The 57,671-nt window shown below is 72.2% G+C and carries 44 protein-coding genes and 3 tRNA genes (2 of these 47 cut by a window edge); 22 read left to right on the forward strand and 25 right to left on the reverse strand.

The features are described 5' to 3' along the window. A protein-coding gene (locus ACFVGW_RS00910; protein ID WP_385850190.1) for an LCP family protein crosses the window boundary here: on the reverse strand, positions 1-435 show its start. The gene continues 543 nt to the left of window position 1, outside the view; the window shows 435 of its 978 coding nt (coding positions 1-435); it begins with the start codon at positions 433-435; the stop codon falls past the left edge of the window. A gap of 335 nt (positions 436-770) precedes the next feature. On the opposite strand from ACFVGW_RS00910, the gene ACFVGW_RS00915 reads away from it, so the two are divergent. Next, positions 771-2,246, forward strand: a complete 1,476-nt coding sequence (locus ACFVGW_RS00915) for a sugar transferase (RefSeq protein ID WP_385850191.1) — start codon at positions 771-773, stop codon at positions 2,244-2,246. A gap of 18 nt (positions 2,247-2,264) precedes the next feature. On the opposite strand, the gene ACFVGW_RS00920 is transcribed toward ACFVGW_RS00915, so the two are convergent. Continuing rightward, a complete protein-coding gene (locus ACFVGW_RS00920) occupies positions 2,265-3,233 on the reverse strand; it encodes a GDP-L-fucose synthase family protein (protein ID WP_385850192.1) in 969 nt (322 codons plus the stop codon). A gap of 125 nt (positions 3,234-3,358) precedes the next feature. Here ACFVGW_RS00920 and gmd point away from each other — a divergent pair, with 125 nt between their 5' ends. The 3 genes from gmd (at position 3,359) to ACFVGW_RS00935 (ending at position 8,047) form a co-directional block, all read left to right on the forward strand. Then, positions 3,359-4,372, forward strand: coding sequence for a GDP-mannose 4,6-dehydratase (gene gmd, locus ACFVGW_RS00925; RefSeq protein WP_385850193.1), 1,014 nt, complete (start codon positions 3,359-3,361; stop codon positions 4,370-4,372). Positions 4,373-4,559: 187 nt separating this feature from the next. Continuing rightward, positions 4,560-7,283, forward strand: a complete 2,724-nt coding sequence (locus ACFVGW_RS00930) for a DNRLRE domain-containing protein (protein ID WP_385850194.1) — start codon at positions 4,560-4,562, stop codon at positions 7,281-7,283. Positions 7,284-7,360: 77 nt separating this feature from the next. After that, positions 7,361-8,047: a hypothetical protein gene (locus tag ACFVGW_RS00935; RefSeq protein ID WP_385850195.1), complete on the forward strand. Its 687-nt coding sequence runs from the start codon at positions 7,361-7,363 to the stop codon at positions 8,045-8,047. Positions 8,048-8,117: 70 nt separating this feature from the next. Here the strand turns inward: ACFVGW_RS00935 and ACFVGW_RS00940 are convergent, their stop codons facing one another. Next, positions 8,118-9,245, reverse strand: a complete 1,128-nt coding sequence (locus tag ACFVGW_RS00940) for a glycosyltransferase (protein WP_385850196.1) — start codon at positions 9,243-9,245, stop codon at positions 8,118-8,120. Continuing rightward, positions 9,242-9,778: a WcaF family extracellular polysaccharide biosynthesis acetyltransferase gene (locus ACFVGW_RS00945; protein WP_352189363.1), complete on the reverse strand. Its 537-nt coding sequence runs from the start codon at positions 9,776-9,778 to the stop codon at positions 9,242-9,244. Before ACFVGW_RS00945 ends, ACFVGW_RS00940 begins: the two co-directional genes overlap by 4 nt. Before the next feature lie 159 nt (positions 9,779-9,937). On the opposite strand from ACFVGW_RS00945, the gene ACFVGW_RS00950 reads away from it, so the two are divergent. After that, entirely contained in the window at positions 9,938-11,443 is a 1,506-nt protein-coding gene (locus ACFVGW_RS00950; RefSeq protein ID WP_383220297.1) for a hypothetical protein, read from the forward strand. Here ACFVGW_RS00950 and ACFVGW_RS00955 read toward each other — a convergent pair. From ACFVGW_RS00955 to ACFVGW_RS00965, 3 genes are read right to left on the reverse strand one after another with little or no spacing between them, the layout of a single operon-like run. Then, positions 11,416-12,657 (reverse strand): hypothetical protein, encoded by a 1,242-nt coding sequence (locus ACFVGW_RS00955; RefSeq protein ID WP_385850197.1) that lies wholly within the window; start codon positions 12,655-12,657, stop codon positions 11,416-11,418. The genes ACFVGW_RS00950 and ACFVGW_RS00955 overlap by 28 nt on opposite strands. Beyond that, positions 12,654-14,396 carry a lipopolysaccharide biosynthesis protein gene (locus ACFVGW_RS00960; RefSeq protein ID WP_385850198.1) on the reverse strand — a complete coding sequence of 581 codons (1,743 nt, stop codon included), beginning with the start codon at positions 14,394-14,396 and terminating at the stop codon, positions 12,654-12,656. Before ACFVGW_RS00960 ends, ACFVGW_RS00955 begins: the two co-directional genes overlap by 4 nt. Beyond that, positions 14,393-15,598 (reverse strand): glycosyltransferase family 4 protein, encoded by a 1,206-nt coding sequence (locus ACFVGW_RS00965; RefSeq protein WP_385850542.1) that lies wholly within the window; start codon positions 15,596-15,598, stop codon positions 14,393-14,395. Before ACFVGW_RS00965 ends, ACFVGW_RS00960 begins: the two co-directional genes overlap by 4 nt. A 195-nt stretch (positions 15,599-15,793) precedes the next feature. On the opposite strand from ACFVGW_RS00965, the gene ACFVGW_RS00970 reads away from it, so the two are divergent. After that, positions 15,794-16,309 carry an adenylyltransferase/cytidyltransferase family protein gene (locus ACFVGW_RS00970; protein WP_385850199.1) on the forward strand — a complete coding sequence of 172 codons (516 nt, stop codon included), beginning with the start codon at positions 15,794-15,796 and terminating at the stop codon, positions 16,307-16,309. Here the strand turns inward: ACFVGW_RS00970 and ACFVGW_RS00975 are convergent. The 4 genes from ACFVGW_RS00975 to ACFVGW_RS00990 all read right to left on the reverse strand — a co-directional run bounded on the left by ACFVGW_RS00975 (position 16,290) and on the right by ACFVGW_RS00990 (position 20,655). Then, on the reverse strand, positions 16,290-17,012 hold the full coding sequence (locus ACFVGW_RS00975; protein ID WP_385850200.1) for a CDP-alcohol phosphatidyltransferase family protein: 723 nt from the start codon (positions 17,010-17,012) through the stop codon (positions 16,290-16,292). The genes ACFVGW_RS00970 and ACFVGW_RS00975 overlap by 20 nt on opposite strands. 88 nt (positions 17,013-17,100) lie before the next feature. Further along, a complete protein-coding gene (locus ACFVGW_RS00980; RefSeq protein ID WP_385850201.1) occupies positions 17,101-17,799 on the reverse strand; it encodes an ABC transporter ATP-binding protein in 699 nt (232 codons plus the stop codon). A gap of 40 nt (positions 17,800-17,839) precedes the next feature. Continuing rightward, positions 17,840-19,327: an ABC transporter permease gene (locus ACFVGW_RS00985; protein WP_385850202.1), complete on the reverse strand. Its 1,488-nt coding sequence runs from the start codon at positions 19,325-19,327 to the stop codon at positions 17,840-17,842. A gap of 89 nt (positions 19,328-19,416) precedes the next feature. Next, the gene (locus ACFVGW_RS00990; RefSeq protein WP_385850203.1) at positions 19,417-20,655 is read right to left on the reverse strand and encodes an ROK family protein; all 1,239 of its coding nucleotides are present in this window, start codon (positions 20,653-20,655) and stop codon (positions 19,417-19,419) included. Between the two features lie 270 nt (positions 20,656-20,925). Here ACFVGW_RS00990 and ACFVGW_RS00995 point away from each other — a divergent pair, with 270 nt between their 5' ends. Then, complete coding sequence (locus ACFVGW_RS00995; RefSeq protein WP_385850204.1) at positions 20,926-21,747, forward strand: hypothetical protein; 822 nt, start codon at positions 20,926-20,928, stop codon at positions 21,745-21,747. Positions 21,748-21,877: 130 nt separating this feature from the next. Then, positions 21,878-22,816, forward strand: coding sequence for a ketopantoate reductase family protein (locus ACFVGW_RS01000; RefSeq protein WP_385850205.1), 939 nt, complete (start codon positions 21,878-21,880; stop codon positions 22,814-22,816). Between the two features lie 15 nt (positions 22,817-22,831). Here ACFVGW_RS01000 and ACFVGW_RS01005 read toward each other — a convergent pair whose 3' ends face one another. Then, positions 22,832-23,404 (reverse strand): antibiotic biosynthesis monooxygenase, encoded by a 573-nt coding sequence (locus tag ACFVGW_RS01005; RefSeq protein WP_385850206.1) that lies wholly within the window; start codon positions 23,402-23,404, stop codon positions 22,832-22,834. A 98-nt stretch (positions 23,405-23,502) separates the two neighbouring features. Between ACFVGW_RS01005 and ACFVGW_RS01010 the strand changes: the two genes are divergently transcribed. From ACFVGW_RS01010 to ACFVGW_RS01025, 4 genes are all read left to right on the forward strand, one after another. Continuing rightward, positions 23,503-23,575 (forward strand) — tRNA-Glu (locus tag ACFVGW_RS01010). Between the two features lie 7 nt (positions 23,576-23,582). Beyond that, a tRNA-Ser gene (locus ACFVGW_RS01015) sits at positions 23,583-23,655 on the forward strand. A 48-nt stretch (positions 23,656-23,703) separates the two neighbouring features. Beyond that, positions 23,704-25,053, forward strand: coding sequence for an SDR family NAD(P)-dependent oxidoreductase (locus ACFVGW_RS01020; protein ID WP_385850207.1), 1,350 nt, complete (start codon positions 23,704-23,706; stop codon positions 25,051-25,053). Further along, positions 25,050-26,339 (forward strand): ribonuclease inhibitor, encoded by a 1,290-nt coding sequence (locus ACFVGW_RS01025; RefSeq protein WP_385850208.1) that lies wholly within the window; start codon positions 25,050-25,052, stop codon positions 26,337-26,339. The genes ACFVGW_RS01020 and ACFVGW_RS01025 overlap by 4 nt, the downstream gene beginning before the upstream one ends. A 32-nt stretch (positions 26,340-26,371) precedes the next feature. On the opposite strand, the gene ACFVGW_RS01030 is transcribed toward ACFVGW_RS01025, so the two are convergent. From ACFVGW_RS01030 to ACFVGW_RS01045, 4 genes are all read right to left on the reverse strand, one after another. Then, the gene (locus tag ACFVGW_RS01030; protein WP_385850209.1) at positions 26,372-29,002 is read right to left on the reverse strand and encodes a LuxR C-terminal-related transcriptional regulator; all 2,631 of its coding nucleotides are present in this window, start codon (positions 29,000-29,002) and stop codon (positions 26,372-26,374) included. Positions 29,003-29,186: 184 nt separating this feature from the next. Continuing rightward, positions 29,187-30,047, reverse strand: a complete 861-nt coding sequence (locus ACFVGW_RS01035; protein WP_385850210.1) for an alpha/beta hydrolase family protein — start codon at positions 30,045-30,047, stop codon at positions 29,187-29,189. A 200-nt stretch (positions 30,048-30,247) separates the two neighbouring features. Continuing rightward, positions 30,248-32,089 carry an AAA family ATPase gene (locus ACFVGW_RS01040; RefSeq protein ID WP_385850211.1) on the reverse strand — a complete coding sequence of 614 codons (1,842 nt, stop codon included), beginning with the start codon at positions 32,087-32,089 and terminating at the stop codon, positions 30,248-30,250. Beyond that, complete coding sequence (locus ACFVGW_RS01045; protein ID WP_385850212.1) at positions 32,086-33,492, reverse strand: hypothetical protein; 1,407 nt, start codon at positions 33,490-33,492, stop codon at positions 32,086-32,088. Before ACFVGW_RS01045 ends, ACFVGW_RS01040 begins: the two co-directional genes overlap by 4 nt. A 104-nt stretch (positions 33,493-33,596) precedes the next feature. Between ACFVGW_RS01045 and ACFVGW_RS01050 the strand changes: the two genes are divergently transcribed. Then, positions 33,597-33,672 (forward strand) — tRNA-Trp (locus ACFVGW_RS01050). Positions 33,673-33,686: 14 nt separating this feature from the next. Here ACFVGW_RS01050 and ACFVGW_RS01055 read toward each other — a convergent pair. From ACFVGW_RS01055 to ACFVGW_RS01070, 4 genes are all read right to left on the reverse strand, one after another. Beyond that, entirely contained in the window at positions 33,687-34,529 is an 843-nt protein-coding gene (locus ACFVGW_RS01055) for a hypothetical protein (protein ID WP_385850213.1), read from the reverse strand. A gap of 106 nt (positions 34,530-34,635) precedes the next feature. Beyond that, on the reverse strand, positions 34,636-36,456 hold the full coding sequence (locus tag ACFVGW_RS01060) for an ABC transporter ATP-binding protein (RefSeq protein WP_385850214.1): 1,821 nt from the start codon (positions 36,454-36,456) through the stop codon (positions 34,636-34,638). 230 nt (positions 36,457-36,686) lie between these two features. Beyond that, positions 36,687-37,280: a hypothetical protein gene (locus ACFVGW_RS01065; RefSeq protein ID WP_385850215.1), complete on the reverse strand. Its 594-nt coding sequence runs from the start codon at positions 37,278-37,280 to the stop codon at positions 36,687-36,689. 34 nt (positions 37,281-37,314) lie between these two features. Further along, positions 37,315-44,970 carry a DNRLRE domain-containing protein gene (locus ACFVGW_RS01070; RefSeq protein WP_385850543.1) on the reverse strand — a complete coding sequence of 2,552 codons (7,656 nt, stop codon included), beginning with the start codon at positions 44,968-44,970 and terminating at the stop codon, positions 37,315-37,317. A 1,273-nt stretch (positions 44,971-46,243) separates the two neighbouring features. Between ACFVGW_RS01070 and ACFVGW_RS01075 the strand changes: the two genes are divergently transcribed. Continuing rightward, entirely contained in the window at positions 46,244-46,678 is a 435-nt protein-coding gene (locus ACFVGW_RS01075; RefSeq protein WP_385850216.1) for an MmpS family transport accessory protein, read from the forward strand. A 107-nt stretch (positions 46,679-46,785) separates the two neighbouring features. Here the strand turns inward: ACFVGW_RS01075 and ACFVGW_RS01080 are convergent, their stop codons facing one another. Then, a complete protein-coding gene (locus ACFVGW_RS01080) occupies positions 46,786-47,364 on the reverse strand; it encodes a TetR family transcriptional regulator (protein ID WP_385850217.1) in 579 nt (192 codons plus the stop codon). A gap of 71 nt (positions 47,365-47,435) precedes the next feature. On the opposite strand from ACFVGW_RS01080, the gene ACFVGW_RS01085 reads away from it, so the two are divergent. From ACFVGW_RS01085 to ACFVGW_RS01115, 7 genes are all read left to right on the forward strand, one after another. Beyond that, complete coding sequence (locus ACFVGW_RS01085) at positions 47,436-47,972, forward strand: GNAT family N-acetyltransferase (protein WP_385850218.1); 537 nt, start codon at positions 47,436-47,438, stop codon at positions 47,970-47,972. 204 nt (positions 47,973-48,176) lie between these two features. Further along, a complete protein-coding gene (locus ACFVGW_RS01090) occupies positions 48,177-48,659 on the forward strand; it encodes a DedA family protein (protein WP_385850219.1) in 483 nt (160 codons plus the stop codon). Positions 48,660-48,821: 162 nt separating this feature from the next. After that, positions 48,822-49,541 (forward strand): YoaK family protein, encoded by a 720-nt coding sequence (locus tag ACFVGW_RS01095; RefSeq protein ID WP_385850220.1) that lies wholly within the window; start codon positions 48,822-48,824, stop codon positions 49,539-49,541. 155 nt (positions 49,542-49,696) lie between these two features. Then, positions 49,697-50,194 carry a SigE family RNA polymerase sigma factor gene (locus ACFVGW_RS01100; protein ID WP_385850221.1) on the forward strand — a complete coding sequence of 166 codons (498 nt, stop codon included), beginning with the start codon at positions 49,697-49,699 and terminating at the stop codon, positions 50,192-50,194. Continuing rightward, the gene (locus ACFVGW_RS01105) at positions 50,187-50,615 is read left to right on the forward strand and encodes a hypothetical protein (RefSeq protein ID WP_385850222.1); all 429 of its coding nucleotides are present in this window, start codon (positions 50,187-50,189) and stop codon (positions 50,613-50,615) included. Before ACFVGW_RS01100 ends, ACFVGW_RS01105 begins: the two co-directional genes overlap by 8 nt. 120 nt (positions 50,616-50,735) lie before the next feature. Then, positions 50,736-51,980: a mannosyltransferase family protein gene (locus ACFVGW_RS01110; protein ID WP_385850223.1), complete on the forward strand. Its 1,245-nt coding sequence runs from the start codon at positions 50,736-50,738 to the stop codon at positions 51,978-51,980. 39 nt (positions 51,981-52,019) lie between these two features. Next, positions 52,020-52,490 (forward strand): hypothetical protein, encoded by a 471-nt coding sequence (locus ACFVGW_RS01115; RefSeq protein ID WP_385850224.1) that lies wholly within the window; start codon positions 52,020-52,022, stop codon positions 52,488-52,490. On the opposite strand, the gene ACFVGW_RS01120 is transcribed toward ACFVGW_RS01115, so the two are convergent. From ACFVGW_RS01120 to ACFVGW_RS01135, 4 genes are all read right to left on the reverse strand, one after another. After that, entirely contained in the window at positions 52,491-52,955 is a 465-nt protein-coding gene (locus tag ACFVGW_RS01120) for a MarR family transcriptional regulator (protein ID WP_385850225.1), read from the reverse strand. A gap of 57 nt (positions 52,956-53,012) precedes the next feature. Next, positions 53,013-54,323 carry an SgcJ/EcaC family oxidoreductase gene (locus tag ACFVGW_RS01125; protein WP_385850226.1) on the reverse strand — a complete coding sequence of 437 codons (1,311 nt, stop codon included), beginning with the start codon at positions 54,321-54,323 and terminating at the stop codon, positions 53,013-53,015. Positions 54,324-54,425: 102 nt separating this feature from the next. Then, positions 54,426-55,079 carry a hemerythrin domain-containing protein gene (locus ACFVGW_RS01130; protein ID WP_385850227.1) on the reverse strand — a complete coding sequence of 218 codons (654 nt, stop codon included), beginning with the start codon at positions 55,077-55,079 and terminating at the stop codon, positions 54,426-54,428. 175 nt (positions 55,080-55,254) lie between these two features. Continuing rightward, positions 55,255-56,142 carry a LysR family transcriptional regulator gene (locus ACFVGW_RS01135; protein ID WP_385850228.1) on the reverse strand — a complete coding sequence of 296 codons (888 nt, stop codon included), beginning with the start codon at positions 56,140-56,142 and terminating at the stop codon, positions 55,255-55,257. Positions 56,143-56,351: 209 nt separating this feature from the next. Here ACFVGW_RS01135 and ACFVGW_RS01140 point away from each other — a divergent pair, with 209 nt between their 5' ends. Continuing rightward, positions 56,352-57,671, forward strand: the 5' portion of a protein-coding gene (locus tag ACFVGW_RS01140) for a SpoIIE family protein phosphatase (RefSeq protein WP_385850229.1). The gene runs 1,269 nt beyond the window's last position; only the first 1,320 of its 2,589 coding nucleotides appear in the window; the start codon lies at positions 56,352-56,354; its stop codon lies beyond the right edge, outside the window.

Raw genomic sequence — 57,671 nt, forward strand, 5'->3', positions numbered from 1 at the left:
CTGGACGGTGTCGATGAGCAGCGGCGGACCGCCCCAGGAGAAGGCGGCGTTGAGCTTGGCCGTGCCGTGTCCGGGGATGTCGACCCACGAGTCGCGGGGCAGCGAGACGACGTAGGCGTTGGAGTGGTCGGCGGGGAGGTGGACCAGCATCATCGTGTCGCTGCGCTGGGCTCCGTACGTCCAGGACGGCGCCTTGGCGTCGCGCCCGGTGGTGGGCAGGTCGGAGCGGCTGTCGACGCCGACGAGGAGGAAGGTTTCACCGCCCTTGGAGGGAGCGGGCTGTTCCGCCGGCGGGAGGTGGGTCGGGAACGCACCCGGAATGCGGTCGACCTTCCCGGTGTAGTGCTCGACCGCCCACCAGCCCGCGCCGCCGACCATCAGAACCCCGACGCCGAGCAGGGCCAGGGCCGCCAACAGGACGCGCTTCGGGCTCACTCGGCGCTTCCGGGGTGTGACGGAGGGTGTGCTTTCCGCCACACTGCCGGCTCTCTCCCCCACCGTGACCTCGTCCCCCTCCGACACGTTCCCACCCCTTCTCTCCACGCCTCACGTGCGCCAACTCCCTTTGACCAGACGTATCATGCGCCCGGCCGTGACCACACCGGCACTCATGTCACGAGATGAATACGCCATCACCTTCTGAGGTCGTTCGCGTGAACTGCAGCGGACGTGCGCGCGTATGTCGTACTGTTCCGGCGTTGCGACGCTTGTTCGTCGATCAGGGGGTCGACGAACAAGGTGGCGAACGTCGACACGTGCCTGGGGGGTACATGTGGCATGCGCGCACATCTGAGACCAACTCCGCGCGAACCGCGGCCGATTCGAGCGTTACGACGACGCGTCCTCGCGCCAAGGCGCGCTGGTATCCCGTCGCCGCGCTGACCGTCGACGTGCTCGGCGTGGGGCTGCCCGTCGCGCTGATCCTGCACGTCGAGCGCCAGCCGTACGCCCATGCCAGCGCTCTCGTGGCCGCCTTCGCGTGGGCGGCGGTACGGTCGCTGCGCCGGCGGTACGCGCGGCGCGAACTCGGCGAGTCACGGGGCAGTCTGCCCGTCCTGCACGACTGGCTGATCCTGCTCGGGGTCCTCGCCGTGCTGCGGGCCGCCGCCGATCTGCACCACCCTGCACTTCTCTGTCTCGTCGTGCTGCTCCCGGCGCCGGTACTCACCCTGGTCTGTTCGAAGCTGACGTGGCATCACCTGGTGGCGGCGCGCCGGGAGGCGCAGGTGGTGACCCGTGTGCTGGTACTCGGCGAGCCCGCCGCCGCCGGTGACGTCGCCGAGCATCTCGCCGGGCGGACCGAGCACCCGTACGTGGTGGTCGGTGTCGTCGCGATCGGCGAGGGCGCCGTCCGTACCGGCGCGCCCGTCGCGGCACGGCTCGGCGTCGCGATGCCGCAGACCGCTGACGGCGACACCCGGGAGGTGCTGGCCGCCGCCCGCGAGCTGGAGGCGGACGTCGTCCTGGTCGCGGCGGGCCCCCTGATGGCGGGCGAGCGGCTGCGCAGGCTCTCCTGGGGTCTGCACGACGCCGGGACCGAACTCGCCCTGGCCCCGGGCCTGGTGGAGTGCGCGGTCAAGCGGCTCGAGACCACGTCGGCCGCCGGTCTGGCGCTGCTCCGGATCGCTCCCCCGCTGCGCAGCGGGGTGCAGCCGCTCCTGAAGTCCGTGCTGGACCGGGCCGGCGCCGGGCTCGGCCTGCTCCTGCTGTCGCCGGCCTTCCTGGCGATCGGCGCCGCCGTCCGGCTCGGCTCGGCCGGCCCGGTCTTCTACCGGCAGGTGCGGATAGGCCAGGACCGGGCGCCGTTCGTGATGTGGAAGTTCCGCACGATGTTCCTGGACGCCGACGCCCGCAAGGCGGAGCTGGAGCGCTCCAACGAGCACGACGGGCTGATGTTCAAGATGCGGCGCGATCCGCGCGTGACCCGCGTGGGCCGGCTGCTTCGCCGTACCTCGCTCGACGAACTGCCCCAGCTGATCAACGTGTTGCTCGGTTCGATGTCCCTGGTCGGGCCGCGCCCGCCGCTGCCGGAGGAGGTCGACCGGTACGGGGACGTGGAGCTGCGGCGCCTCGCGGTGCGGCCGGGGATGACGGGGCTGTGGCAGATCAGCGGCCGCTCGGACCTGTCGTGGGACGAGACGGTCGAGCTCGATCTGCACTATGTCGACAACTGGTCGTTCACGAGTGACGTGGATGTCATGGCCCGTACGTTCCGCGCCGTCGTCGACGGTCGCGGAGCGTACTGACGGGCCGGCCGCATGAGATCAGTGCTGTTCCCGCCACCAGGCGTAGGTGGCGGCGATCCCGTCCGGCAGGGCGACGGCGGGCTTCCAGCCGAGTCCGGTCAGGCGGGACACGTCGAGGAGCTTGCGCGGGGTGCCGTCGGGCCTGCTCGTGTCCCAGGCGATCCGGCCCCGGTAGCCCGTCGCCCCGGCGACGGTCTCGGCCAGTTCCCGGATGGTGAGGTCCTCGCCGCAGCCGATGTTGACCGGCTCGTCGCCGTCGTAGCCGCGGAGCAGGACGGCGCAGGCGGCGGCGAGGTCGTCGACGTGCAGGAACTCACGGCGAGGGGTTCCCGAGCCCCAGAGCGTGATCTCCTCCCGCCCCTCCTCGCGGGCCTCGTGGAAGCGCCGGATCAGCGCGGGCAGGACGTGCGAGGTCTCCAGGTCGAAGTTGTCGCCGGGGCCGTAGAGATTGGTCGGCATCGCCGAGATGTACTGCGCGCCGTACTGCTTCCGGTACGCCTGGATCTGCACGATTCCGGCGATCTTGGCCAGCGCGTAGGCCTCGTTGGTGGGTTCGAGCGGGCCGGTCAGGAGCGCGTCCTCGCTGATGGGCTGGGGCGCGAGCCGGGGGTAGATGCAGGACGAGCCGAGGAAGAGCAGGCGCCGGACTCCGGCGGCGTGCGCACCGGCGACGACGGCGAGCTGGATCTGGAGGTTCTCCTCCAGGAACTGCACCGGATAGGTGCTGTTCGCCATGATCCCGCCGACCTTGGCGGCGGCGAGCACCACGGCGTCGGGGCGGGCCTCGGCGAGGAACGCGGCGGTCCGCGCCGCGTCCCTCAGGTCCAGCTCGGCGCGGGTCCGGGTGATCACCTCGTGTCCGTCGGCCGTGAGCCGGCGGGTGATCGCGGAGCCGACGAGGCCGCGGTGTCCCGCGACGAATATCCGGGCTCGCTCGGGCAGGTACGACGTCGATGCGCTCGGGGAGACGCTCGTCGGTTGAGTCATGGCCCGGATCATGCCAGGCCGCGCGGGACCGCAGTACACCAGATCCGGATTTTCTGCTCGGATCAGACCATTTCCGCAAGATACGGACCGGCTGGGGGCCGGCCCGCCAAGGAGGGGCACGACGCATGAGCAAGACCGCACTGATCAGTGGCGTCACCGGACAGGACGGCTCGTACCTGGCCGAGCTGCTGCTGTCCAAGGGCTACACCGTGCACGGCCTCGTCCGCCGCTCGTCCAGCTTCAACACCGAGCGGATCGACCACATCTACCAGGATCCGCAGCAGGTGAATCGTTCCTTCGTGCTGCACCACGCGGACCTCTCGGACGGTGTCGCCCTGGTGAACCTGCTCCGCGACATACGCCCCGACGAGGTCTACAACCTCGGCGCCCAGTCCCATGTGCGGGTCTCCTTCGACGCCCCGCTGTACACGGGTGATGTCACCGGGCTCGGCGCCCTGCGGCTCCTGGAGGCGATCCGGGCCAGCGGCGTCGACACCCGGATCTACCAGGCGTCCTCCTCCGAGATGTTCGGCGCGACCCCACCGCCCCAGAACGAGCAGACCCCGTTCCACCCGCGCAGCCCGTACGGCGCGGCCAAGGTCTTCGCCTACTGGACGACGGTCAACTACCGTGAGGCGTATGACATGTTCGCCGTGAACGGCGTGCTGTTCAACCACGAGTCGCCGCGCCGGGGCGAGACCTTCGTGACGCGCAAGGTGACCCGGGCCGTCGCCCGGATCAAGGCCGGACTTCAGGACCGGCTCTATCTCGGGAACCTCGACGCCGTACGCGACTGGGGGTACGCCCCCGAGTACGTCGACGCGATGTGGCGGATGCTCCAGCAGGACGAGCCGACCGACTACGTGGTGGCGACCGGAGTCGCCGCGACCGTACGGCAGTTCGTGGAGACGGCCTTCACCCACGTGGGGCTCGACTGGGCCGAGCACGTCCGCTACGACCCCAAGTACGAGCGTCCCAGCGAGGTGGACGCGCTGATCGGTGACGCGAGCAAGGCCCGGGACCTCCTTGGCTGGAAGCCCTCCGTACAGGTCGACGAGCTGGCGCGGATCATGGTCGACGCCGATGTCCGGCTGGTCGAGGCCCAGTTGGCCGGCGTGACGGTACGCATCGACCGTTGAGCTGCGACTTCCGGTCCTGCCGGAGGCCCGAGGGGCGGCTGCGTCCCGGGGTTCCACAGGGCCGGAAGCTACGGAATTGGTCAAGTTGGCTTGACCGACTGCCACTTCGTCATACAGTTCGCATTCATCAGATGGCAGTTGCACCACTTCACGCCACATTGACTGGGCTATGACGCCTGGGGGGAACATGCGTAGATCCTGGGGGCTTACCGCTGCCCTCGTCCTGACCGTCGCGGCCGGAGCCGGAGGCTCTCTGGCCCCGACGGCCGCGGCACTGACGCCGCCGGTGGCCTTCACCGCGGACGATCTGCCGACCTGGCAGACCAACGGTGTCGTCTGGGCGCTCGCCGAGGCGAACGACACCGTCTTCGTCGGCGGCACCTTCTCCGAGGTGCGCCCGCCCGACGGCGGCACCGGCACTCCGAGGAGCGCCGTCAACTTCGCCGCGATGGACGCGGCCACGGGCGCACCGACCGGCTGCGCCCTCTCCTTCACCGTCGGCAGCGGCACCGCGACCGTGCGGACCCTGGTGGTCTCGCCGGACAAGAAGACGCTGTACGCGGGTGGATACTTCGGCGCCGTCAACGGCACCCCGGTCTCCAGCCTCGCCGCGATCGACATCGCCACCTGCACACCGCGGGCGTCCTTCACCCCGAGCTTCCCCGCCACCGTGCGGGCGCTCGCCGTCACCGACACCACCATCTACGCGGCCGGTGACTTCGGGACCGTCGAGGGGCAGACGCGCGAGCGGTTCGCCGCCATCACCACCGCCGGCGCGCTGCTGCCGTTCACGGCCAACGCCGACGAGCCGGGCCGCGCCGTCGAGGTGACCCCGGACGGACAGAACGTCCTGCTCGGCGGTGACTTCTTCAGCGTCAACGGGTCCAACTCGCACGCGCTGGCCGTGGTGAACGCCACGAGCGGCGCCGTCACCAAGGCCTACCCCAACGGCTGGATCCCGTCGAACTCCGTCGTCAAGGACATCGAGACGGACGCCACGGGCTTCTACACCGGCAACGAGGGCACCGGCGGCGGTGTCTTCGACGGCCGGATCGCGCTGAACCTCTCGAACTTCGAGCAGCGCTGGCGTGACACCTGCCTGGGCGCCACCCAGGCCGTCCGCTCCTACGAGGGCGTGCTCTACAGCGCCTCGCACGCGCACGACTGCTCCAGCGTCGGCGAGTTCCCGGACGGGCGCCGCTACCACCTGCTCGCCCAGCCGACCACGTCGACCGGCAAGCTCGGCTGGTTCCCCGACACCAACGACGGCATCGGCGAGGGCATCGGTCCGCGCGCCTTCGCCATCTCGGGCACCGGAACCACCAAGTACATGTGGGTGGGCGGCGAGTTCACCACCACCAACGGAGCCCCTGCGCAGGGTCTGACCCGCTTCGCGTCCGGTCCCGACACCGGCGCGCCGACCGTCCCGGTCGCCAGCGCCGCCGCCGTCGGAACGAACGCGGTCCAGGTCCGCTGGCGCTCCAGCCTCGACCTGGACGACTCGACGCTGACGTACAAGGTCTACCGCAACGGTTCCGCGACTCCGGTCGCGACCGTCCAGGGAAGCTCGCTGCACTGGTCCCGCCCCCAGGTCTCCTTCAAGGACACCGGCGTGACCCCGGGCCAGACCTACAGCTACCGGGTGACCGCGGGCGACGCGGACGGCAACACCAGCGCCCTCTCCGCCACCTCGACGGTGACCGTGCCGACCTCGCCGGAGCCGTACGCCTCCAAGGTGATCGCCGACGGCGCCAAGCTGTACTGGCGCTTCGACGAGTCCACCACGCCGTACGCGGCCGACTCCTCCGACGGCGGCGACAACAGCGGTCTGTTCGTCAACGCCCCCGCGCTGCGCCAGACCCCGGGGGCCGTCTCCGGCGCCTCCACGGCCGTGGCGCTGAACGGTACGGACGAGCAGATCCACAGTGACCGGCGGCAGAGCGTCACCGGCGCCTTCACCGTCGAGACGTGGTTCAAGACGACCACGAACCGCGGTGGCAAGCTGATCGGCTTCGGCAACAACACGACGCGGAACAGCGGCAGTTACGACAAGCACCTGTACATGACGAACTTCGGCAACGTGGTGTTCGGCGTGTACACCGGCTCCACCCGAACACTCACCTCCCTCGGCTCGTACAACAACGGCCAGTGGCACCACGCCGTGGGCACCCAGGGCCCCGAGGGCATGAGGCTGTACATCGACGGACAGCTGGTCGGCTCCAACAACGTCACCACCAACCAGCAGTACGACGGCTACTGGCACGTCGGCGCGGACAACCTGTCCAGCTGGCCGCTGCGGCCGACGAGCACCTTCTTCGCCGGCCAGATCGACGAGGCCGCCGTCTACCCGTCGGCGCTCACCGGGACGCAGGTCTCCCAGCACTACAACCTGGCGAAGGCCCCGGCCGACACCGTCACCACCGTCACGGCGTCCGAGGACACCTACGCCAACGCCGGCGCGCCGAGCACCAACTACGGCACGTCCAGCTCGCTGGCGGTCCGCGGCACCTCGCCGTACGCGTCCTACCTCCGGTTCGCACTGCCGGCCGCTCCGGCGGGCACGGTCCTGAAGAGCGCCCGGCTCGCGGTGAAGACCACCACGATGACCGGCGCGGGCTCGGCCGACTCCCAGTCGGTCGTGCCGATCACGGGCTCGTGGGCCGAGGACACGCTGACGTACAACACCCGCCCGGCGCTCGACGCGAACCCGATCGGGACGCTCAGCGGCGCGGTGGACGGCTCGGCCGTCTACTCGGCCCCGCTGGACACCACGGCGGTCGCGGCGGCACTCGGCGGCTCGTACGGTCTGGCGCTGACCAGCACCGGTACGGACCCGCTGTGGCTCTGGTCGTCCGAGGCGGCGGCCGCGGAGGGCACTCCGCAGCTGGTGCTGACCTTCGGCGCTCCGTAACGGGTCGTCGTACCTCCATCACGGATGCGGGGCCCGTCACCCGGGCCCCGCATCCGACGTACCACGGGAGTTCCCTCATGCGTCGTCCTCTTCACCGGCGCCCGGCAGCGGCGGCGGCCGTGCTCGCCGCCGCGCTGCTCGCCCTGTCCGCCTGTTCCTCGCAGGACGAGGGCGCCGGCGCGGCGCCGAAGGCCGCGGGGCCCACGCGCTCGGCGGCCGTGCCCGACCGTCAGGCGGAGGCGGCGGAACCGGCCGGTCCCACCGCGTCCGCGACCAGGGGCCCGGTCGTGCCGGACTCCGCGCTCAAGCCGGTCACCGGCTCGTTCACGGAGAAGGAGAAGAAGTATCTGAGCGGGCGGGTGCCGGTGAACACGGACCCGGCCGCCGTCCTCCAGACCGGGCAGGAGTCCTGCCAGCGCCTGGAGCGCACCGCCAAGCGGGACAAGGACGCGGCCGTCGGCGCGATCGTCGCCGGGGACATCCCCGACGCCGAGGCCGTCGTGGAGCATCTCTGCCCCGCGCAGAAGCCACTGGTCACGACGGCGGGTACCGGCTTCCCCGACGGCACGCTCAAGAGCCCGAAGGCGGGCACGTACCGCGCTCTGACCACCGACCCCGCCTGTACCTGGCAGGCGGTCGGCGCGGACGGAAAGGTCCTCGCGTCGGGCCCCGCGACCGGCTCCGAGGGTCCTGTCCGCGCGAAGATCCCCTCGGGGACACGGGAGTTCACCTCCAGTGCCTGCTACGCCTGGCTGCCCGCGTAGCACCCGCAGGTACGAGAGAGCCCGGTGCGGTCGTCGTGGCCGGACCGGGCTCCTCCGTGCGCGGGCGGAGTCAGGATCCGCCCGTCGCCCTCCCGTAGACACCGAGCAGGGTGTCGAGGACCGCGTCCATCGAGAACGCCTCCGCCGCGAGCTTCCGGGCCGCCGCCGAGGCTGCGTCGTTCGCGCCGGGGTCCAGGAGCGCGCACACGGCCGGGGCCAGGGCTGCGGCGTCCGCGACCACCCGTCCTGCGCCTGCCTCCTCGACGTCCCGCGCGAGGCCGTTGGAGGTGGTGACGACGGCCGGGGTGCCGACCGACAGCGACTCCAGGACGGACATCGGGAACGGTTCGTCGACCGACGGCAGGACGTACACATGCGCCCGGCGCAGTTCGTCGAGCATCTGCCCGGACGTCAGCGGCCCCGGGCGGCTCACCCGGTCGGCGACCCCCAGCTCGGCGACGAGGGCGTCCACGGCGGCCCGCTCCCCCTCGTCCGGTCCGGCGAGGACGAACGTGGCGTCCGGGTGGTGGCGCAGGATCTCGGGGACGGCCGCGACGAAGTCCGTGGGCCGTTTACGGGACTGCAGCCGGGCCGCGTAGAGGATGCGGGGCGGGCCGGTGGGCGCCGGGCGCGGTTCCTGGGCCGGTACGCCGTTGACCAGGCGTACGGCCCCGGTGAGCGGGCCGCCGACGACCGCGTCGAGGTCCCGGCGCTCGCGGTCCGTCAGGTACAGCAGAGCGGAGGCCCGGCGCAGCACACGGCGGACGGCGACCGCGTCGAGGAGCTTGGCCAGCGGCTTGTCGCTGGGGTCGACCATGCCGTGCGTCTGGAGCACCAGCGGGCGGCCCGCCCGGAGCGCGGCGAGCGCCACGGGCAGGGTGACCAGATCGCGGGCGAGGTGCACATGGACCACGTCGGCGTCCCTGACGAGCGCGTGGGCCCCGGCGAGCAGCGCGGGCGAGGTGATCCCGCTGAAGCCCAGCGGAAGGATCGAACGGGCCTGGTAGAGCCGGGCCGGCACGCCCTCCACGTCGGTCGGGAGGGGGCCTGGAAAGCCGTCGCCGAGTGCGGTCAGCCGCGCCTGGTGGCCGCGCGCGGCGAGCCCGCGGCAGAGGTTCACGGCGACCCTCACCGGTCCGCCGAAGGCATGGGTGGGGCTGTGCAGAGTGACCGCGTGGAGGATCCTGAGGCCGCTCACGCGGGCACCGGAACCGGCCGGCGGCCGTCGGCCGTGTGGAGCGTCAGCTCGGGCAGATCCTTGTGGAGCGTCGTCCCGGCGGCGACGACCGCGTGCCGGCCGACCGTGACCCCGGCGAGGACGGTGGCGCGGGCCGCGACCCAGGCGCCGTCCTCCACGGCGATCGGGGCGTTGCGGTAGCGGAAGTCCGCGGCACGGTGGTCATGACTGCCGGTGCAGAGCAGCGCCTCCTGGGAGAGGCAGACATGGGCGCCGAGCGTGATGGGCTCCAGGTTGAGCAGCCAGGCGCCCTCGCCGATCCAGGTGTGGTCGCCGACGGTCAGCTTCCACGGCCACAGGATCCGTACCCGGTGCCGTATGAGCACGCCGTCGCCTATGGTCGCGCCGAAGGCCCGCAGCAGCGCGACCCGGAGCCGGGCCGGGCAGAACCAGGCCATGAAGACCGTGTTCATCACCGCGAACCAGAGGGCCTGCACGGCCCTGCCGCGGCCCTTGTCGTAGCCGGCCAGTGTGAAGGCCGGGAGATTCCGCATGAGTTCACCCCCACGGGTGCCTCCCCAGGCACCCGGCGTTCAGACTAACGGTTGACGCGAGGTGACAGGGGGGCGTCGGTAGACTGCCGCGAAGTGATGTTCCGGGGTGGGGACTTCGACGCCCGAGGGGCCGTGGCTCCGGGGAGTCCAGGGGGCGCGATGACGACCGATGTACGCGGTGCGAGAGCCCAGGCGCGTCCGGAGCCGTCGGCTCCCCCGCCGCTGCTGCTCGCCCCGGCCGTGTCACCGCGCACGCTGCTCTCCCGGGCCCTGTCGATCCCGCTCGTGCTCGGCTTCACGGTCTTCCTGCCGCTGCTGGTGGCGATCCAGCCCGGCGCGGGCGTGCACGACGCCGCGTACTACCTCCAGATCGCGCTGACCATGTACGCCGGGGCCCGGCTGTCGGCGATGATCCTCACGAGCCGGCGCAAGCTGCTCCAGGGCTCGTTCTGGCTCTTCGTCTACATGGCGATGGGAGTGGCGCCGCTCGCCCAGGCCGTCCTGGGCCGGGTGCCGACACCGGTGGTGGGCCCGCGCTCCGACCTGACGACGGCGGTCGCCCTGGTCCTGGTCGGCTGCGCCGCGTTCGACCTGGGGTCGCTGCTGGCCCGGGGCCGGCCGGGTGCGTCGCGGAAGGCGGAGGGCCGCCCGGCGCTGGTGCACCGGCGCCGGCTGTACCTCCTCGTGCTGCTGGCCTTCCTGTGCAGCGGTCTGTTCGTGGTCAAGCTGGGCGGTCCGGCGGTGTTCTTCTCCAGCCGGCAGGAGATCATCGCGGGGATCGAGGAGGCGGGCGTCTCGCAGGCCGACTCGCAGGCGGGGCAGGCGTTCCTGCGCGGCTTCGGCACGGTCCCCGCGCTCTTCGCGCTGCTCGTCTACAGCCGCTGGCTGGTCACCTCCCGGCGGGCCAGGCGCCGCCCCATGGTGCTCGCCGTCTTCGCGGCCCTGGTGGTGCTCAACTGCGTGGTGAACAACCCGATCTCGAACCCGCGCTACTGGTTCCTGACGGTGATGTTCTCCCTGCTGTTCACCGTCTTCCCGGTGAGCGCCGCGATGTACCGGTCCGCTCTCAGCCTGGGCGTGGTCATGGCGCTGATCGTCTTCCCGTTCTCCGACCGTTTCCGGTACGACGAGAAGAACTACCGTCCCGTCGAGACGACATCGGTCCTGGAGCCGCTGGCGCTCAAGGACTACGACCAGGTCGGCATGTTCGCCAACACCATCACGCTCGTGAACTCGGGCAGCCGGCACCGGTACGGACGTCAGCTGGCCGGGTCCGTGTTCTTCGCCGTGCCGCGTTCGGTCTGGGCGGGCAAGCCCCGCGACACGGGGGTGATGGTCGGCCAGTGGATGGGGACGGTGAACACCAATCTCTCCTCACCCGTCTGGGCCGAGCTGTGGATCGACTTCGGGGCCGTGGGGATGGCCGCCGGGATGACGGGGCTCGGCTACGCGGCCGCCCGGGTCGACGGACGGTTCGCCCGCCGGGGCAACCGCAGGGCGCCGCCCGGCAGTCTGATCTCGCTGGTGGTGCCGCTGGTGGCGGGCTACTCCTTCATCCTGCTGCGCGGCCCGCTGCTCCAGGCCTCGGGACGGGTGGCGATCGCACTGATCTGCGTCGCCCTGGTGATGACCTGGCGTCAGGACAAGGGCGCGGCGCTGCGCTGATCCTCCTGGCGCGGCGCGGCGGGCTCGGGGCGCGTACGCGCCACCCGGGTCCACGCGGCGAGGGCCTTCAGGGCGGAGCCGGCGGCGAGGCCCCAGGCCGCGCCCGCGGCGCCGCCGAGGCCGTACCCGGCGAGCATCAGGGCGACGGCGAGCAGGGAGAAGACCACCTGCACGGAGAGCGTGGCGCGCGGACTGAGGACGCGGAGGGTGACCAGGGCGCAGGTGCCGGCCGCCATCACGGCGTACTGGCTGCCGGTCGCGGGCAGCAGGGCGGCCGTGGACTGCCAGGTGGCTCCGAGGAGTTGGCGGCCGACATGGCCGGGCAGCGTGTACAGCACGCCGGCCCAGCCGAGCGCGACGAGCGCGAGGACGGCGGCGAGCCCGGCGGCGGCCCGTACCGTCGCACGCCGGCCGCCGGCCCTGCCGAGCAGCGGCGGGCCGAAGGCGTTGACGGAGGTGAACAGCGTGTTGAGCGGGCCGAAGAGGGTGGTCGCGCCGCGCAGGGCGCCGACGACGAGGGGGCTCGCGAGGAGTCCGAGGCCGAGGACGGCGAGCTGGCTGGAGGCGCTGCCGACGGCGAATTCGACGACGAAGCGCCGGCCGAGGTGGTCCTTGCTCAGGTGGCGGCGGAGGGACCAGGGCTGCCTGCGGACGTACGGGTGGAGCAGGGCCAGGCCGAGGAGGGCGGCGGGCAGCGCCGACAGGCCCCAGACGAGGACGAGGCGTGCGGGTGAGCTGCCGTGCGGCTGGAGCAGCAGGGCCGGTACGGCGCAGGCGAGCCGGAGCAGGTCGGCGGCGAGGGCCCGGTGGGGCTGCCGCAGGGCGGAGAAGCCGTAGCGCAGTCCGTCCTGGACGAGGACGACCGGGAGGACCGCGCCGAGGGCGAGGACGGCGAGCCCGGTTCCCCCGCCGATGACGGCGCCGGCCGCGAGGAGCAGGACCCCGGCCGCCGTGGAGGCGGCCGCGGTGAAGGCGACGGCCGAGCGGACCGCCGCGCCGATCTCGTGGTCCTCGCCCTTCTCCAGGACGACGCTCTGCCCGACGAAGGCGGCCCCCAGGCCGAGGAGCACGGTGAAGACGATGTACACCATGGAGAAGGCGGCGAAGCCGTCGGCGCTGGAGGCGCGTGCCGCGATCACCAGGACGGCGATGTTGGTGAGACTGGCCGCCGCTTGGTCGAGGACCGAGGCGGCGACGGCGGCGGCACGTCTCAACGGTCGCCCGCGTGGATGTCGCCGGTCCGCAGGTCCTGCGCACGCAGGGCGCGCAGGGCGACGGTGTCGGAGCCGTCGCCGACGAGGATCTGCTCGGGTTCGGCGGCGAACTCCTCGGTCCCGGCGGGCGCGGCCGCCGGGGCGGCCCGGCCGCTCCGGCCGCCGCCCGCCCCGCGGCGGGCGGCCTGCTGCTTGGTGGCCCGGAGCCGGCGGCGGCCCGGGGTGTACACGACGGCGCCGAGGACCGTACCGCCGGCACCTCCTATCAGTTCGCGGATGCGCTGGAGGTCCGTACGGTGGACGGCCCGCGGGTCGCAGACGATGAGGACGCCGTCGACGCGGTCGACGAGCGCGAGCGCGTCGGCGTAGTTGAGGACGGGCGGGGCGAGGACGACGACGGTGGAGTTGGGCGAGTCGGCCTCGGCGATCAGCCGGGAGACCCGGGGGCCGGTCAGGGCGCGCGCCACGTTCCGTACCCGCTCGCCCGGCACCAGACCGAAGGAGCCCGACTCCCCCGCGTCGACGGTGAGTTGGCGCCGTCGGGGCCAGTCGCTCTCCTCGCCCTCCGGCGGGTTGCTCCAGCGCGGCGCGGCGGCCGCGTGGGCGCGCAGCCGCCCGGCGAGGGTCGGGGTGCGCAGGTCGGCCTCGATGAGGAGGACGTCCTTGCCGGTCTCGGCGAAGGAGGCCGCGAGATGGGAGGCGACGGCGACGGCGGCCTCGTTGGAGCCGCGCGGGGCGACGACGAGGAGGCGTCGCCGGTCGGCGAACCGCTGGTCGTAGGCGAGCCGGAAGGCGACGGAGCGGTACTCCTCGGCGACGCGGGCGTCGGTGTGGTCCTCGGCGAGGAGGACGTCGGTGGCTCCGCGGGGCAGGGTGCCGAGGACGGGGGCGCGTACGGCGCGGGCGACGTCGCCGGGCGAGCGCGGCGCGGGGTCGAAGACGAGACGGACCCAGGCGGCGAGCAGTCCGAGCGCCACGCCGACGAGGGCGCCGAGGCCGAGGCTCATGGGCAGGCCCGGGCCGTCGGAGTAGCCGGGGGCGGTGGCGACGCGGATGACGGTGCCCGGCGACATGTCGAGCGACTTGAGCTGGGAGATCCGGCCGTCGAGTTCGTTGATGCGGTTGAGGAGGTTGGTCTTGACGCCGTACTCGGCATCCCGGGCCGCCCCGTCGGGCATCCGGTCGAGTTCCTTGATCTTCTGGTCGTGCTTCTTGGCCACCTCGTCGAGCTGCTTCTGCTGTCCGTCGAGCATGGTGGCCCGCAGGTCGGTCCACTGCTTCTTGCGCAGGTCGAGGTAGGCCTGGGTGACCGCGTTGGCCCGGTCGGCGGCGGCCTGGGGCGTGTCGGCCGTGTAGGTGAACTGGAGCACCTGGCTCTGCGGCGGGTTGGTGACCTGCAGGTCCTTCTGCAGCTTGCCGATGGTGCCGGTCCAGCCGAGCTTCTTCGCGGCCTGCCCGGCGACGCTGCTACTGAGCGCGGTCTGGCGCTCGGACCCCATGTTGAGGGTCTTCTCCTGCGAAATGCTGGGGTTGAAGGGGTCGTTGACGGGGGCCCGGAGCACGACCTGGCTGGTGGCCACGTAGGTGTCCGCGTTGGACATCCCGAACCAGACGCCGCCGAGCAGACCGGTCCCGATGCCGGCGGCGATGATCGCGCGGTAGCGCAGGAGCTGGCGGAACTGGTCGCGCAGCAGCTCCGGTTCGTCGTCCTCCACCGCGGTGACGTGCGATTGTGTCACGTGCTCGGACCCCCCAGAGCCTCTTCGATCAGTGCGTCGATCCGGGCGAGCCCGGCCGCCCGCGTCAGATGGGCCTCGACATGGCGGGGCCCCTGGGCGCCGAGCGCTTCGGCGGCCGCCGGATCGTCGCCGATTCTACGGATCTCGGCGAGCAGCGCGTCGGGATCTTCCGGAGGTACGAGGACGCCGGCACCGGAGCGCAGCACCTCCTGAGCGGTGCCGCCCCCGGCGGCCACGGAGGCGACGACAGGGCGTCCGGCGGCGAAGTACGAGGTCAGCTTGGACGGCACGCTCATGTCGAGGACCGAGGCCCGCTGGGTGACGGCGAGGACGTCGGCCGCGGCGAGGGTGTCGGGGAACGCGTCGTCGTCGACGGGCTCCATGAACTCCAGGTTGGGGACTCCGGCGCCCAACTCCTCGAGGTGGTCGCGCTGGTTGCCGTCTCCCAGGAGCACGACCCTGATCTTCGGGTCGCGCCGGGCCGCTTCGACGAGCACCTCGAGCCCCTGCTTGAGTCCCATGTTGCCGGAGTGCAGGACGACGGTCTCGCCCTCACCCCAGCCGAGCCGCTGGCGGGTCTCGGCACGGGGAGCCGAAGGGCGCGTCACATGGGACCAGTTGGGTACGAGCCGTATGCGGCCGCGGTCGACACCCATGGCGGCGACCTTGTCGACGAACGTCTCGTGGATGACGCCCACGAGGGCGGCGCGGCGGACGGCGTACGTCTCGGCCCGGGCGGCGAGCGCGGCAGCGCGGTCTCCTCCGGCGATGCCGCTCTGCGCGGCCGCGGCGCCCATCAGGTCCTGGACGACGGGAACGTACGGAACGCGCCAACGGGCGGCGAGCCGGGCGCCGATGATGCCGCCGGCGAGGCTGGGCATCTGGGCGAGGACCGCATGGGGCCGGGCCATCGTGGGCGGTGCGGCGAGTCCGTGGGCGAGCACGCTGGCTTCGAACGCGGCGCGCTTCAGCGCGGTTTGGCGGGGCGGGACGGTGTGGCGCCGGCGGTGGACGACGACTCCGGCGCGCTCCTCCGTACGGCGCCAGGCCTTGGCGTAGGCCGGGTCGAGGGACCAGGAGGGGTAGTGCGGCATTCCGGCGAGGACATGGGTCTCGTGACCGCTCGCCGCCCAGTGTTCGGCTATCTGTGTCGCGTACGGACCTATTCCGGCATGCTCGGGTGCGTAGTTGGTGGACACCATCAGCAGGCGCCTGCGCCCCTGCGGTGTGCCCGAGCCGCTGTTCCCCGCCGTCCGATCCCCCACGCGACCGCCCCTCTCCCCCTGACGCGAACCGGTCATCACCCTAGTCGTTCACCCACTCTCAACGGAACGTGCACGCTATCGTCGAAACTCCTTCGCGCTGGGGAGCGCGAACGCACCTGGGGGGTTTCGTACATGACCGCAGGAAGGCCGTACCGCGTCGGCTACGCGCCGGGGGCCTACGACCTCTTTCACATCGGGCACCTCAACATCCTCCGGCACGCGCGCAGCCAGTGCGACTACCTGGTGGCGGGTGTGGTATCGGACGAGATGGCCGAGCTGGCCAAGGGCAGGCGGCCGGTGATTCCGCTGGTCGAGCGGCTGGAGATCGTACGGAATGTGAAGTACGTCGACGCGGCGTTCGTGGAGACGGTCCCGGACAAGCTGGAGACCTGGAAGCAGGTCCGGTTCGACGTGCTGTTCAAGGGCGACGACTGGCGCGGCACGCCCAAGGGGGACCGGCTGGAGCGGGACTTCGCCGGGGTGGGGGTGGAGATCGTCTACTTCCCGTACACGATGCACACCTCCAGCACGCAGCTCCGGCGCGCGCTCGACCTCCTGACGCAGGAGGCCGAGCCGGGCACCACCGGGGCCGCCGGTCTCGGCAGCGGCGCGGGCGGCATCGGCGGGGTCAGCGAGGGGCTGCGCTGAGTTCGCGGAACCACTTGGTGAGGAAGGCGAGGAGGAACACCGCGCTCGCGGCGCCGAGCGCGGTATAGCCCCAGCGGAAGAACGATCCACCACCGAGGAGCAGGAAGACCAGGCAGAAGACGCCGTGGTCGACGGGGAGCAGAGCCACCGCGCGCAGGGTGGAGGGCTGCGGTGCGGAACTCCCCGGCGCCGGACGGGGCTTGAGCTTCTCGGTCAGCAGTCCGCCGAAGAAGGTCACCACGGCGGCGAGCTGGAACCCGAGCGGGACCAGGAGCCAGCCGTCGGCCTCCGTCCCGAAGTGCCCGGGGTGACGGTAGAAGGCGATCAGTACCGCGGTGTGCAGCGCGGTGATCTTCGCGCAGTCCACGACGTGGTCGAGCCACTCCCCCGCCGGGCTGCCACCACCCCGCAGCCGTGCGAGCTGCCCGTCGGCGGAGTCGAAGGCGAAGCCGACCGCGAGACCGAGCCAGACCATTAGCCCGAGCGCCCAGGACGGGCCGCCGAGGGCCGTTCCGGCGACGGCTGCGAAGCTGAACAGAGCACTGATCAGGGTGACCTGATTGGGCGTCAGTCCTGCTGCGTGCGAACCGGCCGCCAGGAGGCGCCCCACCGGGCGGTTGACGAACCGCGAGTAGAGCGAGACCCCCTTCGCCGACTTCTGGGCGGACTTCAGCTCGGCCAGCGCGGTCCCGAACGTTCCCACGAACCCCCCCGGGTCTGTGTGCGAGTTTCGTACTTTCGTACGTGATGGCGCACATCATCGCATCACCGGGGGGTTCGTGGTGGCCCGACTAGGCCTCCACCGCATCCGCGTGGCGGTTCTCCTTGATCGTGATCCGGCCCTTGCGGATCGTCGCGAGGCGTGGGGCCCGGCGGGCGATGGCGCTGTCGTGGGTGACCATCACGAACGTCAGCCCGTGCTCCTTCCAGAGCCCTTCGAGCAGCTCCACGATCTCGTCGCGCATCGACTCGTCGAGGTTGCCGGTCGGCTCGTCGGCGAGGAGCACCTTGGGCCGCTTCACCAGGGCGCGGGCGATCGCGACGCGCTGCTGCTGTCCGCCCGACAGTTCGGACGGCACGTGCCCCCGGCGCTCGCCGAGGCCCACGGCCTCCAGCGCCTCCGCCGCCATGGCGCGCCGCTCACCGGTCCTGATGCCCATCGGGACGAGCGCGGTCTCCACGTTCTCCTGCGCGGTGAGGGTGGGGATGAGGTTGAAGGACTGGAAGACGAAGCCGATGTTCTGGCTCCGTACGGCCGTCAGCCGGCTCTCCGGAAGTCTGGCCAGATCGACACCGTCGAGCATCACGCTGCCCGCGGTCGGCCGGTCGAGACCGCCGAGCATCTGGAGCAGTGTGGACTTGCCGCCGCCGGTGGGGCCCTGGATGACCAGGCGGTCGCCCTCCCTGATGGTGAGATCGATCCCGGCGAGGGCGTCGACTCTCTTCTGGCCCGTGCGGTACTGCTTGGTGACGCCTGTGAGTTCGTACATGGTGCAACTCCTGCGATACGGGAAGGGGTTGGGGCTACCGCTACTCGACGCGGCGCAGCGCGTCCGCCGGGCGCAGGCGCGAGGCGCGCCAGGCGCCGAAGCCGCCCGCGACCAGACCGCCGCCGAGGGCGAGGAGGACGGCGAGGCCGACGGTGGTGAGGCTCACGGGCGCGGTGAGGGCGATGTCGAGGGTGTTGCCCGCGCCGCCGCCGTCCCGGGCCGCGCCCATGCCGGGGCCGCCACCGAGCATCCGGCCGCCGCCGGGACCGCCGGCCGTCAGCGCGCCGCCGCCGAGCTCGGCCGTGAGGGTGGGGCTGACGGCGGTGACGAGGTACGCGCCGGCGAGGCCCACGACGATGCCGAGAGCGCCTCCGATGATTCCGTTGACCAGCGCCTCGCCCATCACCTGCCGGGTGACCCGGCCGCTCTTCCAGCCGAGCGCCTTGAGGGTGCCGAACTCGCGCACCCGGCGGCTGACGGCCGAGGAGGTGAGCAGCCCCGCGACGAGAACGGCGGCGACGAGAACGGCGTACGAGAGCCACTTGCCCACGTTGGTCGCCAGGTCGGCCGCGGTGTCGAGGGAGCCGGAGACCGTCTCGGCGAGATCGGCGGAGGTGGTGACCGTGGTGCCGGTGACGTTCTGCTGGATGGCGGCCTTGACGGCTTCGATCCTCGTCGAGTCGGTCGCCTTCACATAGACGGTGGTGATCTTGTCCTTGGAGTCGGAGAGCGTCTGCGCCTTCGTGAGCGGCAGGTAGACCTGGGCTGCGGCCTGGCCGCTGTCCGCGGTGGCGATGCCGACGACCTCGAACTTCACGCCCTTGACCGTGAGCGTCTCGCCGACGTCGAGGCCCTCCTGCTTGGCGTAGGCGCTGTCGATCACGACGACGGCGGCGTCGGTCTCGGTGGCCTTGAAGGTACGGCCCTTGGTGAGGGTGGAGGTGGTGAGGGGTCCGAGGTCGGGGGCGGTGACGTCGGTGCCGTAGAGGGTGAAGGAGTTGACGTCGAAGGCGGCGCCACCGCCTTCGACACGGCCCCCGCCGCCGTTGCCGCCTCCGTTGCCGTTGCCGCCGCCCGGGGTGCCGGGCTGGGCGGGCTGGGCCTGCTTGAACTCGCCGCGCTTGAACTCGCCGTCGATCTTGAGGTTGACGAGGCTCAGCCCGCCGACGGCCTGGGCGACGCCGGCCTGCTTCGCGACCGTGGCGGAGGTGGAGGCGGGCAGGGTCTGGTATCCCTGGACCATCAGCCGGTCGCTGCTCTGCTCCTCGCCGTCCTCGCCGGCGTCGAACTCGAACCGCGGCCGCTGCGCCTGCCCGCCGGACTGGGGCTCTTCACGGGCCTTGGTGACGGTCAGATCGGTGCCGAGCCCGTAGAGGGACTCCAGGACCCGGGTCTGGGCCTGCTTCATGCCGGAGGCCACGGAGTTGACGACGATGACCAACGCGATCCCGAGCGCCAGCCCGGAGGCGACGACGAGCGCCGCCTTTCTGCGACGGCGCAGCTCGCGCCGGAGGTAGGTGAAGAACATGGGCGCGAAGCTAGGCGCGCGCGGTGATGGCTGAATAAGGCCCACGTGAGAGTGGGATGAGAGTCGGAGGTGCGGCCCGGGTCAGGGGCTCAGGGCTGGTGGGCGAGGGGGTCGGCCAGGACGTGGCGGATGACGAACGCGGCCGCTCCGCGCGACGCCGGGCTCGCGGAGGAGGCCGCACGCAGGCGGCCCACCGGGCTCGCGGAGGAGGCGGCGCGGAGGCGGCCCGCCCCCGGCGTCCAGAGGCCGGAGACGACACGGCGAGCGAGTTCGGCGTCGACGGCCGGTCCGAGACGGGGCATCAGACGCGGGTAGATGCCGCCGAGGACGACGGCCTCCGGGTCGAGCAGGTTCACCGCTCCGGAGAGCGCGAGACCGAGCATCCGCCCGGCCTCCTCGACTGCGGCCACCGCTCGCGGTTCACCCGCGTCGGCCCGGCGCGACAGCTCCTCCACGTCGGCCGCGCCCGCCGACCGCAGCAGCGCCGTCTGTCCCGCGTACTGCTCGAGGCAGCCGCGCGAGCCGCAGCGGCACAGTCGGCCGTCGGCGTCCACGGGCAGATGGCCGATCTCGCCCGCGAAGCCGTGCGCGCCGCGGAGCAGTTCGCCGTCCACGACGATCGCCCCGCCCACGCCGATCTCGCCGGTGAGGTAGAGGAAGCTCCGCACGTCCCCGAGGGCGCCGAACCACAGCTCGGCCAGCGCCGCCGCGTTCGCCTCGTTGTCCGATGCGACCGGCAGCTCGGGCGGCAAGCGGTGCTGCGCGAGCAGCGCGGCGCCGAACAGCCGGTCGGCCTCCACACGGTTCCAGCCGAGGTTCGGTGCCTGGCGGACGGTTCCCGACGAGACCAGGCCCGGCAGCGCGAGCCGTACCCCGGCCGGGCGCAGCTCCAGCTCCGCCGCGCTCCGCAGCGCGCCCGCCGCGATCCCGGCGGCGCGTGCGAGGACGTCGTCCGGGTCGGCTGCGCGGTTGTCGAGGGGTTCGGTGACGCGGACCCGGTCGGCTCCCGCGAGGTCGACGACGCAGACGGACACGTAGTCGACGTTGATCTCGACCCCGAGCCCGGCCGGACCGGTGCCGGCCGCCTTCAGGACCGTTCCCGGCCTCCCGGCCTGTCCGCTGAAGGTCTTGCCGGACTCGACCAGGAAGCCCTGCTCCAGGAGCTGTTCGACGAGGGAGGAGACGGCGGCACGGGTGAGCCCCACGCGCGCGGCGACGGCCGCGCGGGTCGTCTCGCCGGCCTCGTGGACGGTCCGCAGGACGAGGCTGAGGTTGTGCCGCCGCACGCTGGCCTTGTCGGCCTTGGGCTCCCGGGGCCGCGCTTCCACCCGCGCCCGCTCCTCTCCCGGCGCACTCCGCGCAGGCACCCCTGCCGCAGGCACCCCTGCGGCAGGGCCGCCTTCGAGCGGGCCGCCCTCGGCCGGGCCGCCTCCGGCCACCGGCTTCCGTCGCTTCGGGCGGGCGTCCCCGGTCCGCGGAGTCTTCGTCATCGTGGCGACGAGCCTAATCCCCCTCCTCGCGCGAGGGCGTCCGGGCGGGGCGGCGAGGCCCTCTTCTCCTCGCGGTAGGTTTCCGATCGTGCGATGGCGGAGGGCGCCGTGGCGTATCAACAGGGGGCGAACGCGATGGTCTCTTCACAGATACTGATCGGCGGCGGTACCGAGACCGTGCTCGAAGGCGACGGTCTCCGGCTCGTCGACCGCCACACCCGGACGGAGATCCCCCTCGCGGTGGTCCGGGAGGCCCGTGCCGACGGCGGGCGGCACGTCGAGATCGTGCTCACCGACGCAGCCGTGCACCGTGTGGACGGCGGCAACCCGACGGCCGCCACCGCCTTCGTGGCCGCCCTGACCGCCGCACTCCCCGAGCGGCGCGACCCCGCCGGCAGCGCCCGCGTCACGGTGACCCCGCTGACACCGCCGGAGGAGCCGGAGAAGCCGGAGAACCATCCGAAATACCGCCGACGGCAGTTGACCTTCCTCGCTCTGCTCCTCGTCCATGTCGGCTACACGGTCTGGACCGGCGTCGCACGCGGGGCGGAAACGATCATCGCCCCTCTCGCCGCGGCGATCCCGCTCGCGCTCGGCGCAGGCCTGCTGTTCCTCGGGGTGACCGTGACGCTGGTCCACTTCGCGCTGCAGCGGCGCGGGATCACAGTGGCAGCCTCATTCGACTTCAGGACCAGAGACGGAGCAGCCTGGTACAGGTTCACCGACGCGGACGGCGTCGAGCGCAGCGGCCGGGGCAAGAACATCGGACCGGTGGCCCGCGTCGTCTACGACCCGGAGGATCCCCAGGACTACTCCTTCGGCCTGTCGGGCAGGCGCACCGCGCTCAAGTCCCTCGCCCTCACTCTCGGCGCACTGCCTCTGCTGGGCGGCGGTGCCGCCCTCGCCGCACTTCCGTTTCTGGTGGACTGAGGTCCGCGCGGTCCGGCGCCCGGGCGCGTTCGCCGCCCGTCTCCGGCTCCTCGCGCCGTCCTCGCCGACCGGCTCGCCACCCTGATCTCGTACCGTCCGTCCCGCCACGCTTCCCGAAAGGTCCGCACTCATGAAGATCCTGGTCGTCGGCGCCGGAGCCACCGGAGGCTACTTCGGGGGCCTGCTCGCCCGTTCCGGACAGGACGTCACCTTCCTGGTCCGGCCGCGGCGCGCCGCCGTGCTGCGCGCCCGCGGTCTGCGCATCACCGGCCGGGGCGAGGAGTGGTCCCTGGAGCCCCGGCTCGTCACGGCGGAGGCGCTGACCACTGCGTACGACCTCGTCCTGCTCTCCGTGAAGTCCACCGCGCTGCATCAGGCGATGGAGGACATCGCCCCGGCCGTCGGGCCGGACACGGCGATCGTGCCGCTGCTGAACGGGCTCGCCCACATCGACGCCCTGAACGCCCGGTTCGGTGCCGCGCCGGTCCTCGGCGGCGTCGCCAAGGTGGTCACCACACTCGGCGACGAGGGGGACATCGTCCGGCTCGCGCCGCTCGCCCATCTGACCGTCGGGGAGCAGGACGGGTCTCCGTCACCCCGGGTGGAGAAGATCCGCTCCGCCCTGACCGAGGCCGGCATCGACGTCCTGGTCCCGGAGGACGTGATGACCTCCATGTGGCACAAGTGGGTCTTCATCACCACCTTCGGCGCGGTGACGAGCCTGATGCGCGGCACCGTCGGCGAGATCAACGCGGTCCCGGGCGGTGCGGACCTGGGCCCGGCGGTCCTCGACGAGGCCTCGGCCGTCTCGGCGGCGGCGGGCCATCCCGTACCGGAGCCGGAGCGTGCCGCGACCCTGGGCATCGTCACCGCGACCGGGTCCCCGATGGTGCCCTCCCTCTACCGCGACCTGGTCGCCGGACGCCCGACGGAGGTCGAGCACCTCTTCGGCGACCTGGTGGCCCGTGCCCGCGCCCTCTCGGTCCCCACCCCGCTCCTCGACCTGGCGACCCTCCACCTCCGCGTCCACCAGGAGCGCGTCACGGCCGTCGACCAGGTCCGCTCCTGAGGCCCGCGACACGTCCTAGCGGCCGAGCCATCCGCGCAGCAGCCTGCTCACGGCCGGCATCGCCACGTACGTCATCAGGACGTTGAAGACGGCGGCGACGACCGCGCTGCTGAGCAGGAGGGGGAGCGCGGTCAGGCGGGGTACGAGGAAGACGCTGCCGAGCAGGGAGATCGGGTAGATCGCGAGCGTCGCGCTGATCGCCATCTTCCAGCGGGGCGGCGCGGGCCGTGTCGAGCCGGGTTTGGCGAACCAGGTCTCCATGCCGGTCAGTTGCCGCCGGGCTATCTCGGTGTGGTGGTGGCCCTCGCAGTCGGCGAACCAGGCCGCCCGCTCCGGCGACTCCTGCCAGGCCCGGCAGGCCGCGGCGTCACGGAAGCGGTGGACGAGGAACCAGGGGGCGCCGCCGCCGGAGGAGCGGAAGAGTCCGTGGCCGAGGTGGCCGGGGAAGGCGGCCGCGCTGTCGAGGATGCCTCTCGCCCAGCTCTCGAAGGCGACTTCGTAGCCCGGTTCCACCCGGCGGGCTATCAGCAGGGTCACCTCGCCGGTGTCGGCGGGGACGGTGGCGTGTTCGAGACTCACCGCGGTCACACATACTCCTCGTGATCACACCGCGCCCGCCCTCACTCTACGGGGACGGGCCGAGGGCCTGGCGGGCGCCCCGTGGGCCGTCGGTATGATCACCCCACCCGGATGTAGCGCAGAGGCAGTCGCACCGACTTCTCAGGTCGGGTCACGTCGGTTCGAATCCGACCGTCCGGGCTCTTCCGGTCCTGTAGCGCAGAGGCAGTCGCGCCCTCCTGCTCGGAGGGGACACGCCGGTTCGAATCCGGCCGGGACCACGACGACGGACGACAACAGGGCGGAACGGACAACGGGGCGGGACGGACATGGCGCGGGCCGGCGAGGAGATCAGCGACGAGGAGCTCGCCGCCTTCGACCGTACGGTCGGGAAGCTGCGCTCCCTGCCCGTCGACGATCCGGTCCGTCTCCGCGCCGAGCAGGTCGCCGAGTCCTTCGCCCGTGACGGCCGCACCCGACGCCGCAAGGCCCGCAGGGGCGCCCTCGGCGAGGCCGACGCCACGGTCGTGGCCGCCACGGCCACCGGTGCCGTCGCCCGCCGCGAGGACGCCCCGCTGGGCCGCGAACACGCGGGCGGGGGCGGGGTCTTCCACCGGCCACGGCGCTGCTACGTCTGCAAGGCCCACTACCGGGAGGTCGACGCGTTCTACCACGCGCTCTGCCGCGAGTGCGCCGCCGACAACACCGCCCGCCGCGCGCTGTCGACCGATCTCACCGGGCGCCGCGCCCTGCTCACCGGCGGCCGGGTCAAGATCGGCTTTCAGCTGGCGCTGATGATGCTCCGGGACGGCGTCGAACTCCTGGTGACCTCGCGCTTCCCGCACGACACGCTCCGCCGGTTCGAGGCCGCGCCGGGCAGCGCGGCGTGGCTCGACCGGCTGACGGTCGTCGCCGTCGACCTGCGCGACCCGCGCCAGGTCCTCGGTCTCTGCGAACGGCTCCGCGCGGAGGGCGAACCGCTCGACATCCTGGTCAACAACGCCGCCCAGACGGTCCGTCGCCCGCCGGAGTCCTACGCGCTGCTCGCCGCGGGCGAGACGGCGGCGCTCCCCCGCGCCGCCTGGGCCGCACCCGGCTACGCCCCGCTCCGGACCCTGGAGGCGCCTTCCGCAGAGGGCGCGCTCGCGCTGGTGCTCGCCGAGGCGGACGAGGCGGGCCTGCTGCCCGACCATGCCCCGGTGAACTCCTGGTCGGCACGGATCGGCGCGCTGGACCCGGCGGAGCTCCTGGAGACCCAGCTCGTCAACGCGCTCGCGCCCGCGCTCCTCGTGGACCGGCTGCTGCCGCTGCTGCTCGCCTCGCCCCGGCCGAACCGGTACGTGGTCAACGTGACCGCCGTGGAGGGCCGTTTCGCGGCGCGGCGCAAGACCGCCGGTCATCCCCACACCAACATGGCGAAGGCCGCGCTCAACATGCTCACGCGCACCAGCGGGCCCGAACTCGCCTCCCAGGGTGTCCACATGTGCAGCGTCGACACCGGCTGGATCACCGACGAGAACCCCCTGCCGAAGAAGAACCGCCTCGCCGCCGAGGGGTTCCGTACGCCGCTGGACATCGTGGACGGGGCGGCGCGGGTGTACGACCCGATCGTGCGCGGCGAGGCCGGCGCGCCGGTGTCCGGCGTCTTCCTCAAGGACTACCGGGAGGCGGAGTGGTGACCGGGCGGGAGAACGCGGAAGACGGCACCCCGGGTGGTGGGGACACCTTCGCGGGTGTTCCTCACGTCCTGCCGCGGTCGATCGCCGACCTCGGTCCGCTGATCGCCTGGCTGCGCGGAGGCGGGGCGGCCGAACGGCGGCTCGACTTCCCGGCGGGCACGGCGATGCCCGACGGACGGCTCGACCTGTGCAAGCAGGCCCTCGGCCCCGAGGGCGCCGCACTGATCGCCGAGGCCCTCGGCGAGACGGCAGGACCGGCCCGGGTCCGCCATCTGCTCCTCGGCACGGACGGGCTCGGTGACGAGGGCGCGGCGGATGTCGCGGAGAAGACCGTGGGCGCGGGCGTCGAGACCCTCTACCTGGGCTGCAACGGCATCACCGCGGGCGGTGCCTGCCGGATCGCCGACAGTCTGCGCGCCTCCGAGCACGTCGTCAGCGGGGTCTGGCTCAAGCGCAACCCGCTGGGTACGCAGGGCGGCAGGGCTGCGGCCGATCTGGTGGCCGCCGCGTCCGGTCTGCGCACCCTCGACCTCGTGCAGACCGGGCTCGACCCCGCGGGACTCGCCGTTCTCGCCGAGGCGCTGCTCGCGGCGGCCGCCTCCGGCCGCCGGATCGAGCGGCTCTTCGCCGGCGGGAATCCGCTGGGCCGCGCCGGGGCCGTACCGCTCGCCGCACTGCTGTCCACCGGGGCGGTCGCCGAACTGTACGTCTCGGCCGCGCGGCTGGGCGACGACGGTGCGCTGCTCCTCGCGGACGCCCTGGAGCGCGCGCCGTACGGCCGTACGGTCCGCCTCTCCGTCGCCAGCAACGGCATCGGGCCCGGGGCCGCCGCCCGGCTCGTCGCCGCGGCGGCGGGCGCGGGCGTCGAACTGCTCGACCTCGGCCGTGTCCGGGCCGCCGGCACGCTCGGCGCGGCGGACAACCACGTCGACCTGGCCGCCGCGACCGCGATCGGCGAGACGCTGGCGGCGCGCGAGCACCGGCTGACCCATCTCGTCCTCGCCCACACCGGTCTGCGCAGCCGCGAGGCGCACCGGCTCCTCGACGCCGCGCCGCGGGCGGTCACCGCGACGCGCTTCGTGTTCGGCAAGGGCGTCGCGACCAGCGTCCGGCGCCGGCTCGACGCGTTCAGCGCGCACCTGCCGAGGCCGACGGTGTCCGCGGACGTCGACGCCGTCCGCAGCGTCCACCGCACGGCCCCACCAGCCCCATCGGCCTCACCGGCTGGGACGGACCAGGCAAACCAGGCGGACCCTGCGGACCCGGCGGATCCCGGCGGCGACTGACGTCCGGGCGCGGACGACGGCCCGCGGGCCGTTCACGGTCCGGTTCCGCGCGCGTCCCGAGCGGCGCGGGCCAGGAGTCCCGAGAGTTCGACGCGGGAGCGGACGCCGAGCCGGGCGAACACGTTCCGCAGATGGTGGTCGATCGTGCGGGGGCTCAGCGACAGCCGGTCGGCGATCTCGCGGTTCGTCGCCCCCGCCGCCACCAGGCCGGCGATGCGCTGCTGCTGAGGGGTCAGCCCGCCCACGGCATCCGGCGGTGCCGTGGCCGTCCCGCCCACGGCGCCGCCGGTCGCGCGCAGTTCCGCCCTCGCCTGGTCGGCCCAGACACCGGCGGCCGCCCGTTCGAAGGTCACGAGGGCGTCGCTGAGGGGCCCCCTGGCCTCCACCGGACGCCTCCGCCTGCGCAGCCACTTGCCGTAGGCCAGCAGAGTCCGCGCCCGCTCGAAGTCGTTGCCCGTCTCCTCGTGGTGCCGTACCGCCTCCCCGTACCAGTGCGCGGAGTCGTCCGCACCGGCCAGCAGCGCACGGCAGCGGGCCAGTTGCGCGGGCGCCTGGGGGTCGACCCCCAGGCCGGCCCAGACGGCGAACTCCTCGGCCGCGTCCCGGGCGTCCGCCGCCCGGCCCGCCGCGCAGGCCGCTTCGACGAAGCAGGGAACGACCAGCATCCTGAGGGCGAAGTGGCCGCTGCGGGGGCCCTGGCCGACGAGCGGGGCGAGGCGCGCCACGGCCTGGGCGGCGAGTCCGTCGGCCAGTTCGGCCCGGGCCAGGGACCACTCGGCGAGCGTGATGGCCTGGACGAGTCCGTTGGGCCTCGCGGTCCGGAGCGCCCGTCCTGCGTGTTCCGTCACCGCGCTCCGGTCGCCCGAGACCGAGGCCGCCAGGGCGAGTACGGCGTGCTGGTGGGCCGCCGCATTGCGCTGGCCCGTGAGTTCGGCCGTGCGCAGTCCTTCCCGGGCGTGGGCGGCGGCGCGTTCGTGGAGGCCGGCCCTGAGCTCGGCGTACGCCAGGTGCTCGAGGACCCGCGGGAGCAGTGCGGTACGTCCCTCGGCCCGTACCTTGGCCAGCACGCGGGCGTGGACGCGTACGGCGGAGGACATGTCCCCGAGCACCAGGGCGGCGACCCCGGCGCGCAGGAGCCGGCGCGGTACGTCGGCCGCTCCGTCGCGGGCCACGACGCGGGCCAGTGGCGCGCGTGCCTCGTGCAGCCGGACGGCCAGCGCGGCGCACATCCCGTCGCGGAAGTCGCGTTCGGCCGGGTCGGCGCACCCGTCCGTTGCGGGAGCAAGGAGGGTGTCGCCCCCGCCGAGCGCGGTCGCGCACGCCTCCGGGTCACCGGCGGCCCAGGCAGCCTCCATGGCGAGGAACCGCGCGTCGGCCGCCTCCTCCGGCGCGCCCTCGCACAGCAGCGAGGCGGCGAGGAGCAGCACCTGGTGGGCGTCGCCGGCCGGACCGTCGGCCAGCGCGGCCAGACCGCGCTCCAGCTCGGCCCGCCCCCGCGCCACGCGGGCGGACGCGGGAGCGGTCGCAGCGTCCGCCGGGGCGGGTGGGGCCGGTGAGGCTGGTAGGGCCAGTGAGGCTGGTGGGGCAGGCGAAGCGGGAGGGGTTGACGGAGCCGACGGCGCGAGGAGGGCGCGCAGGTCCCGGCGCCGAGACGGCGGTACGGTGCCGAGGACGGCGCGCCGCAGGAGAGGCTCCTCGAACCGGAGCGCCTCGCGCGTCCCCCGGAGCAGCCCGTACGCGACCAGCCGGTCGAGCGCTTCGGGCGAGGCCCGCACGGCGCGTGCCACCGCGAGGACGGCGTCGGCGCCGACCGGGCGTGCGGCGCCGGGTCCGGCCGCTGCCGGGTCCGGCTCGCCCGCGATCGCCACCAGCGTCAGCACCCGCACGCATTCGGCGGGCAAGGACTCCAGCAGCCCTCGGTACACCTCGGAGAGCACCCCGTCGTCCGTCACCCTCCCGGCCGCGCCGCCGCCTCCGGCTTCCGGCGACGCGGCGGGGAGACCCGCCGTGGAGAGGTGTGCGGCCATCGCCGTCAGGACGCCCGGGTGCCCGGCGGCCTCGTCGAGCAGCCGGGCGCGTACGGAGGCCGGGAGCGGCGTCCGGCACACGTCGTCGAGCAGGGCGTCGGCGCCCCGTCCGCCCAGCCGCCCCAGCCGCAGCAGTCGGGCGCCGGGCACGTCGGGCGGCCGGTGGTGCTCCGCGAACGAGACGACCCACGCCCACGGGACCGGCCCCGCGCGCCACACCGCGTCGAGTGCGGTGCGCGAGTGCGCGTCCCAGAGATGGTGGTCGTCCACACAGAGCAGCAGGGGTTCCCCGGGGCGCAGGACGGCCAGCGCCCCCGCCACGCCCTCCGGTCCGCGGGCCGTCCGCACGGCACGGCGCGCGGCCGAGGGCGTCGGGGCGAGTGCGGAGACGAGGGCCCGCACTCCGCTCCAGGGCACCCGGTTGCCGTTCGGCGCGCCCACCCGGTGCGCCCGGATCGCGCAGTCCCGTACGGCACGGTCGAGCAGTGCCGTACGGCCCGCCCCGGGGCCGGCCGTGACCAGCAGAACACCGCCGGAACCGTCGGCGGCGCGCGCCGACAACGCCGCCACGGCGGCGAGTTCGGACGTACGGTCGTACAGCCGCGGAGCAGTGGCGGCTCTCGTCGCTCCACTCACGCCGTAACGGTACTGGCGGGTAAGGACCGTGGAAAGAGGTACGTGTTGGGCCCGGGCCCACACCTGCGGGAGGCCCGCTGTGCCCGGGGACAAGCGTCGCCCCAGCACCCGCCCCGCACCCGTCCCCGCCCCGCACCCGTCCCCGCCCCGCGCTCGGGCGCGCGGCGGGGTCGGGTCCCGGCTGTCAGGAGCCGAGCGGGCAGGTGCCCCGGTACTCCTCGATCGTCAGGCTCGGCCGTGGCACCGGGCAGAGGAACTGGTCGTACCGGGTGTCGTCGTCGATGAACCGCTTGAGCCAGGAGATGCTGTACTTCGCGATCGTCGTGTTCGAGCTGTTCGGAGTGAAGTGGGTCGCGCCGTTGAGCTCCAGGTACGCCTTGTCCAGGGACGCGGGCAGGCTCTCGTAGAACGGCTCCGAGTGGGTGGCGACCGGGGCGACGGTGTCGCCGTCTGCGCCCACGACCAGGGTCGGCGTACTGATCTCCGGCCAGGACTTGTCCGTGTTCCAGCCGGTGAGCGGGATGGCGGCCTTCAGGGAGGGCCGGCTCTTGGCCGCCTCCAGTGTGCCGCCGCCGCCCATCGAGTGGCCCATGACGCCCAGGCGCGAGGCGTCGACGCGGGCGCGGACGGAACTGCGCTGGGTCAGGTGGTCGAGGGCGGCGAGCAGTTGGCGGCCGCGGCTGTCCGGCTGGTCGAGCGTGGTGAGGGTGTCGATGGTGAAGACGACGAAGCCCTGCGAGGCCAGCCGCGGTCCCAGCCAGGCGATCGACGACTCGTACGCGGTGTAGCCGGGCGAGATCACGACGGCGCCGAACGTGCCGTCGCTCGTCGTCGTCGGGTAGTAGATGGTGCCGCCGCCGAACCCGGTGGCGACGAGGGAGGAGACGCTGGTCTGGGAGACGGCGTAGGAGCCGCGCGCCGCCTCGACGGAGGCCACGGTCGGCGCCGGTCCGCGCTGGTAGGGGTTGTCCGCGGCGTCGGCGGCGGGGGCGACCAGGAAGGCCAGGGATGACAGGGCTGCGGCGGCGGCGAGGTGTCGTTTCACGACGGAGTCGTCCTCTCGTGTCGTGTTGCGTCATGTCGTGGGGCGTTCGGCGCCGGTCCGGGGATCGGCCGGCGCACCGGTAGCGACCGGCTCGGCCACTGTCGGGGCGGCGGCGGACGAAGGCATCGGCGAAACGACCGGTCACCCGTCGCCGTGGGCCCGGCGCTCGCCGCCCCGGCCGTGCTGCCCTGACGCGGCTGTCACCGCGGCATCGCGGCGAACACCTCGATCCAGAACCGCTGATGCTCCTCCGAGGCGCCGACCAGATAGGTCGACCGCAGCTTCGGAGGCAGCAGCGCGACCAGCCGGGTCACGGCCTTGCGGTGCTTCTTCAGCTGCGACAGCTCGGCGTTGGCGATGACCTGGTGCACGACGTCACTGTCGTCACCGCCCTCGGAGGACTCGTCCGCCGCGCGCCGCAGCCGTGTCTCCCACGCCTCCAGGTGGCGGGCCATCTCCCGCAGCCCCGTCACCGGGCGGTTGTTCAGCCTGTCGACGAGACCGCTCATCGACACCGGGGCGTATTCGCCGTCCCCGAGGTAGACGGTGCCCATCTCCAGGGGCAGCCCGCGCTGATGGAGCTTGATCAGCCGCTCGATGGTCCGCTTCGTGATCCAGGCACGGCCGTCGTCGTCGATGTCGTGCTTCCACCAGTCGAGCACCGTCTCGGCGACCGGGCCGTACGTGTCGATCAGCCACTCGTTGGCCGGGATGTCCCCGGGCTGCACGATCAGCGAGGCCGTGAACCGCGTCGCCTGGGCGATGTTGTTCCGCGCCACGAGGAGCTTGCGGCCCAGGTGGTACGGCGGGTTCTGCACCGCGACCTGCGCCCGCAGCCCCTCGATCCTCACGCCGGCCAGGGACCACTCCTGCGTGATCTCCATCAGCTTGGCGAAGGCGGCCTTGTCCTTGGGCCGGTTGTACTCGTCCCAGACGATCGCCTTCGGCTCCGTGCCGGTGAAGGCGGCGGCCAGCAGGTTGTCCAGCGAGCCGTCGGAGGTCGGGATCGGCGCGCAGAGGTCCTCGACGTTCGTGACGGGCAGCGAGAAGTACAGCGGCTCCCGCCCGCCCAGGCCCTCCCGGACCGTCTGCCGTACGAGTTCGGTCTTGCCGCAGCCGGGCGGGCCCTGGAGCAGAACGGTCCACCGGTTGCGCAGGGCCGCCCGCACCACGCTGCGCACGGGGTCGGCGATCCGCGCCGGGTTCGGCACGCCGAGCGCCTGCGCGATCCGGTCGAGGATCTCCTGGGTCCGGTTGGGGCCGGGGCTGCCGTCGGGGCGCGGTTCGGCGAGCCTCAGACGCTCCCCGTTGACGAGGGGCAGTCCCCAGCTCAGCGGGAAGCCCTCCTGCGCGTTGGCGAGGATGTGGTCCACGGTGCGCGGCGAGAGGAGTTCGCGCAGGGCGGGGCTCAGCGACGCCCACACGCCGAACACTCCGCGGAGGTCCCGGCCGCGGTACTTCGCCGCCAGTTTCGACCGCCAGGCCGTGTCGTTGGCGGTGATCCGGATGGTGACCATCCGGTCCAGGATGGCCAGGTCGCTGCGGCGGGCGGCGGTCTCGGCGAGCGACTCGTTGTCGGTGAGGAAGACGCCGATGCAGCCGAGGGCCCTGAGGTCGTAGCCTCCGAGCGTCCAGTTGCAGGCGATCTGCATGAGCTGCGACTGGATCGACTCCCCCGCCTGCAGGGAGTCGTCGATGAGCAGGACGAACGGCTTTCCCGGCTTCAACTGGCTCATCACCAGCTGCCGCAGCACGAGCCGCCCCGTCTCCTCGTCCCGCACGGGAGCGTTGGCGAGCAGGTCGTCGGGGGTGAGGTTGGCGGCCGGGACGAAGACCAGCTCGGCGTCCGGGTAGGCCTCGGCAACGTGCGAGAAGAAGGTCGCCGTCTTGCCGATGCCGTGCTCGCCGAACACCTGGCCGGTCTGGCCCATGTCGATCATCGCGTCGATGAAGGCCTCGAGGCGCGACACGCCCGTCCAGCCCTCGGGCGGCTGCGGGTAGGTGGCGTTGGGCCGCCACGGGACGGTATGGAACGCGGTCATGTCGATCCTGTCGTGACGCGATGGCAGGCCATCGCGGGTGTGTGGGAGTCGGGCCAGTCGTCGCCGCCCTCGGTGATGAGCCAGATCCACTTGTCGGGCTCGGCCGGGACGATCGGGGGTGCGTACCCGTCGGTGAGCATCACCACGGCGTCGGGGGTCTCCTCGAAGGGCCGGCCGTCGACGAGCGTGCGGCCCTCCACGTAGTCGGCGACGGCCTGGAAGCTCGTGCCTCCGCCCCCGTACACCCTCTCTCCGGGGCGGAACGGCATCACGACCGCGTCGAAGGAGAGCCAGTGCGCCTCCACCCCGTCGATCCCGCCGACGAGTTCGGTCAGCCAGCCGACGACGTGGTCCGGCATGGACCCCGAGGTGTCGTACGCGATGACGAGGACCTTGTCCCGCACCGGGCCGCGCCGCGACAGCGTCGGGTCGAGGCCGAGCGCGGCGAGCAGCGCACCGCGCTTCTTCGGGTACACCAGCCGCTCGCCGTCGCGCAGCTTCGACGCGACGACGTCCACCAGCCAGCGCTGCCACCAGTCCACCCGCGCCGTGCGGGGCGTCTGCCCGCGCAGCAGCCCGGCGCCGAGCCGCCCCCACATCCGGGTCACCCGGTCGGAGGCCCCGTCCGTACGGTCCATCAGTTCGCCGATCTCCGCCTCGGCCACCGTGTGGCCCCGGCGTGCCGCGAGCAGGGAGTTGAGCAGCACGGAGGAGGCGATCGTGTCGACGGTCTCCTGGTCGGTGGGTATCCCGTCGTGGGAGAGCCGGGGGCAGAGCGCCGGGGCCGGTACGGGCGGGTGCGCCATCCGCTTCAGCTCTCCGTACACCGACATGTCCGTGGCGATGAACTCCCGGTACTCCACGGGCTCCAGGCCGTGGGCGCGCAGGTCTTCGCGGTAGGCGGTGTGAATCTCGCGCGGGTCCACGCCCACCGGTGCGCCGTCACGCGACGGCAGCTCGGGCACGCCGAGACGGACCATCGCCACATGGTTGATGGAGACCTCGGCGGCCAGGGTGAAGACGGGATCGCTCCGCAGCTCCGGTTCGACGAACAGATGCCGGTGGATCAGGTGCCGCGCCTCGTGGAAGAGGACGAACCTCACCCCTTCGAGCCCGAGGGAGACGAAGAACCCGGGGTTGTAGACGAGCAGGCAGGTGCCGTCACCGCTCGCCACCACCGCGGCGGTGTCCACCGCCGTGGTCGGTATCTGGTGGCGGCACTTGGCGTACAGCCAGGAGGCCACCGCCGATCCGGAGAGCCCGAAGTCCAGCAGCGCGGCCTCCTTCAGCCGCCGGGCCTCCGCGATCACCGTCTCGTCGGCGGGCCGCCACCGCTCCAGCGCGCGCCGGTCCGTCAGATCGACCACATGGCGTGGCCGTCCTCCGCGCTCCCCGTACACCATCTCTCCCCCGTCACTTCTCCGGTGCTCACCCCCTTGCTATCAGGCGGCACCGACAACGGGCGAAGGCGTTTCGGTGCTGCCCGTGCTCTAGGATCGGCCGCAAGGCGGGGCCGTAGCGCAGAGGCAGACGCACCGGTCTCCAGAACCGGGACACGCTGGTTCGACTCCAGCCGCCCCGCCCCCTTCCTGGTGCGTCAGGCGATCGCGCCCGCCGTCACGATCAGCTCCGGCACGGTCCCGGTGAAGGTGGGCAGCAGCTGCGCCAGTACGGCCCACGCCTCGACGTTCGCCCCCAACGAGCCGCGCACCAGGGGCCGCAGCACGTCCTCGGCCTCCCGCACGCGGGTGGGGAAGGCCCAGCGGCCGGTGTCCAGAGTGGTGAGGACCGTGCGGGCGGATCGCCACTCCCTGACGTAGGCGGCCGGGCTCTCGACGATGCCGGCCGTCCGCATCCGGTGGGCGTAGCTCGGGTGGTCGGAGAAGCGTTCCCGCAGGGCCGTGGGGCAGTCGGGCCGCAGCGCGAGCGCCCAGCGCGCGTACCCGGGCAACGGGTCCGCGGTGTCCGCCTCGACGACCCTCGGCCAGTCCCCGCGGGTCACGGCGTTCGCGGCCCGCCGGCCCTGGCGCATGGTCGTCACCGCACGGAGGGCGGGGAGCAGTTCGCCGGAGGGGAGCCGCCGCACCGCCTCCGGTCGGGGCCGGCCGGACAGCGCCTTCGTCACGGGCACACGGCGGTGCTCGTCGGGTCCGAAGGGCTCGCCTTCGAGGACCGCCAGCTCCAGTGCGCCGTTCAGGCCGCAGTCGAGGAGGACCACGATCTCGTTGATCTCGGGGTCGTCCTCCTCCAGCATCCAGAGCCAGGTGGACGTGCGCGGCTCGGTGGAGGCGATGCGCCTCGTGGTGAGCCAGCGCTGCCGCTCCCGCGTGCCCGGCGGCTCCGCCGCCCCGATCCGCTCCCGTATCCGCCCCGCGTCCTCCGGGTCGGCCAGGGAGACGAGCACGTCCAGCGCGCCGTCCGTGTCGCGGTTCTGATGCATGGCCCCCGCCCCTCTCGTGTCGCTCGGGCCGCGTCCGTCCCGATCTTGCCAAGGTCGGCACAGAGTACGGGAATCACGGACGCGGCCCGGTCGCGGTGCGACGGTCTCAGTGCAGGTCGGCCTGGGCGGGGGTGTCGTCGAGGAAGCCGCCCGACTGGTGCTGCCAGAGCTTCGCGTAGGCGCCGCCGAACGTGAGCAGCTCCTGGTGCGTGCCCTGTTCGACGATCCGGCCGCGGTCGAGGACGACGAGCCGGTCCATGCCGGCGACCGTGCTGAGCCGGTGCGCGACCACGAGCGCCGTGCGCCCCGCCATGAGTTTCCAGAGCGCGTCCTGGACCAGGATCTCGCTCTCGGAGTCCAGGGCGCTGGTGGCCTCGTCGAGCAGCAGGATCGGCGCGTCGCGCAGGATCGCCCGGGCGAGGGCGACCCGCTGGCGCTGCCCGCCCGACAGCTTCACGCCGCGCTCGCCCACCATGGTGTCGAAGCCGTCGGGGAGCGCGTCCGCGAACTCCGTGACGTGCGCCGCCTCCGCGGCGCGCCGGATCTCTGCGTCCGTGGCGCCCGGCCTGGCGAACGCGATGTTCTCCCGCAGGGTGCGGTGGAACATGGCCGGGTCCTGCGGTACGTACGCGATCTGGCTGCGCAGCTCGGCCTGGCGCAGCCGGCTGATGTCCTGTCCTCCGATCGTGATCCGGCCGCCGTCGATGTCCGACATCCGCAGCAGCAGACGGGTGAGCGTGGTCTTGCCCCCGCCGGAGCGCCCGACGAAGCCGATCTTCGCCCCGCCGGGTACGGCCAGGTCGAGACCCTCGAAGAGCGGCTCGGCCCCCGCGTGGGCGAAGGTGACCTTCTCGAAGCACACGCCGGCGCCCCGTGGCGTGAGCGGCTCCGGGCAGGCGGGATCGCGCACGGTCGGCGGCTGGAGCAGCAGTTCGGTGAACTGCGCGGCCTCCGTCATGGAGCTCTCCAGCCGGCGGTAGATCTGGTTGAACTCGAACATGATCCGCGTCGCGTTGGCGTAGTACGTGAAGGCGACGATGACGGCCTCCACGCCGTGCTGTCCCGCGCCGAGCCCGACCGCGAGCAGCAGCCCCAGCACGTTGGTGAGCACGGACATCGGCGCGACGAGCGTGTCGATGCGCAGATTGCCGTAGTCCCACGAGCGCAGTGTGAGCCGTCGCGACTCGGAGACGCGCGAGCGGTGCTCCGCCGCCTCGCGTTCCTCGGCGGCGAAGGACCGGACGGTGTCCATGTTCATGAGGCTGTCGGCGACATGGCCGGAGACCCGGGCGATAGCCTGTTCGCGCCGGGCGACCAGCGCCTGGCGGCGACGGATGAGCGGGGTCACGCACACCGCCGTGACCGTGATCAGCGTGAGCAGGCCGACCACGAGCAGCGGGTCGTAACTCCAGAGCACGACGGACGCGAACGCCAGGGGCACGAAGCTGCCCATGACGGAGAACGTCAGCGTGTCGACGAACTCCTCGAAGCGGGAGGCGAAGCTGAGGACCCGCTTGGTCAGCGATCCGGCGAAGTTGTCGTGGAAGAACGCGGCGTCCTTGGCGTACAGCTCGTCCATGCCGATCACGTACAGGTTCTCGATGCCGCGGGCGTCGAGGCGGTTCAGACAGTGCAGGCCGATGCGCCACAGGGTCTCCGCGAGCAGCAGGACGCCGGCGAAGCCGAGGACGTACGGCAGCATCGGGCCGATTCCGGTGGGGGCGTCGCCGTCCCCGGCGATGCGGCCGACGAGTTTGGCGACGATGAGCGGCGCGATGTAGAAGATGCCGATGTTGCCGAGGGCCGGCAGCAGCAGGGCCGGCACGGTCATGCGGCGGAGCCGGGCCAGCTCCCTTCCGTAGTAGCGGAGCGCGAGGAGCACCGAGCCCTTGCTCGGTAACCCTGCGGACGATTCAGGTGATCCCATCTCGAACCCTGTGCTCTCGGACCGACAGGTGACAAAACGTCAGTCTTCCGTGTCGGCACGTGCGCGGTCCACGCATTTTCTTCGCGCTGGTGGGAGCCGGAAACGGATGAGGCTCCCGCGCCGCCCCGTGACATGTCGTACGACACGCACGCGGGCGGCCGGGAGCCTCGCTCACACCGGGGAACGATCAGGCGGCACCGCTCGGGGCCGCGTGATCGTCCCTTCCCGGGCTACCTCTTCCCTTCCCAGGGGTCGACGCCCTGCTGCCACAGCCGCTTCTGCTCGGCCTCGCCCAGGAAGAGCGCGGACCGCCTCCCCCACAGGGAGAGGTCGCCGAGCGGGCACTCGTCGAACTCGGCGCGCAGGACGCGCGCGAGGAACTCGACCATCCCGCAGTCGTAGCGCCGCCACAGGTCGTCGTCCCGGTTGCGCACCAGGACGGGCCAGGCGCCCGGGTCGTCGCCCGAGGCGTCCCAGCACAGCAGGTCGGAGCCCGCGTCGACACCCCAGGTGATGAGCACGGGGTCGGCGCCCTCCAGCTCGGGAGACTTCTTCTCCCGCGCCCAGGCTCCCTCCGCGTTCAGCGTCTCCAGGAGCATGCCCCCGTACGGCGAGGCGGGCTCGGCGCCCTTGTACTCGGGCAGCTGGACCACCAGGCAGCCCTGGATCGTCCCGGCGCCGTACGCCTCGATGAACTGCCGGTAGTCGGGCGGGAACTCCCGGCCCCACGACTCGCTCATCCGGCCCCAGTCGACCGACGTCCCGCTCTCGGCCGGAGGCGGCATGAGTCGCCGAAGCTCGTCCCATTCGGCCACCTGCGTCACTCTCCTCTCCTCTCGTTCCGCATGGATCCGGCCCTCACTCCATCGATCCGGTCGGTATCTGCCGGCCGGTGTTCTGGTCGTTGAACATGCCGAGGTTCCGGCCGGCCAGGGTGTTCGACACGAAGGTGTCGATCCTGATCCCCGCGGACCCGTCCGGGTTCGTACCGTACGCGGTGATCTTGAACCCGAGCGGCACGGTCCTGCGGCCACTGTAGGTCGGGGTCACCTGGTACAGGACGTCCTGCCCCGCCGCGACGGCCGCCGCGACCTGGTTCTCGTAGTTCTTCATGTTGTTGTCGCCCTGCTGGGAGCCGGTCTGCCAGTCGTTGGCGCCGCGCGCGCACGTCGCCAGGTTGTTCAGATCGGTGCCCGAGCCGCTCAGCTGCTTGCCGAGGAGGTGGCAGGCGTTGATGTTCTGCTCCACCGGGTGGGCCCCGAGGAAGCCGGCCGTGCGCTGCGCCCACCGGTAGCCGGGAGGCGTCACCTTCGACGTGTCCGTCTTGGTGCCCTTGTTCTCGGCGAGGTAGGACTTGTTCAGGCAGGCGGAGACGCCGGTGGCGCGGTTGCCGTTGGCCTTGTCCACGTCACCGTGCTTGACCCAGCCGCACTTGCTGTCGTTGTCGTCGTCGTCACCGCCGTCGGTGCCTCGCGGCTTCGGCTGCGGCTGGGGCGTCGGCTTGGGTGCCGGGGTGTCCTCCTCGGCCGCCTCGTCGATGGCCTCCTCGATGCGGTCGGCCGCCTCCTCGACGACGGCGACCACGGCCGCCACGATGACGACCGCGGCGACGACCGCCACGGCGACCGCGAGCACCGGGATCGCGGCGAGCGCGAAGGCGAAGTGCCCGTCGATCTCGACGTTGCTGATGGGGTTGCCGCCGGTGAACGCGTAGCGGTTGCCGGTGAGGGCGTCGACGCTCAGCCCCATGTCGGCGAGGGCGCCGTTGTAGAGGTCACGCGTCGTGAAGCGGTTCAGGCCCGGGGAGTAGTCGCGGAAGCCCATGTCGTAGGTGCCGGACTGGGCGTCCCACCGCTTGGCGTTGAAGCGGTAGTGGTTGTACTCCTCCTTCGTCGGGTCCCCGGCGTCCGGCTTGTCGATGCCGGTGAACTCGCTGGAGTCCTCGTTGCCGTAGGCCGTGTAGCCGTAGGTGGCCTTGGTGTCGCCGTTCTTGTCGGTCAGCGTCTCGACGTCGGTGTGGCTGTTGTAGCCGTAGTACGCGTCCTCGGTCGTGCCGTCACCGTTGTGCGTGACCTGGGCGAGCCGCTGTCCCCACGGGCTGTACTCGTAGGACTTGGTCAGCTTGCCGGCGACCTCCTCGTTCAGCACCTCGTGCGAGAGACCGAGGTAGTTGAACGTGGTCGTCTTGCCGTCGGCCGTCTTGGAGACCGTCCGGTCCAGCGGGTCGAAGGCGTAGGTCGTCGACTTCATCGCGCCGCCGGCGTCGCGCTGCTGCGACTCCACGACGTGGTCGAAGCCGTCGTACACGCTCCGCGACACGATCTGGCCGCCGCTGGAGACGGACTCCTGGCGGCCGAAGGGGTCGTAGGTGAAGGAGGACGTGACGCCCGAGGTCGAGGACCTCAGCAGCCGGTTGCGGTCGTAGGTGTACGTCGCGGACGACGCCTTGTCCGACTGGCTGATGACGTTGGCGTTGTCGTCGTGGACGAACGTCTCGGTGTTGGCGCCGTTGCCGGTCTTGACCGACTTGGCGAGCCGCTCGACCGGGTCGTAGGTGTAGTCGGTGGTGGAGTCGAGGTACGCCGCGTGGTTGTCGGCGTTCATCTTCTTCGCCACGTCCTGCGCCTTGTTGCCGTTGGCGTCGTAGGCGTAGGAGTGCGAGGAGACCAGCGTCCCGTTCGGCTTCTTCTCCGTCTGGGACTTCACCGCCCCGTCGAGGTGGTACGTGTTGTCGACGGTGTTGCCGTTGGGCTTGGTCTCGCGCTGGACCACACCGCGGTCGGTGTAGGTGAACGACGAGACGTTCGGCGCCGGGTCCGTGGCGGAGGTGCCCACGGAGACCGTCCTGACCAGCTCACGCAGGTCGTAGGTGTACTTCGAGTACTGCTCGGGATGGGTGACCGTGTCCGGCCGGCCGTTGATGTCGTACGTGTAGGAGGTGGTCTTCTTCTCCTGGCCTGCCAGCTCCTCGGTGACCTGCCGGACCTGGTTCAGCTCCGTGTAGGCCATCTTGTAGGCGTCGACCCGGGTGCCGGACGAGGCGTCGGCGATCGACTCCATGTTGCCGTTGGCGTCGTACGCGTAGGTGAAGGTGTGCTTCTCGGTGTCGGTGTCACCGGAGGTGTCGCGCACCAGCTTCACGCCGTCCGCCACGACCGCGCCCCCGCTGTTCTGGAACAGCTGGAGCCTGGCCGCGTCGCCCTGCGTGAACGTGTACGAGCCGAGGCCGATCCAGGCGCCGCCTCCGGTGGCCTGGCTGACCGTCTTGTCCGTGGTTCCGGCGGAGTGCGTGACGGTGTACTTCGCGTTCGTCGCCGCGCCGGTGACCTGCGGGAACTTGACGTAGGCCGTGTAGGTCCCGTCCTTCGGGATGTTCAGCGTCCAGGTGAACGAGTCCGTCCCGGCGCCCGCGGCGTGGACCTGGTGGTCGTACCCCTGCTCGCCGGTCCGGCTCCCCTTGGTCCAGGTGCCGGTGGAGGTGGTGTTCTGGATGTCGGAGTTGTCGACGAGCGGGACCGCGGTGCCGACCGGCACGCCGTCGTCGGTCTTGGACTTGAGCGTGCCGTTGGGGTGGTACGACCAGCCCATCGTGCGGCTGGAGGAGCCGCCCGCCGAGGTCAGCGTCCGCGAGGTCTGCTGGCCCACCTCGTTGTAGCCGTAGGTGGTGACGATGTCCCACGGGTCGGTGGACGACTTGGCCCAGCCGTTGTCGAAGTAGGTGTAGCGGGTGTCGTTGCGGACCGTCTGGCCCTCCGACGGCGGCAGCGAGGTCCTGGAGACCCGGCCCACCTCGTCGTAGAACGTCTGGGTGTAGACGTTCGGGCTGTTGTAGCGGGCGTCCGCCGGGTCGTACGGCTGGAACTGCTTGACCGGACGGTTCAGCGCGTCGTACTCGGTCCGGGCGGCGAAGTCGTCGGGGTTCGCCGTGGCCGTGCCGCGCGGAGTGGTGACCTTGGTGGCGTTGCCGACCTGGTCGTACTCGTACGTGGTCGTCCGGTACGTGATGTCCGGCGCGGTTCCCGTGTGCGGGACCTTGACCTCGACCTGCTTGCCGCGCTCGTCGAAGTCGACCAGGGTCTCGTTGCCCTCGGCGTCCTTGGAGGCGACGACGAGCGAGTCCTTGTCGTACGTGCGCGAGGTGGTCTTGCCCAGCGCGTCGATGCTCGCGACGGCCCGGTGGTTGAGGTCGTACACCGTCTTGGCGGCGTAGTCGGCCGTGTCCGGGGTCGCGTTCCGGCGCGGGTCGACGACCGTGACCGGGTTGCCGACGTTGTCGTACTCGTAGGAGATCTTGTGGCCCGCCGCGTTCACCACGGTGGCGAGCTGGTAGATCTCGTCGTAGGTGTTGGTCGTGGTGTAGTCGTCCGGGTCCGCGGCGGTCGCGGTGCCCTTCGGCTCGGTCGTCGTCCGGAGGTGCCCGGTCCGGTCGTAGGTGTAGGCGGTGCGGCGCTCGGGCGCCGTCGGCGAGTCCTTCGGCGCGGTCGCCGAGGTGATCTGGTCACTGGCGTCGTACACCGCGGTGGACACCGCGCCGTGCGGAGCCGTGACGAGCGTGACGTTGTCGTTGGGGTCGTAGACCGGCGCCGGGGTGGTGATCAGCTCGCCCGCGGTCTGGTCCTTGGGCACCGTGCTGACCAGCGGACGCCCGTAGGTGTCGTACGTCTGCGTGGTCTTCTTGCCGAGCGCGTCGGTGACCTCGGTGACCAGGCCCCGCACGTCGTAGGCGGCCTGCGTGGTGCGGTTCAGCGCGTCCGTGGTCTTCGCCGGGTAGCCGGTGGGACCGAACTCGGTGAAGGTCGTCGGGTTGCCGTTGGCGTCGACCGTCCGGACGGGCTGGCCGTGGACGTCGTACGCGTGGGTGGTGGTGTAGTCCCCGGCCGTGGGCGAGGCCACGCCCTTGGGGTCGGTGACCCTGGTGACGTTGCCGAAGGTGTCGTAGCCGAACTCCCAGGTGCGGCCCTCGGGGGACGTCTTGCGGTAGAGGTCGGTGGCGAAGCCGTCCAGACGCGTCTGGTACTGGAACTTCTGCGCGTCGGCCGGGTAGACGCCCGGCGCGCAGTCGCTCGGCGCCGGGATGCCGCCCTTGTTGCTCTCCGCGTCCCGCTTCCAGAGCGGGTAGCCGGTCTTCTGGTCGTAGCACGATGCCGTCTTGGCGCCGTTGGCCTCCTCCAGGTACACGACGTTGTTGTCCGCGTCCCAGGCGAGCTTGCTGACCTGCGACTTGGCGTTGGTGGTGCGTACCGGACGGCCGAAGTCGTCCGTCACGTAGGCGGTGACGCGGTTCTCGGCGTCGGTGACCCGGGTGTCGGTGAACGTGGCGTTCGCCGTGTCGGGGGCGTAGGTGAAGCCGGTGGTGCCCTGCCGGCGGTCGGTGATCGACTTGGTCCACCAGTGGTACTTCGGGTCGTCGCCGGTCCGCGGGAAGTTGTACTCCAGCGAGGTGGCGTTGCCGCGCGGGTCGGTGACCTTGACCAGCTTGACGTTCTTGTTGCCCTGGGTGGCGTCGTACTCGAAGCCGAACACCTTCGGCTGGGCCGAGCCCGCGCCGTCGGTGAGCCTGGTGAGCAGGCCCTTGTCGGAGTACTCGAAGGTGAGCGTGCGCTCAGAGATGTCCGTCATCGACCTGACGTGGTCGATGATCTTGGGGTTGGCGCTGTCGGCCTTGCCGTAGTAGGTGACGCTCAGCGTCTTCCGGCCGACCGGGTCGGTGATGTAGCTGAGGAACTTGGTGGGCTTGTTGTTGGACTTGCGTTCCTCGTACGTGTAGGTCTGCGTGTTGCCGTTCCGGTCGACGACCGACGTCAGGTAGCCGTCGCAGCCGAACAGGAACCGCGTGCCGTCCGGGCGGGTGAGCGTCCAGGCGTCGGTGATCGGGTCCTTCTCCGGGGTGCAGTCCAGACCGGGCTTCGGCGTGACCCTGTAGTGGACGCCCGCCGGGGCCTTCCAGGAGCCGTCCGGCTGCTTGCTGAAGACGTGGGTCGTGCCGTCGCCGTCCGGGAGCCTGATCTCGGTCGGGTGCGGCTTGGGGTGGAACTCCAGCGGCGCGCCGAGCCGGATCGGTCCGGCCGCCTGGCCGGTCCAGCCGTGACCGAGCACGGTGTCCGAGGTGTCCAGGGAGTTGTACGAGAACCGGACGAAGGTGTTCAGCCCGCGGCCCGGGTTGGAGAACGCGTTGTACGACCAGACGCTGTTGCCGGCCGCCGCGTTGTTCATGACGGTCGAGCCGGCGCCGGTGTTCTTGCCGGAGAAGAAGTAGAACTTCTCCAGGCCGAGTTCGTTGGAAGTGGGGTCCTCGACCGCCACGTTCTGCTTGAGGCCGGGGATGCCGGCGGTGCCCGACGTCCAGGTGCCCGCCGTCGTGTCGTAGACGTCCCAGGTCAGCGCGTAGTCGGTGCGCTTGTTGCCCGAGTCCGAGTTGATCGGGGTCTTCACCTGCGCCTGGAGGGTGACCGAGTCACCCGGTGCGACGTCCCGGGGCAGGGCGGTCCGGATCTGGTTGCCCCCGTTGGTGACGTCCGTGCCGTCGGGCAGGGTCCACCTGTACGTGAGGACCTGGTCGGCGGCCTTCCAGGTGGCGGCCGTGGTGTTGGTGAGGGTGAAGTCCACCGTGTAGGTGGCGTTCGGGGTCATCCGGGCCGGTGTCTGCGGCGCGTAGTAGGTCGACTCTGTGGTGGAGTCGACGTAGGTGACCACGAACTTCGGGCGGAGCCGCTGCTCGGCGCCTTCGGAGGAGAGGAAGAGCGTCCGCTCCTGCGAGGCGGTCTCGTCGGCCGTCTTGACGACCACGCCCTTCTGGGAGGCGGGGGTCGTCACCCAGGACTGGGCGAGCGAGGTGACGTTCCAGTCGTGGCGGGCCGGGTCGTTGGTCATCGACCCGGTGTCGGACACGGTGGCGCCGAAGTCGCCGCCTTGCGCGGTCCAGTTCGTCGTCGCGTTCGCCTTGACCCAGGTGGCCGTCTCGTCGAAGTCACGTGTGAGCGGACGGAGTTCGTAGACCGCCCCCGGGGCGTCGGTGGTGGTCTGCGTGCCCCAGAGCCGTACGTTCGCGTCCAGCACCCGGGCGGTGGCGGGGATCCCGAGGGGCGGGAACTTCAGGACGGCGCGGGTCTTCCCGTACGTCGCCGAGTTGTTGCCGACCGAGACCCAGGTCTGCGGGCCGCCGTCGTCGATCGCGTCGTGCGGGGCGGTGGACTGCGTCGAGGAGAGCGTGGTGTCGTGGGACGCCTCGAAGATCTTCGTCGTCCGGCCGGCCTTCGGCAGCCGTACGAGCTGCGTCGGCGCGGGGACGAGCTGTCCGTCCTTCGTCTTGACCGCGACCATGTAGTAGTACGCGCGTCCGAACGGGTCGGCGTCGTCCGCCTTCGTCGGCACCGCCGTGGTGTCGGTGAAGGACGTCGCGCCGGCCGCGATCGGCGAGACGAGCGTCGAGGCGGAGGGCGTGAAGGTCTGGAAGACGGAGCGGTGGACCTGGTACTCGGCGAGGTCGTCGCCCGTGTTCAGCGGGTCCTTGTCCTGGTACGCGGACCAGTTCAGCTCCGCGCCCGTGTCGTGGATCGTGGCCGGCGCCGCGAGGTCGACGCCCTGGCGGCCGAAGGTCAGGACCAGGCGCGGGTAGTTGGCGGTCTCGCCCGCGTACGCGAACTCGCTGCCCTCGTACCGCGGGCCGCCCTTGGGACCGCCGGCGCTCTCGTCGCCGGCCTTGACCACGAAGCCGTGGTTGGCGTTCGTGCCGTCGACCCAGGACTGGACGGTCCGGGTCACCGGGAAGGAGTGCCAGGTGTTCAGCTCGCCCGGCTTCTTGGTGACGACGCCGCCCTTGGTGAACCGGACGGCGTCCGCGATGACCGATGTGGCGGTCGACGCGGGACCGTCGCCGAGGACGATCTTGCCGAGGGTGCCGGCCTTGAACGGATGCGACCCGAGGGTCTTCCACACGCCCGCCGTACCGGCCCGCTGGTCGACGGAGTAGGTCGTGCTGCCGCCGTCGTAGGTGACGGTGTACGGGGCGTTGGCGGCCCGGTCCGAGGCGGGCACGTAGTGTGCCTCGACCTGGTAGGTGCCGTCCTCGGGGAGGTTCGGCTGCCAGGTGTACGTGTCACCGGCGGCCGAGTCCTTGTTGTACAGGTAGTCCTGGTTCACCGCGTACTGCGTGAACGCCGTGTTCCCGGAGGCGGGCCAGGCGCCGACGGCCGCGGTGCGGCCGGTGTCGCCGTCGTCGACCACGACGGCCGTGCCCGACAGCTCGCCCGTGATCGCGTTGGCGTTGCTCCAGGTCGCCTGGGCCTCGGTCCAGGCCTGGGTGGCGCGGTGCGCCTCCAGCTGCACCTCGGTGTCGCCCGCGGTGTGTGTCTGGTCGTAGTAGAGCCGCAGATCGGCGGAGTCCAGCTTGGTGCCCGCGGGGATGCTGCCCAGCGGGAACTTGACCAGGGCGCGCGAGGCTCCGGTGCTGGTGTTGCCGACCGACAGACGCCAGTTGTCGTCGTAGTTCGTCGTCGGACCGTCCGAGGAGATCATCACATCCTGGGCGGTCGTCGGCGTCGGGGCGATCGCCAGCGTCGGATCGACCGTGACCGGATACTGCCGCTCCTCGGCGGCCAGCCACGTCGCGTCCGGGGTGACGGTCAGCTTCCAGCCCTTGCCGTCCCGGGAGAGCTTCTGGGTGACCCTGTCGCTGTAGGCGAAGCCGTACGGCGAGGTGGTGTCCTTCTTCGCGTCCGTCATGAACGCGGCCGGGATCACCAGGACCGGTTCGGCGCCCTCGCCGTAGAAACGGACGGAGCCGTCCTTGCCGGCCTTCGGCGTGAGGCCGCCGGAGTCGAGGGTGAAGGTGAACGAGACCGGCCCGGCGGGCCGTTCGTCCAGGACGATGTTCTCCTTCACCCGCCCGGGACCGACCTCGTACGACAGGTCGGCACCGGCCACCGCGTCCTTGTAGGTCACCGTGGAGCCCTCGGCCGTCGGTGCGAGCCGGCCCGCGCCCTCCAGACCGAGCGTCACCGCGTGCCCGTCCCCGGTCTCGAACCTCAGCAGGCGGCGGGCGTCGGAGCCGAACCAGCTGCGGGCCGCGTTCGTCGTGTTGCCGAAGGCGAAACCGCCGGTGTCCGCGGGGCGGACCGTCGGGTCGATGTCCCGCCACGACTTCCCGGCCCGGTAGCCGGTCGGCACGGCCGACACCTCGGCCTGCACACGGCCGTCGGAGAGCTGCCAGTACCGCGCGTTGGCCGTGCGCCTGCCCGTCAGCTCCGCGACACGCTTCGCCTGGGGAGCCGCCTTGCCCTTCGGCAGCGATTCACGGGCCGGGAGGACGGGAGTGCCGCCGGTCGAGGGCTGCGCCGGCCGGCCGTCCTCGCCTTCCTCCCCGTCCGCGAACCATCCCTTGAAGGTGTCGAAGACACCCTCGCCCTCACCGTCCGAGGCCGGTGCGGCATAAGCCACGTTCGGCACTACGGAGACAGTGACCGCCGAGGCCACGAGGCAGGCTATGACCCGCCCGAATCTCACTTTCACGCCAATCCCTTCTTCCGCGCCCTCCCGCGTGTACGCGAAAAGGGCACACGGGTGCGCCGGCGCGGGTAATTCCGTCGCCGGTCGCACTTGGCGGGAGGGTTTCTAATCAAGTGCCGACGACACTGTCAACCGACCTCAGAATTGGGACATTTGACGAGGTGAAAGGGGGTGTACGAGGAGCCGGAAGGGGTCGTTCGCCCGATATCTCCGCGCCCTGGCATTCGTCGATTCGAATGGTGTATAACCCTGCGGAATTCACATCGACCGGGAGTGCGGACCCATGGCAATCACAGAAGAATCGCCGAATCCGGAAGTGCGGGACCGCAGAGGGATCGCCGTCGCCGGCGCGCTGCTTCTCGCGTGCGCGGGGCTCGTCGCGTACGGATTCGCCGGCGGCGACGAGCAGGGGGCACCGCGGCGGGCCGCGACGGAGACGGTCGGTGTGACGTACGAGGTGCTGGGCGAGGGCTCCGCCGACATCACCTACCGGGCGGAGGGCGACCGCGCCGAGACCGTCCTGGGCGCCCGGCTGCCGTGGCGCAAGACCGTGGACGTTCCACGGGGCGCGGCGCCGCTCGTGAACATCACCCTCGGAGAGCGCGGGGGAAGCGCGAGCTGCGCCCTCACGGTCGCCGGCCGCCACGTCCAGCGCGCCACGGCGTCGGGCGCGTACGGCCGCAGCACGTGCGCGGGGGAGGCGCCGGCCGAGAGGTGACGGCAGCGAAGTGACGGCAGCGAGGTGACGGCGGAGGCAGGCCGTGGCGGCCGGCAGGGCACCCGATAAGGGCGGTGGGGGGCCGGTGGGGGCTCCCGGTTCCCGGTTCAGTCCCGCAGCAGGGCGAGCTGGTACTCGACGGCCTCGGTGACCCGCTTCTCGTCGTCCGTGGCGAGGAGGTCGAGCAGGGCGCCACGCAGTACGGCCAGAGCCAGGGTGCGGCGTACGGCACCGTCCGCGCCGTCACGTTCCGACGGCGGCTGGAAGCCGGCCAGGACACCGAGCCAGTCCTCCACCGTGGCGCGGGCGAACCCGGCCCAGGCCCCGTCCGGCTGCACCAGGGAGCGCATGTACGCCTCGGCCCACAGGCGCAGCAGCGGCCGGTGCTCCTCCGCGGCGAGCCACGTCCAGACGCGTGCGACGGCGGGCGCGAGTCCGGTGGGGCGGTCGGGCCGCCCTGCCCGGTCCAGGAGCGCCAGCTCGTCGGCGCGGGCGCGCGCCAGCAGCGCCCGCAGCAGCCCGTCCTTGCTCTCGAAGAGGAAGAGCAGGACCCGTGGGCTGGAGCCGATGGCCTCGGCCAGCGGGCGCAGCGAGAGGTCGGCCAGGCCGTGGGCGAGTGCGTACCGGTACGCCGCTTCCAGCAGCTCGTTCTGCCGGGCGGAGGGAGTTGGCGCGTCCTTGGACATGCGGCTAGCCTAACTGAAACAACTGTTTCAGTGACGTGACAGAACGATCACGGGGGTCAGGAGAACAGCTCATGCCGCAGCAGGATCAGAAGCAGGTCGTCGTGCGCCGCGCCGACCGTCCCGGCGATCTGGGTTGGGTGGTGATGGCCCACGGCGAGGCGTACGACCGGCAGTTCGGCTGGAACACCGACTTCGAGGCCCTGGTCGCCCGGATCGTCGCCGACTACGGCGCCGGGCACGACCCGGAACGTGAGGCGGGCTGGATCGCCGAGGTCGAAGGGCGGCGCGTGGGCTGCGTCTTCCTCGTCGCGGGCGACCGGCCGGAGGTGGCCAGGCTGCGGATCCTGCTCGTCACCCCGGAGGGCAGGGGTCTTCGCCTCGGGACGCGCCTGGTCGAGACGTGCCTCGCCTTCGCACGCGAGGCGGGCTACGAGCAGGTGACGCTGTGGACCAACGACGTGCTGACGGCGGCGCGCAGGATCTACCAGGGCTTCGGTTTCACCCTCGCCGACGAGGAGCGCCACCACAGCTACGGCCACGACCTCGTCGGCCAGAACTGGAACCTCGACCTGCGCCCCGGCACGGTGGACGACGACGGCCGGCCCTAGGACGGTGCCCTATGTCCGCCGTATGCACGTTCGGTTAGGCTGACCTTGCCTCGCGCTCGGATGTGAGTCCGTCCGGGGCCGCAGGCGGGGACCCACGGGACGGAACGGGCAGGAGCGGGGCGCAGGTGAGAGAGAGTGACCGGGCTCGCGCACGTCGTGCGCCCGCCGACGCGGGTTCCGGCCCGGTGCCCGTGACGAGGCGTCGTGGATAAGATCGCGCTCACCGCCGGAGCCCTGTACGCCATCGTCCTGCTCCGTGCCGGAGGGACGTTCGCCGTCGGGTGGCTCGCCGGCGCCGGTGCCCGGCGCAGCAGGTTCGCCGGGCGGATCTCCTCGGCGAAGTTCCAGCGCGCCGAGCGGGCGATCCAGCGGTGGGGCGCGCCGGTGGTGGCCTTCTCCTTCCTGACCGTCGGCTTCCAGACCGCCGTCAACTTCCTCGCGGGCAGCATGCGCATGCCGTTGCCCCGCTACCTCCCGGCCCTGTTCGTGGGCGGGGCGGCCTGGGCGCTGATCTACGCGACCGCGGGGATCGGCGTGCTCGAGGTCATGGGCCGGCTCTTCGCCGAGCACACGGCCCTCGGGGTGTCCGCCGTGGCCGTCCTCCTCCTCGCGGTGTGCGGCGTCGTGGTCCACCGCAGACGACGGGCGGCCGTGCCCTCCGCCGAGAGCGTGGCCGAGGAATCGTGAGGGTGTCGGGCCGGTCTCGCCGGCGCTGACGCGTCGAACGGTGGAGGCGCGCCGGGCCGGTGTCCCGGGGCGCCGGGCGAGGGCGCCGGGCGGTGGATCATGTCACGGGACCGACCCCGTGCGGTGTCCGCATCGCCCTCCGCCCCGGAAGGACCTCCGAGGATGCGCAAGCTGCTGGCCGACGTGGCCCACACGCTCGTTCCGCCGAAGGGCGACCGGCACGGGCCGCTGCCACCGCTCATGCTCACCCTGACGGTGGTGGCCGGGCTCGTGGACGCGGTGAGCTTTCTGGCGCTCGGGCACGTCTTCGTGGCCAACATGACCGGCAACGTGGTGCTCCTGGGCTTCGCCGTGGCGGGTGCCGAGGGCCTCTCCGCGCCCGCCTCGCTCACGGCGCTGGTGTCGTTCCTCGTCGGCGCGGTGGCCGGCGGCCGCTTCGGCACCCGGTTCGCCGCACACCGGGGGCGCCTGCTCGGCGCGGGCGTCGCCGTGCAGGCGCTGCTCGTCGCCGCGGCGCTCGTCACGGCGGTCGTGTCGGGGGACGAGGTGAGCGGGCCGGTCCGGTACACCCTGATCGTGGCCCTCGGACTCGCCATGGGGCTGCAGACCGCGGTCGCCCGTCGCGTCGCCGTGCCGGACCTGACCACGACGGTGCTGACCCAGACCCTGACCGGCCTGGCCGCGGACCCCACCGCCGCCGGCGGAACCGTGCCCCGGCGGGCCCTGTCCGTCCTGGCCATGTTCCTCGGCGCCCTCGCGGGCGCGCTGCTCCTCCAGGCCCGGCTCGCCCTCGCCCTGGGGGTGACGCTCGCGCTGCTGGTGGGGGCGCACGTGGCCGTCCGCCGCCTGTCCGCCACCGACGCCGCCTGGACCAGGCCTTAGGGCGTGTGCGTACGCGCACACGCTCCGTCGGGGCGATGCGTGTCGGCCCCCTTCGGTTCCGTGATCACCGTCACCCTGTTGATTCGTGGCCCGTGTCAACCGGACACCTGGTGCCGGGCGTATGCCGGGTGAAGCGAAAGATCCGGGAGTGAGTGTTGACCGTTGAGGAGTTCGAGGCGTTCTACGAGCAGGCGGTCGCGCGACTCACAGGGCAGCTGTACGTGATGCTGGGCGATCTGCACGAGGCTCAGGACGTCGTGCAGGAGGCGTTCGTCAAGGGCTGGAGCCGACGGCGCCAGCTCGATCGCGACGGGCAGCCGGAGGCATGGATCCGTACCGTCGCCTGGCGCCTCGCCGTGAGCCGTTGGCGTTTCCGCCGGCGCACCTCGGACGCATGGGACCGCGCGGGCGCTCCGCCACCCGTCGAGGGCCCCGGTCCCGAGCACGTGGTGCTCATCGATGCGCTGCGGGACCTGCCTGCCCAGCAGCGGCGCACGGTGACACTGCACTACCTGTGCGACCTGAGCGTCGAACAGATCGCCGGCGAGACGGGACAGTCCGCCAGCACCGTCAAGACGCACCTGGTCCGTGGCCGGGTCGCCCTCGCCGATCGTCTGCACCCCCGGAACGTCGAGGAGGACCCCGGTGCTTGACCCGCAGGAACCCCAGGACCCCCTTCGCGAGATGTTCCGGCAGGCCGCCGCCTCCGGGCAGTCCCGTTCGCGCGCCGTACCGGTCGCGCGCATCGCCGAACGCGCCCGGCACGCGCACCGGCGGCGCCTCGCCGTCGCCGCGGGCGCCGCGTGCCTGCTCTTCGCCGGTGGCGGGGTGACAGCGGCGGCTCTCCTGTCGGACGGGCCGGCGCCCGTCGTCCCGGCGAACAGCCCCAGTCCCAGCCCCAGCCCGCCGGCCGAACCGCCGTCTCCCGTGGAGACGACCCTGCCGCCGCCGACCGGCTCGACATCACCGACCACGTCCACGGGCACGTCCACGTCCACGTCCACGGGCATCCCCGGCGATCCGTCGGCCTCCGCGACCTGGCCGTCGGGACGGACGACCACCTCGCCCCCCTGATCTCCGGCCCGCTGATCTCCGGCCCCTCGGCCTCCGTGCCGCTGAGCCTCGCCGCCGTTCCCCGCGACGCGCCGTCGTCGCGCGGTCCCCCCTGCCTTCTCACACCCACGAGAGTCCGACATGTCTGTGATATCCCCGAGGTCGCGGGAAGAGACGACGCCGCTCGCCCTCCCCCGCACCGCCCGGGAGCCGAACGCCGGTCGCTCCGGAGGCACCGGACGGCGGACCGGCCGCCTGCGGCTGAGCGCCGCGGACCGTGACGTCCTCTGGCTCTACCTGCTGACCCGCGCCGCCGTCTGGACGACCGCGTACTGCGCGCGGTGGATCTTTCCCGCCGAAGCCGACGTCCGCGACCCGGGCCCCGCCCTCGCCTCCTTCGAACGGTGGGACTGGGGGCACTTCCTGAACGTGGCGCGCGACGGCTACTTCCCGGCGGGAAGCGGTCCGTGGAACGCGGACTGGGACAACCGCGAGGCGTTCTTCCCCGGCTTCCCGCTCGCCCTTCGGGCGGTCCACGCCGTCGTCCCGGACTGGACCACGGCGGGGCTGCTCATCTCGTTCGTGGCCGGAGGCGTGGCCGTCCTGGCGCTCGCCCGGATCGCGCGGCTGTACCTGCCGGACGCCCGGGCGGGCCGGCGGACGGTCCAGCTCCTGCTGCTCTCGCCGTGCGCGGTCTTCCTCGCCGCCGGCTACAGCGAGTCGCTCTTCCTCGCCCTCGCCCTGCCCGCGTGGCTCGCCGCCCAGCGCCGCGCGTGGCCCCTCGCCGCGACGCTGGCCGCCCTGGCCACGACCGTACGCATCAGCGGGCTCTTCCTCGCCGCGGCGCTCGCGCTGCACTTCGTCCTGGCCGCGCGGACCCGCGCCGACTGGGGACGACTGCCCTGGCTGGCGCTGCCCGCCCTGCCCGCCGTCCTCTACGCCTGGTACCTGCACGCCCGCACCGGCGACTGGATGGCCTGGAAACACGCCCAGGAACGCGGCTGGTACCGCCGGTTCCACGCGCCCTGGGAAGCGTGGAGCACGACGTGGGAGTCCGCGTTCGACCACGTCCAGACCACCGGCTACGCCTTCATGTTTCAGGCCGAACTCCTCACGATGCTCGTCGGACTGGCCCTCGCGGCCCTGCTGATCCGGCAGCGCCGCTGGCCCGAGGCCGTGTACATCGCCCTCAGCCTCTGGGCCCTCGGAACGTCGTACTGGTACACGTCCATCCCCCGGGCGACCCTCCTGTGGTGGCCGCTGTGGGTCACGCTCGCCGCATGGACCCTGCGTCACCCCCGGTTCAGGACCGCGTACCTCTGTCTCGTCGCACCCCTGTCGACGGTCTTCGCCCTCACGTATCTGACCGGGCGTTGGGCCGGCTGACCAGGCAACCTCCCACCACGGGATCACGTCCTTGGGAACGTGATCGACTTCGACGACCCCGGCACCCGGCCCGACACCCACCCCGACGACGAAGGGGCCGTGCGCCCGGGCCCGTTGTGGCGCCACGCACTGTGGGTGGCCGGCATCACGGCCGCCGCGCTGGCGCTGGGCTGGGTCACCTCCCTGTTCCGCCTGGGGCTCATGGAGTACGGACTTCCGGCCGCCGCCCCCGGTGACCTCGTGGCCTACCTGGCCACCTGGGGCGCCGTGGGCCTCGCGGTGGCGACGATCCTGCGGGCCGCCGCCGCCAAGGTCCCGGTCTACGCCCCCGGCCGCATCGCGGCCGGCCTCACCTACCTGGGCACCCGGCTCACCCTCGGCTGGCGCCCGGAGGCTCCTCTTCTCGTCGGGATGGCCGCGATCGCACTGGTCGCCGCGGCCGCGTGGTCCGCCTTCGCGCTCAGCGCGCTGCGCCGGCCCTCGCAGGAGCCCGCCCCCGCCGAGCGGTAGTCACCACGTTCCGCCCGCGTTGCGGATCAACCGCTGGAGGACCTTCATGGCGGTGACGTAGTCCGCGTCGTCGATCCCCTCGTGGAGCGCGGCGCGGATGGCGGGGGCGTTGCGTGCCAGACCGGTCCGGGCCCGCTCCCCCTCGTCCGTGAGCCACAGCCGGTCCCCGTCGTCCCGCCGCAGCCAGCGGCGCTCGACGAGCACCACGGACTCCGCCGCCAGATCGTCCTCGGGCCGGATGTACCGGCTCATGGCCCGGCGCAGTTCGGGCAGGGTCATGCCCCGTCCGTCGGGCGAGAGGTCGTTCGCCGACAGGTTGCGCAGCAGCCAGAACTGCGGCTGGGTGTAACCCTTCTCGCGCTGCCGGGCCCGGGTGAACGCGATCAGCGCGTCGTAGGCGAGACAGGTCCAGTAGGCGGCGGGCTGGCCGGCGAGTTCGGCATCGGTCATCTGCTGGGTCGTCATGCGAAGTTCCCTCCACGTCACTTACGGTGCGAGGGCCCGGCGGGCCCGTGCGGTTCGTCAGTCGGCCACGACCGTGTTCTGGGCGGCGCCGACGCGCCAGGTGCCGTCCTCCTTCACCAGGATGTAGAACGGGCGGCCCTCGGGCCGGCCGGCGATCCGGGTGCCGTCGTGGCGGACCGGCTGCTGACGGACGTTCACCGCGGCCACGTCGGGCCGCAGGAACAGCACGCGCTCGACGTCGTAGACGGCGGTGGACTCGGCCGTCGCACCGGGCAGTACCTTCCGGGTGAAGGTCTCGATCTCCTCGAAGCCCGACAGCCGCCTGCCGTGGCCGGTGGTCCACACCGGGTCCTGCCGGCGGAAGACACTCAGGAACCGGTCGGCCAGCTCGTTCTGCTGGGCGTGCTCGACCTCGGCGACCAGGCGGCGGATCGCGGCCACGTCGGCGTCGGTCTCGGGGGCGTCGGGTGCGCCGAACACCTCGACCGGCCGGTAGGAGCCCCACACCAGCTCGGCCACCGCGCCCGGCCGTTCAGGCCGCCAGCCGAGACCGGTACGGGCGGCGGCACCGCTCACGCTCTGGTCGAGGGCGAGCGCCTCCGCGAAGAGCGGCCCGTAGACCTCGGCGGCCTGCTCCACCGGCACCGCCTGCGGGGAGGCGAGGACTCCGGCCGCGCGGCCGGCGGCCCGGGCGAGGTCACGGACCGGGACAGCCGGCTCGCCGACGCCGTGCCAGACGGTGCCGGCCCCGGCCCGCTCGACGGCGGCCACGAACAGCTCGGCCAGGTCGTCCACATGGACGGTCGGCCAGCGCACACCCTCTTCGCCGTAGTACTCGGGGACGCCCTGCCCGCGGGCCCGGTCCACCAGGATGGCGGGGATGCCGCCGCCACGGCCGTACACGATGCCGGGCCGGACGACGGCCGCGCGCACGCCCTCGGCGGCCTCGGCCAGTACCCGCCGCTCGATCCGCGGGCGGTAGCCGACGATGCCGATCGGGTCGGTCGGGGTGTCCTCGGGGACTTCCCGGGCGTCGCCGGTGGCGCCGAGGACCCAGACGCCGCTGGTGTAGACGAAGGGGCGGCCGGTCCCGCGGAGCGGAGCGGCGAGCGCCTCGACGACGGCGGCGTCGACGTCCTCGTCACCGCTCGGAGGAGCGAGGTGGATCACGCCGTCGATGTCGGGGGTCACCGCTCCGGCCAGCGAGGCCGGATCCGTGGTGTCACCGACCGACTGCGCGTACCAGGCCCGGCCGGGCCGCGGCTCGGCGCTGCGCGTGAGCGCGACGACCTGGTGGCCGGCGGCGGCGAGGTGCTCGGTCACGGCGGAGCCGATGTAGCCGGTGGCACCGGTGAGCAGAACCTTCATGGCATTCCCGTCTTCTGGCACGATACGTCTCGTCTCGGACGATGGTGTGGTGAGGCGCCTCGGCGGCAGCGCGGTCAGAGGGTGCCGGTGGGAGCGGCTCGGTCAGGGGGTGCCGTCGGGAGCGGCGCGGATGCCCCAGCGGTCGAGCGCCGCGTAGGCGGGCTGCCATCGGTCCGTATAGGCGCGGTGCTCGGACTCGGGCAGGAGCTGCGTCAGAACGGCGGCCACGGTCCGCTCGGCGGCACCGTCCAGGAGCCACGGCAGGATCCGGGCCGCGTCGACCCCGATCCGCTGGGCGTGGACGCGCCCGAAGTGCTCCCACTGCTCCTCGCTCAGGATGGCCTGGACGAGCGGGAACACCGCCCGTTCCTCATGGCGGAGATGTCCGCGCAGACCGGTGACCAGCGAGCCGGTGAGCTCACCGATCAGGTCCAGACCCGCATCGGGGCCGGCCGACGCCTCGTCGATCGCCTCGATCAGGCGGGCGAGCACGGCGTGCTCGGCCTCGATCACCTCCAGCCGCGCCAGGGCTAGGGGACGGCCGTGCAGAGCCTGGCGCAGGGCGGGCCACAGCGCGTCGTCCTCGGCGGCGTGGTGGGCGTGCAGAGCCCTCCGGAACAGCTTCCAGCCCGCGGTGCGCAGGACGGTTCGCGGATCGGGGTCGGCGCGGGCGGCGGCACCGGCGAGGGAGTACAGCTCCCTTCGCAGCGCGTCGTGCATCGCGTACGTCACGGTCATGTCGAACCTGTCTCTCACGTCTGTCCGACTCCTGGCTCCGGTGACCTCGACGAACGCCCGCTCTGGCGCCTCAAGCCTCCCGTGGGAGCCGTGTCCGGATCAACGCGGACTTCGTTCGCCGATCGATAACCCGAGGGTTATGGATCGGCACAGGAGGGGCGGCGGTGCCCCGGCGCCCGGACGCGGCGGCGCGTCAGAACCTCGTCGCGCCGAGTTCGCGGACGACGGCGGCGAGTGCACCGATCGGCTCGTTCTCGGCCTCGGTCCGCCAGACCAGGGCGTAGGACAGGGCCGCCATGTCCGTGACGGGTATCCACCGGATGTTCGGCATGCCCCAGTGCCGGGTGACATGGCTGGGAAAGCTGTGGACGATCTCGCCCATGCCGACCCGGTTGATCAGCTCTTCCGCGTTGGTCACGGGCCGCCCGCGCTCGATCACCCTCCCCTCGGACGTGTGGAAGGGCAGATAGCCGTCCTCCCAGTAGTCCGGCATGTCGGGTGCCATGGCGTGCTGGAAGTCGGCGAACATCTCCAGTCGCACCGACGTCCGCCGGGCGAGCTCGTGGTCGGCGGACACGGCGAGGATGCGGGGGTCCGTGCACAGGACCGGACCGACGGTGAGGTCCGGCTCCTCCACGGGCAGCCAGGTGACGAGCACGTCCATCTCGCCCTCGCGGAGCCGGCCGAACAGATCCACGTACGCCTCCTGACGGATCTCCAGCTCCCACTGCGGATGCCGCGAGCGGAACGCCCTCCAGTAGGGATGGAGGTCGACGACGTTGAACGGCATCATGCCGACGCGAAGCCTGCCGGTGACGCCGCGGGCGGCCAGCCGGGCCCGTTCCAGGGACTGGTGCAGGCCCGCGTAGACCGGCTGCAGGTCGTCGCGCAGCTGCCGGCCCACGACGGTCAGCCGCACGGTGCGGCTGGTGCGCTCGAACAGCGCGGCACCGATGCGTCGCTCCTGCTTCCTGATGGCCTGGCTGACCCGCGCCTGGGAGATCAGGAGCCGCTCGGCGGTCCGGCCGAAGTGCAGCTCCTCGGCCAGCACCAGAAAGATCTCGATGTCCCGCAGCTCCATCACGCCCCCGTTCGGTCCCCCACCGGCCCACGAGAACGATAGTGGGGTGCCCGCCCCGATACACAGCGTGATCGCCGACCGCCCTGGTTGGGAGGAAGTGCTACAACTGGGGTTGTGACTCCGTCCTGTCTCTCGTGCCCGGCGTCCCGGTGCGGTCGAACCTAGGCAAAAGATTTGGAAGCGTCGCCGGACAGGTCTTCGTCCTTCAGGTGGCGATCGTGGTGCTGCTCGCCGCAGGGGCGCTGCTGGCCCTGTTGCTGCAGTCACAGCACGACATCGACCGTGAGGCGCGCAACCGGTCCGTCTCGGTGGCACAGACCTTCGCGAAGTCCCTGGGCCTGCAGGAAGCGCTGAATTCGCCGGACCCGTCCGCGACGCTCCAGCCCCTCGCCGAGGAGACGCGCAAGGTCGCGGGGGTGGACTTCATCGTGGTCATGGACACCGAGGGCATCCGCTACAGCCATCCCCAGCCCGACCGCATCGGCGAGCGGTTCGTCGGCACGATCGAGCCCTCGCTCGCCGGCCAGGTGCTCACCGAGAGTGTGGAGGGGCCGCTCGGCACGGAGATCCAGGCGATCGTGCCGGTCACCTCCCCGCAGGGCGAGGTCGTCGCCCTCGTCTCGGCAGGTCTGACGGTGGAGAGCGTGGCCGGCATCGCCGACCGCCAGCTTCCGGTCATCCTCCTGGCCATCGCCGGCGGTCTGGCTCTGGCCACCGTCGGCACGGCGCTGATCAGCCGACGACTGCGCCGCCAGACCCACGGGCTCGGTACGCAGGAGATGACCCGTATGTACGAGCACCACGACGCGGTGCTGCACGCCGTCCGCGAAGGGGTGCTGATCACCGACGGCGAAGGACGCCTGCTCCTGGCGAACGACGAGGCCGGACGGCTGCTCGGCCTGCCGGACGACGCCGAAGGGCGCCCCGTCGACAAGGTCGGCATGGACCGCCGGATGGCGGAACTGTTGCTGTCCGGCCGGGAGGCCACCGACGAGGTGCTGGAGGCCGGCGACCGGCTGCTCGTGGTCAATCAGCGGCACACCCGCCCCCAGGGCCGCCCGCAGGGCTCGGCGGTCACCATCCGCGACTCCACCGAGATGCAGCTCCTCAGCAGCCGGGCGGAGACGGCCCGCAGGCGGCTCAAGCTGCTCTACGACGCCGGGGGCGACATCGGCACCACGCTCGACGTCGTACGCACCGCGGAGGAGCTGGCCGACGTCGCCGTTCCCCGGTTCGCCGACTTCGTCACGGTCGACCTGGCCGACCCGGTGCTGGACGGCGACGACCCCGGCCCGGGCGCCGACATGCGGCGCACGGCGGTCAGCGGCATCCGCTCCGATCACCCTCTGTACCCGCTCGGCAGCCTGATCGACTTCCTGCCGTCCACGCCGCAGGCCCGCGGATACGGCACGGGCGCGGCCGAGCTCGTGCCCGATCTCCATGACGCACCGGGCTGGCACGCCCAGGACCCGCCCCGCACATCGGCGATCGTCGACTACGGGATCCACTCGCTCATCGCGGCTCCGCTG

The sequence above is a fragment of the Streptomyces sp. NPDC127129 genome (assembly GCF_042671585.1).
Taxonomy (GTDB): domain Bacteria; phylum Actinomycetota; class Actinomycetes; order Streptomycetales; family Streptomycetaceae; genus Streptomyces.

Coding starts and splice junctions, on each gene's coding strand:
- ACFVGW_RS00930 (WP_385850194.1), top strand. CDS start 4,560: ATGCGTAGATCCTGGGGGCTTACCGCTGCCCTCGTCCTGACCGTCGCG.
- ACFVGW_RS01095 (WP_385850220.1), top strand. CDS start 48,822: ATGCGCAAGCTGCTGGCCGACGTGGCCCACACGCTCGTTCCGCCGAAG.
- ACFVGW_RS01040 (WP_385850211.1), bottom strand. CDS start 32,089: ATGACCGCGTTCCATACCGTCCCGTGGCGGCCCAACGCCACCTACCCG.
- ACFVGW_RS00920 (WP_385850192.1), bottom strand. CDS start 3,233: ATGACTCAACCGACGAGCGTCTCCCCGAGCGCATCGACGTCGTACCTG.
- ACFVGW_RS01075 (WP_385850216.1), top strand. CDS start 46,244: ATGGCAATCACAGAAGAATCGCCGAATCCGGAAGTGCGGGACCGCAGA.
- ACFVGW_RS00970 (WP_385850199.1), top strand. CDS start 15,794: ATGACCGCAGGAAGGCCGTACCGCGTCGGCTACGCGCCGGGGGCCTAC.
- ACFVGW_RS00945 (WP_352189363.1), bottom strand. CDS start 9,778: ATGCGGAATCTCCCGGCCTTCACACTGGCCGGCTACGACAAGGGCCGC.
- ACFVGW_RS01020 (WP_385850207.1), top strand. CDS start 23,704: ATGGCGCGGGCCGGCGAGGAGATCAGCGACGAGGAGCTCGCCGCCTTC.
- ACFVGW_RS00915 (WP_385850191.1), top strand. CDS start 771: ATGTGGCATGCGCGCACATCTGAGACCAACTCCGCGCGAACCGCGGCC.
- ACFVGW_RS01110 (WP_385850223.1), top strand. CDS start 50,736: ATGTCTGTGATATCCCCGAGGTCGCGGGAAGAGACGACGCCGCTCGCC.
- ACFVGW_RS00980 (WP_385850201.1), bottom strand. CDS start 17,799: ATGTACGAACTCACAGGCGTCACCAAGCAGTACCGCACGGGCCAGAAG.
- ACFVGW_RS01080 (WP_385850217.1), bottom strand. CDS start 47,364: ATGTCCAAGGACGCGCCAACTCCCTCCGCCCGGCAGAACGAGCTGCTG.
- ACFVGW_RS00935 (WP_385850195.1), top strand. CDS start 7,361: ATGCGTCGTCCTCTTCACCGGCGCCCGGCAGCGGCGGCGGCCGTGCTC.
- ACFVGW_RS01120 (WP_385850225.1), bottom strand. CDS start 52,955: ATGACGACCCAGCAGATGACCGATGCCGAACTCGCCGGCCAGCCCGCC.
- gmd (WP_385850193.1), top strand. CDS start 3,359: ATGAGCAAGACCGCACTGATCAGTGGCGTCACCGGACAGGACGGCTCG.
- ACFVGW_RS01135 (WP_385850228.1), bottom strand. CDS start 56,142: ATGGAGCTGCGGGACATCGAGATCTTTCTGGTGCTGGCCGAGGAGCTG.
- ACFVGW_RS00950 (WP_383220297.1), top strand. CDS start 9,938: ATGACGACCGATGTACGCGGTGCGAGAGCCCAGGCGCGTCCGGAGCCG.
- ACFVGW_RS00985 (WP_385850202.1), bottom strand. CDS start 19,327: ATGTTCTTCACCTACCTCCGGCGCGAGCTGCGCCGTCGCAGAAAGGCG.
- ACFVGW_RS00965 (WP_385850542.1), bottom strand. CDS start 15,598: ATGGTGTCCACCAACTACGCACCCGAGCATGCCGGAATAGGTCCGTAC.
- ACFVGW_RS01060 (WP_385850214.1), bottom strand. CDS start 36,456: ATGGGATCACCTGAATCGTCCGCAGGGTTACCGAGCAAGGGCTCGGTG.
- ACFVGW_RS01055 (WP_385850213.1), bottom strand. CDS start 34,529: ATGCATCAGAACCGCGACACGGACGGCGCGCTGGACGTGCTCGTCTCC.
- ACFVGW_RS01125 (WP_385850226.1), bottom strand. CDS start 54,323: ATGAAGGTTCTGCTCACCGGTGCCACCGGCTACATCGGCTCCGCCGTG.
- ACFVGW_RS01000 (WP_385850205.1), top strand. CDS start 21,878: ATGAAGATCCTGGTCGTCGGCGCCGGAGCCACCGGAGGCTACTTCGGG.
- ACFVGW_RS01045 (WP_385850212.1), bottom strand. CDS start 33,492: ATGGTGTACGGGGAGCGCGGAGGACGGCCACGCCATGTGGTCGATCTG.
- ACFVGW_RS01085 (WP_385850218.1), top strand. CDS start 47,436: ATGCCGCAGCAGGATCAGAAGCAGGTCGTCGTGCGCCGCGCCGACCGT.
- ACFVGW_RS01070 (WP_385850543.1), bottom strand. CDS start 44,970: ATGATCTCCTCGGACGGTCCGACGACGAACTACGACGACAACTGGCGT.